Origin of the sequence: Clostridium zeae (genome assembly GCF_017312485.1) — a bacterium.
GTDB lineage: Bacteria > Bacillota > Clostridia > Clostridiales > Clostridiaceae > Clostridium_AR > Clostridium_AR zeae.
Window position 1 is genome coordinate 1,076,335 of sequence record NZ_BMBA01000002.1, and the last position, 57,671, is coordinate 1,134,005.

Sequence of the window (57,671 nt, forward strand, 5' to 3'; positions counted from 1 at the left end):
CGTACTTATCTATGTCACTTAATAGCTCTTCGCATTCCTTTATAGTTCCTTTAATGTATTTTACTTCAGCCAGATTATACTCGATACCAATCTTCAATGAACTAAAGGCATCTCTTCCATCCAAATCATTAAGTAAATCATTAGCCTCTAATAAAAGTTCTTGTGCTTCTTTATACTTAAGCTGTTTTATATATACCCCTGGTAGTCCCACAGTTTTAAATATCTTAAAACAAGCTTTATTATTTTTACTATTAATTAAGCTGTTTAGTTCCTTATATCCCGCTTCACTTTCTTTCAGCCTACCCATTTCTTCTAAAAGAGAAATCCTATTATATTTACACATCAAATCAACATAACTGTTTTGCAGCAGCTTGTTAGATTCTTCTATTAGTTCTAACATATCAAAAGCTCTTGAACATTCTCCCCAAAATCCCAGTATCCATGAAGCTAATATATAATAGATAGTCTTTGTGAGTATATTTAAGTTTTCGTCAATTTCTCTAGGTAATTCAAAGTGAAAATTATCTGTTGCAGAATTATCCAATATAACGGTGAATAACCTTATAGAATTTAAAAACTCATTATTAGAATCCTCTTTTATAGAACTTGCTATAATATTACATCTTTCATAATCTAGATTTAGATAATTAAAAAATATGGTTATAAGAGTTAGGTCCATACTCCTGCTATAGTACTCTAAAGGAAACTCATTTAAGAGCTTAGTAGATACAAGATTCTGTACATTTTTCACTATAAGCTTTAACCCATCATCATATCTGTGCCAACTAATGTAAATACTTAGTGCCTCATCATAGTTCTCATCTTGTATTAAGGATTTAGTAAGTCTATCAATGGTTTCACTTTTAATCTTATCTTCATATTTATCAAACAACTCCATCAAATACTGTCTTAAAATATTGTGATACCTATAAATCCTTTTTTCTTCATCTATAGAAACTATAAGCATATTCTTTTCTATTAATTTTTCTATAATTTCAAAACCATCTTTTGCTGCTATACTACTGTAAATGCTAGGATTAACATAACTCAGTGGAGATGTTTTAATCAAGAAATCTTTTTCTTCTTGAGATAAACTCTTCATAATTTCATTATTCATATATTCGATAAATAACTTACTATTCTTAGGTACATTCTTTATTGTCTTATTGCTATTTAATACTGTAAGGAGGAGCTTAATTGCACCTATCCATCCTTCTGAGCTTGAGTATATTTCTTTTATAAGCTCTTCACTAATCTGAACCTTACTACTATTTCTTATAAATTCCTTACTTTCTTCAAAGGTAAGATAGAAATCCTCTGAGCTAATATCAACAACTCCACCCCTCATAAGAATATTTCCTAGGTAAAGTGGTATGTCGTATCTTGAAATCAACACAAAATGTACATTATCCGATGAATTAGCTATAAAGTATTCTATAGTTTCTAAAAGAAACTTATCTTCTACGTAATGAAAATCATCTAGTACGATAAATAGTTCCTCGTCGCTTAAAAGCTCGTTTATCATGGACGATATTAATTCAAATATGTCTTCCCTATTTACTAATGGATTTATCATATCTATATATAAACTTAAATCTTCAAGCTTATCTCTTAACCCATATAACACATAAGTCCATAAGTAGGATAAATCATTACTATTTTCGTCCAAGGAAAGCCACATATGATTTTCTTTATCTTTTATATAATTAGAAATAAGCGTACTTTTACCAACAGCCGCTCCACCTTTTATAACTGCTAACTTACTTTCTGAAATAGCATTAACTTTATCCTGTATGCTTTTACTTCTACTAACTAAACTAGTGCTTTTGGGTCTTATTAATCTTGTATAAAGAATACTTTTCAATATAATCACCTTTAACCACTTATTAATTATCTATATTAAACATTATGATTTTCTTACATTTATTATATCATATAGACAATTGGAAGACTTTAACTCCATGCCTATTTTAATACTGACATTACCTATTGCTTAAAGCAGATAAAATCTATTCTTAAACCCTCTTACTCATAAGCAGTGAGAGTTTTAAAAATAGATTTTGACTAGAAGCGCTAGAGTTTAGACACAGGAACTCTCTAATTATAACTTCTCATCTTTAATCTAGTAATCAAAAAGGATACACAAATCATCATTAACGATAATATTAACACATTAGATAAACTGGTATAATTAATTCCTTTTCCATTCTCTAAATACATGGTGAAATTTAAGATATGCCTTTGAGGAAGCAGCCTTCCAATACTGCTTATTAAATTGTTATTAGATATTGTGAAGAAGCTTCCTGCAATAAGTGTAGTTGTTATATTAAGCATAATCCCTAACATACTGGCACTTTCTTCATCTTTAACGATAGATGATATAAGCAAACCATAGGCTGCAGCAAGTAGTGATAACATAAAAACTATAAAAGCTAACTCTAGAACTGTTACTGCTGTATCTAGATTTAGTACTACCTTTGCTAATGTGGTTACTATTAGTGTAGGTGTAAAGATCATCACAAAAACCGAAATAAAATGACTTGCTACATATTGTTCATAGGATATATTAGAGCTAATAACCCTATTTGATATGCCTTTCTTATCATGAAAGAAAAACTTATATAGCATTACTCCAAGTGCAAGCACAAACATAGTTAAAAAACCTACTATATTAGCTGCTACCCCTCTTTTTTCACCTTCTTGAATAACCACTTTTTCTCCATTTAATATCTTTTTTACTTTATCTTTAAAATTGCTATCTTTTATAGTATCAACTGTAGCCTTACCATTATTAAAGGTTACAACTGCATCATACTTATTCTTTACTAGATCTGAAAGTGGCACATCTTCCTTAAGCTTTATTATATTTATTTCATTAGACTTTAAATTTAAATCATTAGCTCCCACCACTCCTATATTGGCTTTAGTAATCATGCTACTGGAAAAATAAATCGCAGCTGCTATAATTATTGGAGTTATTACTAAAGGCGTTATTAGATAAGCCTTATTATTTACCATCCTATATAAAATTCCTTTAATTAGCTTTAACATCTTTTCTCTCCTTTATATATAATCTTCAGGCTTATAGTTAAAATGCATAATTAATAAACTTATGAACGATAACATAATCAATACAAGCACAATCACATTATAATTCTGAAAGTTGTTATCATATATCACACTAAAAGATACATTTAAAATCCACTTTAATGGAGATAGATTAGATATATTACTTACTACCTTCCCTAAACTATCCACTGGAAAGAAGATTCCTGATAGTAAAGCAAATATACTAGCTATATTAGAAAGTATCATATTAGTAAGTTCCTCAGTTTTTAAGATTACGCAAACTGCTCCTCCAATAGTAACTGTAAATAATAAAAAGGCTCCAAATAATATAAGAATATATATGAAGTTACTTCTGCCAAAGTTAACAAAATTAAAGTATTGCATTAAAATCATATTTATTGAAAAACTGATTCCCATAAATAAATATGAAGAAATTATCTTAGACATGTATATAGCTACCTTTGAAACTGGTGCATAAGCTATCCTCATATTTCCCCTTCTAAGCTTCTTCTCCATAAAGGTATTAGGAGTTATAGTTATGGAGGTTATTACTAAATAAAGCATCATGGTCACACCGTAATAATCATAAGAACTTACTCCCCTTCCACCGTAAAAACTTGAGAGTATGAAACCAAATAACCCTACTAATGCCCATGGATAAAAAACGCATACCGTTACAATCACAGGTGTTGTAATAAGATTTTTAAAGTCTTGCTTTATAAGCTGCCATAAAATCATTTTCCTCCGCCTCCCTAATCCCTTAATTTCTTTCCTGTTAGTTTTAGGAATACCATTTCTAAATTTCCTTCTTCACTTGTTATGTGATTTATCTTTATGCCCTTATCAATTAACCTTAAGATTATCTTATCTAGGTTTTCTATCTCTTTAATGGCTGTAACGTTCAAACAATTATCTTTAAATTCAACTTTCTGAATTCCTTCTATCTCATATAAGAAATCTTCTTTAAAAACAATCTTATTAATAGTTTCTACTGAAATTTTGTACAATCTTGTATTTTTATAGTTTTCCATAAGTTCAGTTATGGTTCCCTCAGCTATCTTGGTACCGCTATCCATTATGATTACTCTATCTGCAATTTCCTCAACTTCTTCCATGTAATGAGTTGTATATATTATAGTTGTACCTTTATCCCTTAGTCTCTTGATTGATTCAAGTATATGATTTCTTGATTGAGGATCTATTCCTACAGTGGGTTCATCTAATATCAATATCTTAGGTTTATGAGCTATAGCACAAGCTATATTAAGTCTACGCTTCATTCCTCCAGAAAAAGTTATTGGCTTACTATCTTTTTTATCTTCTAATCCAACCATCTTAAGAGCCTCTACCACTGCCGATTTTAATTCCTTTCCTTTTAGTCCATATAAGGAAGTGAAGAACTCAACATTTCTAAATGCTGATATTTCCTCAAATATAGCAAGCTCTTGAGGTACTATGCCTAGACTAGATTTAATCATTTTCTTATTTTTATTTATATCAGTTCCAAAGAACTTAATTTCTCCCTCATCATGTCTTAATATAGTTGATAAAATACTTATTGTGGTGCTCTTTCCAGCTCCATTTGGCCCTAAGAAACCCAATATCTCTCCTTTGTATAAATCAAAACTCAATCCATTTACAGCTTTATTTTCTTTATAGTATTTTTTCAAATCCTTTACTTCTAGTATTTTTTCCATCATCATCACCTCTGATATTAATATTACGCTCTAGACCATATATCTGTAATCAACCGAAAGGTTGATTTATACCAAAAGTAAAAAGTGTAGCCTTATCAAACTTACTATAATAAATAACATAAGAGCATCTGCAAAATTCCTATTGCAGATGCTCCTTGTACATACACTTTCTAAAAACTAGTCACTCTTAGCAATTGTTTCTATTTCGAAAGTTATTTAAATTTATTATATATTGTTCTTAAGATTTTCTGATTTTTCTCAGCATATCCTGGGTTAATCATCTCAAAGTGATTTCCAAAACCTTCATATATCAGGAATTCTCCTGTGGTATTTTTGCGCCATCCATCTCTCGTATCTTCTATACCTGGAATTAAATAGTTATCTCCTGCTTTTATAAAATGTATATCAGCCTTTATTGTACCTTCAATAACCAGTTCATTGATATAACCTTCATATCCTTCTACCTTATCAGCGATATTTTCTATTACAACTTCACTATTTAAATTTTTTGCAAAAGCTCCATCTGCCTTTAATGCGTTTATCATATTATCTACGCTCATTTGAATATCTTCCTTTTTCAAGTTTCCTTTTCTATCTTTTTTATAGGAATCAAACAAAATGACATCTGAAACTTCATAACCTCGTTTTTCTAGCTCCTTCGCTACTTCAAAGGCTACATTTCCACCAGCAGAGTAACCTAACAGCATATAAGGTCCTTCTTTTTGAACACTGCAAAGTAACCTTACATAGTGATCCATTGCATCTTTTCCTTCTATAAAGTTTAATGCATATACAGATGAATCTTTAATCAAATTGGATAAATATTTATAAGAAATTCCATATCCAATTATCGGTGGGAATAAGAATATATTTTTCTCCTTCTTTTCATTTAAGAGAATAAGTGCTTGTTCCACGCTATTATCTTTAAGTTCTCCAGAAAACTGCATTTTAGAAATACATGATGCAATATGCCTTATGGTAGGATTTTCAAAAACTTCTTTTAAAGGTAGTTCTATATTAAATTCCTTGTGCACTTTAGACACCATAATAATAGCTTTCAAAGAATCTCCACCTATTTTAAAGAAGTCATCTACAATTCCGATATTTTCTACCCCTAAGATCTCATACCATATTTTCACCATTTTTTCTTCTATCAAACCTATAGGTGCTACATAAACAGCTCTCTCTATCTTTTCTTCTTGCAGATCATGAATCGGTATTTCTAACAAAGCTCGTCCAGTGTAATATTTTAGTGGAAGTAGCTGATTTTTATAAAGCAATTTTTCCTCATTTACAAGCTCTATATCCCAATCATAGCTCTCTTCATAATCTTTGCTTTCTACTGCAGCAGCTACATATTCTGAAGCAATCTTTCCCACTCCGACTATTTCTTCTATATTTTCACTCTCAATTACTTGCTGCTGTTCTCCTATTTTTTCTGTTTCTATTTCTTTCTGCTCAACTTTAACGTATCCTTGGTTATAATAAAAATCGATGTAATCTATAGCATCTGGTATCTCTTCAATTGAAAGCTTGAATTCTGTATAGGTTTTGTTTTCTTCTTTTTTCTTCCATTTTGTTTTTTCAATGAATTCCAAAAACGGCTTGTTCTTTGCAGTTGGATAATATCGTGCTTCGATGGTAGTTATATCTTTTTCTAAACAGTATCTTTTCAAGCCTGTCATTATTGCATTTTCAATTCCTCTTGCTAATACTCTACAGCTTAATAAAAAGGTATCTATATATAGGGTCTTTGCTTCTTCTTTGGTAATCACAACTCCTACCAAGCCATATTCTCCGAATCGATCTGCTACTTCTACCACCCAGCAGGTCATATTTTCTTCTGCTATAAGAGTTTCTAACTCTATTTCTGTTCTTCGTATTGTACTTAAGTTGAATTGGTTTGTTCTTTGAGTAAGTTGAGCTACTCTAGAATATTGATCTTTTTCCAGTAGTTTCATACTCATTTTTAACTTTAATCCTTCTAGAAAAGCACTTAAGGAAAGTCCAGTTTCAGAAGCAAGCTGTCGTTTTCTTTCTTGCATATACATCTGAGTTCTATTTAGATCTTCTTTGGTTACCTTAAATCTGTCTAAAGCCCAAACATGTCTCAAATATCGTGTAATTTTCTTTTCTTCCTTTGGTAATTGTAAAGTTAATACCTGAGGACAGTTAGTCATTACCTCTGCACATTCCATAGGGCTATCATCGATAAAAATAAAACTATCCACTCCTAAATTAAGTGCTGTAGCCAGTTCCTTTATATTTTCTGATTTTGCCTTCCAGTTAATTCTCCATTCTATGAAATGTTCTTTTTTCAAAATCATTCCTGGATTCTTCTCAAACACTTCCCAGACATCTTCTTCATTATTTTTACTGCATATAGCCAAAAGCATTCCTTCTCTATTCTTTTGAAGAAGTAATTTTTGAAGATTTTTATAAGGTTCCTCTACTTTCACTCCTAGAGTTCCATCTTCTCCGCAAACACCTTTCCACAAAGTATTATCACAGTCTACTACAATTACTTTAAACGGCTGCTTTTTCCAACTATAAATTTTTCTTGCAATATCGGTTCCCATGGCTGCATAATAGCTATCACTAAAAGGAAGATGTCCTGCCTTATCTTTTACTGGATCAAAAATCTCTTGAATACTATAATTATTACCTAACTCCGTAAAATCTATGAGGTGTATATTTTCCTGTTCTTTCAAGGCTTCTCTCCATCTCACATTTAAAACCTCAAGATAATTAAGCACTACCTCGCTATGTTTTAGATGGGTAGACAAAGGAAATACCCCTACAAAGTACGGAATTTCTCTATTTTTATTTTTCAGTACTTCTATAAATTCCGTGAAGGTCCTTTCTAGTTTCTTGCATTTTTCCACATCATTATTCTTGTCATCCCTTATCCAGTCTTCCATTCGTACAAGAAGAAGGTTTAATCCCTTATTAGTAGAAAGTAAACTTGTAGGAGTAAGCAATTCCTGGAACACTTGATTATATGCCGCAAATTCCACCTGAATTTGCTGACCAAACTGTCTTCCCCACCATTGAACATATTCTTTAATAGGTTCCGATGTAAAAGTAGCACTTACAGCTAAGGAAATTGTTTCTTCTGTTCCTTTTACAGTTTTTTTCTGTCTTTTTTCTAACTGTGCTTTTTCTTCTTTTTCAAACAATTCTATCTCAGCTATTCTTTGTTTAGGATTTTTTAAAAAAGTATTCATGAGACTATTAAAATGCTGTATAAATCTCTTCATTGTTTCTTCTTTATATAAATTTATATTGTATTGCAGATAACCCTTTAATTCTCCTTTCTCACTCATATAGAAATCCACTTTAAAATCTAAAGGTACTGTTTCATTTTTCAAGCTATAGCTTGTAAATTTAAGCCCCTGGATCTCCCAGTTTAAATTATTATCAATTTCATTGTGGAAAATCATCATGGTATCAAAAATAGGATTTCTAGAACGATCTCTTACTGCATTAACTTTCTCCACTATTTTTTCGAAAGGATATTCCTGGTTGTCATATACTTCTGTAATATTGTAATTCATTTCCTCCAAGAATTCTTCAAAGCTTTGATTCTTATCAATATTAGCTTTAATAGGAAGGAAGTTTGCAAACATCCCCATAATCCTGTCTAGATCCATATGTCTTCTTCCTGCTACCAGAGATCCCATTACAATCTCCTCTTGGTCACTGTACTTATTCAAAAGTATACTGTACATAGAAAGTAACACCATATTTAAAGTACTTCTCTTTTCTTTTGCAAGATTATTTAATGCTTCTACTGTTTCACTAGAAACCTCAAAAGAAAGATTTCTCCCTTCAAAGGTTAGATTTTCTGGTCTTTCAAAGTCCAAAGGCATATTTAACGGCTCTATTACTTTCTTGAAAGCTTCAGTCCAATATCCCTCCTGCTCTGTCAACTTCTTTGATACAAGAGATGAGTTCTGCCATACTGCAAAATCTTTATATTGTAGTTTTAACTCTGGTAGTTCTTTTCCTTCATATAACTCTACAAATTCCTGCATCAGAATTCCCATAGAAACTCCATCGGATATAATATGGTGAAGATCTACCATTAACTTGTAGCTTTCATCCTCTTCTTTAACTAACTTTACTCTCAAAAGTGGAGTTTTACTTAAGTCAAAAGGTTGTACAAAATCAGCTGATATCTTCTGGACTTTCTCTTCAATAAGTTTTGCAATCTCATTTTCCTCTTTAATATCCTTTTCTAAAAGTGTCAAAATATCAATATACTCTACTTCAAAATCAATTTTTTCCTTAACCTTTTGTACTACCTCTCCTTCCTTCATTTCAAAGGAAGTTCTCAAAGCTTCATGCCTTTCTATTAGCTTTTTAAAGGTGCTTTCTATTCTTTCATTATCTAGCTTTCCTTTAATCTGCATACCAAAAGACATATTGTAACTTGTACTATCTATATTAGATTGATGTAATGCAAAAAGTCTTTTTTGTGCAGAAGATACAGGATACCATTCTTGCTTGTCTGCTTTTTGTATTGATAAATATTGGCTTTCTTTTGCGTATTTTATATAATCCGCAAGGCCTTCCATAGTAGGAGCTTTAAAAATCTCTTTCAAAGGTACTTCAACATTGAAGCTTTGATGAATTTTTGCTACAAGATTTGCAGCTTTTAAGGAGTGTCCCCCTAATTCAAAGAAATTATCCTTCATTCCTACTCTTTCTAAGCCCAAAGCTTCTTGCCATAATGTCGCCAGTTTTTCTTCCATTTTATTTTTTGGTGCTACATAGGCTTTATTGCTCACTATACCTTCTTTTGGCTCTGGAAGCATTTTTCTATCTACTTTCCCGTTAGACGTTAATGGAATTTTCTCTAGTTGCACAAAATAAGCAGGAATCATATAATCTGGCAACTTTAGAGATAAATGCGCTCTTAGTTCTGCTACGGAAAGTTCTCTTTCTGAAACTATATATCCGCACAAATATCCGTCTCCGCTAGCTTCTGCCTTGTGCAACACCACAACATCCTTTATATCTTTTAGCCTTAGCAGTTGAGTTTCTATTTCACCCAATTCAATTCTAAAGCCTCTGATCTTAACCTGTTGATCAATTCTTCCTAAATATTCAAGCTCTCCATTGGACAGCACCCTTGCCAAATCCCCGGAACGATAGAGTCGTTCTCCTTTTACATATGGATTCTGAACAAACTTTTCCTCTGTCAGTTCAACTCTATTTAAATACCCTCTTCCAACACCATCGCCACCTACACATATTTCTCCAGGTACACCTAATGGTTGCAATTTCATATTTTTATCCATGATATACATGCTCAACGTAGGAATCGGTTTTCCAATATTACTGATATTTTTTTCTATTTCTTCTTCCCTAATTTTTTTAAAAGTAACATGAACAGTGGTCTCCGTTATTCCATACATGTTTATCAGTTCTGTGTTAGGATATTTTTCTCTCCAAGCCTTTAACATACCTGGCTTTAAGGCTTCTCCTCCAAAGATTATATAGCGGAGGCTTAATTCTTTTTTAAGCACTTTCTCTTCTTCATTACACAAATTATAAAAAGCAGTTGGTGTTTGATTAAGCACTGTAACTTTTTCTTTCTTCAGTAGCTGTAAAAACTCTTTAGTATTTTGTGCTACTTCCTTTTTAACAATCACCAATTTCCCACCATACAATAGAGCTCCATAAATTTCCCAAACTGAAAAATCAAAACACATAGAATGAAACATAGTCCAAGTATCTGCCTCAGTGAAATCAAAAAGCATTTTTTCATTTTTCATAAGTCGAACCACATTTTTGTGTTCAATCATGGCGCCTTTTGGCTTTCCTGTAGAACCTGAGGTGTAGATAATATAAGCTAAATCTTCTGTTGTATTTATGGATACTGGATTTTTCTTATTTATACTGTAACTTTCTTCTTCATCCAGATAAACTTTTTCACCTTCAAAAACCACATCATTGTTGACAGAGTGCATTGTAAGTACTATGTTAATCTTACTATCCTCCATCATGTATTGAATTCTATCCTTTGGATAAGTAGGATCCATTGGCAAATATGCTCCTCCTGCCTTTAAAGTTCCAATCATTCCTATAATAATTTCTATAGATCGATCTATCTGAATTCCCACTATGCTATCTGCTTTTACCCCTTTTTCTCTAAGACGGTACGCAAGTTGATTTGCCCTTTCATTTAGCTCTCGATAGGTTATACTCTTCTCTCCACATATCACTGCTATTTGATCCGGCACTCTTTCTGCTTGTTCTTCAAATAGTTTTTGGATTGTTTTTTTCTTTGGATATTCTACTTCTCTATTATCTAATAAAGATATTAGCTTTCTTTCTTCTACTTCTAAAAGCAGATTAATTTCTGATATTTTCTTATCTTTATCCTCTATAATTTCTTCTATAAGCTTTATAAAATGTTCCTTCATTCTTTCTATTGTTTCTCTTTTAAATAGCTTAGTTGAATATTCAATATCCATATATAATCCATCCTGTGCTTCCATAGCAGAAAGAGTTAAATCGAATTTGGATATTCTTTTTTCTAATTCATAAGGCGAGAAGGTAATTCCTTCTACTTCTATCTTCTCTTCCTCTCCACTTTGCATAACAAATACCGTATCAAAAATTGGATTTCTACTAATATCTCTTCTTATTTCTACCTTTTCTACCAATTCTTCAAATTGATACTGCTCGTGTTCATAAGCTTCTATTGAATTTCTCTTAACATCTTCCAAAAACTCAAAGAAGGTTTTATCTCCCTCTGGAAAATTTCTCATTGCTAAAGTATTTACAAACATACCTATTACATCTTGCAAATCTGCATGATTTCTTCCTGCAATAGGGGTACCTACTATAATATCCTCCTGACCACTATATTTAGCCAAAAATACATTGTATGCTGCTAATAATACAATATAAGTGGTTGCCTGACACGTTACAGCAATATCCTTTAACCTTTCCAAGCTTTCTTTATTCAGCTTAAAAGTCACTCTATCTCCTTCAAATTGCTGCATAGAAGGTCTCATATAGTCTGTAGGTAAATTCAATATAGGTATTTCTCTAGAAAACTTATCTAACCAATATTTTTCATGATCATTCATTGTATAGTCCTTAATCAACTGCTGCTGCCATACAGAATAATCTTTATATTGTATTTTCAGTGGTAGAAGTTCTTTGGAGCCATAAAGCTTAGCAAATTCTTTTATAAGTATTTCCATAGAAACACCATCAGATATAATGTGATGCATATCAAAAAGCAAAACATATTGATTTTCTGATGTGCAGAGCAATTTCACTCTAAGTAACGGTGCAACACTTAAGTCAAACGGTCTTATAAAATTTTTTGCAATAATGGCTACTTTATCTTCTTTTACTTCCATATATTCAATGTTAATTTCTACATCCTCATGAATTATTTGAACAATCTCATCTTCTAATACCTCAAAGGAGGTTCTCAAGGTACTGTGTCGTTTAATTAAGCTATTAAAAGCTTTTTCTAGCTTATCTCTATCTAACTGCCCTTGCATTCGGATTGCACCTGGCATATTGTAGCCTATACTCTCCTTTTCAAATTGATTTAGAGTAAACAGTCTTTTTTCTGCAGAGGATACAGGATAATATTGTCTTTCTTCCACAGCTTCTATAGAACTATATTCTTCCATCTTTTTATTTTGTATGTAGGTTGCTAGTTTACCTACTGTTGGCGTTTTAAAGATTTCCTTAAGAGGTACTTCTACATTAAAAACCTTATGTATTTTCGCTCCCAACAATATAGCTTTTAAGGAATGTCCTCCTAGTTCAAAGAAATTATCCATTCTTCCTATTTTTTCTTTATTCAAAACTTCGTTGAATATTCGTGAAAGCTTTTCTTCTAGTTCATTTTCTGGCGCCACATATTTTATATTTCTCTCCAAATCCTCCTCTGGCTTTGGCAATGCTTTTCTGTTTATTTTTCCATTACTAGTAAGCGGCATTTTCTCAAGCTTCATTAGATAAGTTGGAATCATATAATCTGGCAGAACCTTAGTTAATTCATCCTTTAGTACTGATGCAGTAATTTCTTTATCGCTAATAAAATAGCCGCAAAGATATTTATTTCCTGTTTCATCTTTTCGATCTATAACTATAGCTTCTTTAACAGCGTTGTGTCTTAAAATTTGGCTCTCTATCTCACCTAGCTCAATTCTGAAGCCCCTAATTTTTACTTGATTATCTATTCTACCTAAAAATTCTATATTTCCACTTGGCAACCATTTTGCTAAGTCGCCGGTTTTATATATCCTCTCGCCTTCATTAAAAGGATTTGTAATGAATTTCTCTGTGGTAAGTTCAGGTTTGTTTAAATATCCTCTTCCAACACCCTTCCCACCTATGCACAATTCTCCTGGCATTCCTACAGGTACTAAGTTATTATACTTATCCAATATATAGATTGTATAATTAGGAAGTGGTCTTCCAATAGGTACTGTCTTATCTAGTTCTGTTTCTTTACAAGGATATAAGGCGGCATTAATCGTTGTTTCTGTAGGGCCATATGCATTTATAATCTGCTTTATAGAAAAAGCATCTTTTAATCTATCATAAAGATTTTTTGAAAAAGTATCAGCACCTATAATGAAATATTCAAATTGTATGTTTTGCTTCACATCTCGACTTTCTATCATAGCTTCTGCAAAAGAAGGAACAGTATCAATTATATTAATTCTATTCTTATCTATAAATTGCCAAAACTGATTCATATTATTTCTTGTTTCTTCAGAAGGTACAAAAAGCTTTGCTCCTGAAGTTAGACATACAAATATTTGTTGTACCGATACATCAAAAGTCAATTTATAAAGTAATGCATAACGAAGGGAACTATCAAATTTACAAATGCTTTTTAGTCCTATAATCTGATTCACAATGTTTCTGTGTTCTATCAGTACGCCTTTTGGTTCACCTGTAGAACCAGAGGTATAAATTATATAAGCAAGATCTTTATCAGTGTTTACATTTTCTAAATTCTCATCTTTACCTTTATACAAAGTGGTATCTTGAAGATTAATTATCTTACCTTTAAAGCTGATTTTTTCTTTTAACTTAGGATCAGTTAATACAATTCCAACTCCACTATCTTCTAGCACATAAGTAATTCGTTCTTCTGGATACTCCGGATCTATTGGTAAATAAGCTCCCCCTGCTTTTAAAATCCCCAGAATTGCTATTATAGTCTCTACAGAACGCTCTGCTAAAATCCCTACAATTACATTGGCAGTTATCCCTGTTTCTCTAAGTTTTCTTGCAAGCTGGTTAGCTTTTTTATTGATTTCAGCATAAGTATATTCCTTTTCTTCTATAACCATAGCAAGCTTATTTGGAGTTTTTTCAACCTGCTCTTCAAAAAGCTGATGTAGTTTTTTCTCTTTATTATATTCTTCCATTTTATTGTTAGAAAATTGTAAAATCTCCTGTTTCTCTTCTGAAGAAAGCATATCTATTTCAGAAATCTTTATATCCAAAGCTTTTGTACTTTCCATTAGAATATTTGTAAAATGTTCTCCAATCTTTTCTATAGTTTCTCTCCTAAAGAGTTTTGTGCAATATTCTATACTTATTGCAATACTACCATCAATCTCCTCTGCTGATATTGTAAGGTCGAATTTGGCGATGTTATTCTTTAGAAGCTTTGGAGTAAATTTTAGTCCTTCAATGCTCTTGCTGGCCACATTCATGTTTTGCATAGAAAACATCACATCAAAAAGGGCATTTCTGCTTATATCCCTTTCAAGGTCCAACTTATTTACGAGTTCTTCAAAAGGATATTCTTGATTTTCATAAGCCTCCATTGCATTTTCTTTTACTTCTTCAAGAAATTGTCTAAAACTTTTATTCCCTATTGGAAAATTTCGCATTCCTAATGTGTTAACGAACATTCCCATGACATTTTGTAATTCATCATGTTTTCTACCAGCAATAGGACTTCCTATAATAATATCTTCTCCACCACTGTATTTAGATAATAGTATATTGCACACTGCAAGGAGGATCATGTATAAAGTAGTTCCTGTTTCTACTGCGTTATCTTTTATTTTTTTTGTACATATTGAGTCTATCTTAAAATCAATTCGATCACCTTCAAAGCTTTGAAGAGATGGTCTTGGATAATCCGTAGGAAGCTTTAAAACTGGTATTTCCCCTGAAAATTTATCTAACCAATATTTCTCTTGTTTTTTTATAGCACCTTTCCCAAAACCATCATTTTGCCATACAGCATATTCCTTATACTGAATTGGTAGTTTTACCAATTCTCTTTCTTCGTACAATTCTACAAACTCTTTCACTAAAATGTTCATAGAAATACCATCTGATATAATATGATGCATATCATAGATTAGTAAATGTTTTTCTTCTTTACATTTCACCAACATCACTCTAAGAAGCGGCGCCTTTGTAAGATCAAAGCTCTTTATAAACTCCCCAATATCATCCACCTCTTGGTATTCTGCTCTGTCAATATACTCTAAAGTAAAATCAACAATTTTGTGAATGATTTGTACCGGTTCTCCTCCAATTAATTCAAAAGAAGTTCTCAAAGCTTCATGTCTTTGAATTAAACTTCTAAAAATCGAAGATACTTTTTCTTTATCTATTTTCCCCTCTATAGTTACCGCCCCAGGCATATTATAACTGCTGCTGTCTTTTTCAAATTGTTGTAACAGGTATATCCTTTTTTGCGCAGAGGATAAAGGATATACCGCTCTTTCTTCTATTGAAGGAATAGTACTATAGTTCTTTTTCTCTAAGGCATCGATTTTTTCTGCCATTGTCCTAACTTTAGAATCCTCAAAAATATCTTTTAAAGAAAGCTCTACTTGGAAGTTTTTAAATATCTTTGACATCAATACTGTAGCTTTTAAAGAATCCCCCCCTAAAGCAAAGAAATCATCTTCTATTCCTATGTTCTTTACTGGTAGAATCTCTAATAGTATTTCTACTAACTTTTTCTCACTTTCTTTTTCCGGAGCCACATACAAAGTTTTACTTATTATTTCTTCAAAATCATTGTAAATAGGAAGCTTTAATAATTCTTCTTCAGTATAGTTTTCAATCTTCAATTCTTCACTTGAATATAATTCTTCAGCAATTTTAGTACCTATAGCAGCATAAAAAGAATCACTAAAAGGAAGATGTCCTGCTTTATCCTTTATAGGATCAAAGACTTCTTTAATAGAGCAACGTTCTGCTAAACTTGTTAAGTCTATTAATTGTATATTTTCCAAGCTATCTAGGCTTTTTTTCCATCTTATATTCAATACTTCAAGATAGCTCATAATTGTGTCATTATAATCTAAATGAGTGGAAATAGGAAATAATGCCACTAAATACGAATTATTCCTTACATTATTCTTTAAAATCTCTATACACTCTGTAAAATTACTTTCTAATTTCTTACATTTCTCCACATCACTATCAGTATTATTTCGTATCCAATCCTCAAATCGTATAAGTAAAAGCTTCTTTCCAATGCTTTTAGAAATTAAGCTTTCATCATTAAGAAGTTCTTGAAAAACTTGATTATATCCTGTGAATTCTACGCTTACCTTAGTTCCAAATTTTTTGCCCCACCACTGAATGTATTCTTTTATAGGCTCTGCAGTAAAAGTAGCACTAACAGTTAAAATTTCTTCTGTCCCTTGTTGTTGTATATTTTCTTTTTGCTTTTCTTTCAGTTTTTTCTTTTCTTCTTTTTCGAAAAGTTCTACTTCTCTTATAAGTTTATCTGGGCTTTGTAATACATTTTTTATTAAAGCACGGAAATATTTTGTAAAACTTTCCATGGTTTCTTCTCTGTAAAGTTTTTTATTATATTGAAGATAGCCATTTAACTGGCCTTTATTTCCTATATATATATCCATTTTGAAATCTAAGGATGTTCCTTGATTTCTAAGCTCTCTGCCTAAGAATTTAAGACCTTCTATTTCCCAATTCATATTTGGATCTATTTCATTATGAAAAACAAGCATCGTATCAAATATAGGATTTCTAGATAAATCTATCCTTCTATTTGTTTTTTCTACAATTTTATCAAAAGGATATTCTTGATAACTATAAGCCTCTTCCATTACTTTTTTCATATCTTTTAGAAAATCAACAAAGCTTTGATTTTCCTTTACTTTACTTACTAGTGGAAGAAAATTTGAAAACATTCCTATGACGTTTTCCAAATCAATATGATTTCTTCCAGATACCAATGAACCAATCACGATTTTCTCTTGGTCGCTATATTTATGTATCAATACAGTATAAATAGCTACCAAAAGCATGTTCATAGTAATTTTATTTTTCTTTGCTAACAAATCTAATTTCTCCACTATTTCAGAAGAAACTTCAAAACCAATAGTGTTACCTTCAAAGGTCAACTTTTCAGGCCTCTTGAAATCTAATGGCATATTTAGTGGTTCTATTGGGTCCTTAAGCTGGTTTAACCAAAAAGTCTCCTGATCTTTCATTTTTTCTGAAGCAGCTTCTGTATTCTGCCATACTGCAAAATCTTTATACTGCAGCTTCTGCTTTGGTAAGACCTTTCTTTCATAAATTCTTGCAAACTCTTGTACTAGTATCCCCATTGATACACCATCGGATATAATATGATGCATATCCAACATCAATACGTGTTTGTTCTGCTCTTCTTTTATAAGTTTTACTCTCAAAAGCGGTGCTTGTGTTAAATCAAAAGGTTGTACAAAGCCTTCCAGTACTTTTCTTTTTTCTTCTTCCGTTAAGTTTGATCCATCTAAATATTCTAACTTAAAATTCAGCTGTTCCTGTACCTTTTGCCAAATTTGCCCTTCATAAATTTCAAAGAAAGTCCTTAAGGCTTCATGTCTTTCTATAAGTACATTGAAGGCCATTTCTAATCTTTCTATTTGTAATTGGCCTTGAATTTCCATAGCAAATGACATGTTATAGTTTGTACTATCTTCATTAAATTGATTTAATATAAAAAGTCTCTTTTGCGCAGCTGATACAGGATATCTATCCATTTTTTCTACTGTTTCTATAGGTCTGTATCCGCTTTCTTTTCCATTGTCTATATATTTAGCAATTTCTTCTATTGTTGGTGCGGTAAATATTTCCTTAAGGGGTATTTCTACATTGAAGCTCTTATGTATTTCTGCAACAAGAGCTGTTGCCTTTAAGGAATGTCCTCCTAAATTAAAGAAATTACTTCTTACTCCAACTTTTCCTATACCTAATATCTTTTCCCATAAAGCTGCTATTTTTTCCTCTGTTTCATTTCTTGGTGGCACATAATCCTCTGTTATTTCCATGTTTCGCTTTAGTTCTGGCAATTCGTTTCTGTTAATTTTCCCATTAGGTGTAAGTGGCATTTCTTCTAGCTGCATAAAATATAATGGAATCATATATTCTGGAAGTTCTCTTGCCAAATACTCTCTTAATTTTGTCCTTGATATTTCTCCTTCAGCCACAATATATGCACATAGATACCCATCTTCACCTTCCGTATCTCTTGCCATTACTACTGCTTCTTTTATGTCATCATAAGTCAAAAGCTTTCCTTCTACTTCTTCTGGTTCAATTCTAAAACCTCTTATCTTAACCTGAAAATCCTTTCTTCCCATATATTCAATAGTTCCATCTTCCAATCTCCTACCCAGATCTCCAGTATGGTATATGTCACAGCTTTCTCTATCTTTATGAAAAACCGCTTCTGTTTTCTCTTTTTCTCCCCAATACCCTTTTGCAAGATACTTACTTTTAACTACAATCTCTCCTGCTCTCAAGATTCCAAGTTTCTTCCCTTTATCATTCATTATTAAAAGTTCTGTCTCTTCTGTAGGCAAACCTAAAGTGATTCCTTCAAAAATTGAATCTTTGTTAAAAAATTGTGCAGAGTTATAGGATGATTCAGATTGTCCATATAAATTCACTAAGGCTGATGTAGGAAATGATTTTTTAAAGTTTTCTACATCATATCCCCTTATACTTTCTCCACCTAATACAATAAGTCTCAGCTTTGAAAATTCTTCGTCTCCATTTAAATAATTAGTAAAATATCTATATAAAGTCGGAACAGAATGCCATATGGTAATCTCATTGTCAATAAGCCACTTGCTTACTTCTCCGATATTGATTTGCTCTCTAATGTTTAGAGGATATAGGGTTGCTCCACTTAGCAATCCCCCATATATATCCATTACCGCTGCATCATGACTAAAGGCAGAAAATAGTGTCAATCTATCCTCTTCTATGATTTTCATATCCTCTTTATAACTTTTAATAAAATGTATTACGTTCCTATGAGTTTGGACTACCCCCTTTGGCCTCCCTGTGGAACCAGAGGTATATAAAATATATGCTATTCTATCTTCATCACCATCTAAATTATCTTCTAATAGTATGTCTTGAATGGACTTTTTTGTATTAATTTTATCTATATTTAATATCTTTACCGAGTGTTTACATTGCTTAACCAAATTTTCTGCTAGTAAAATATTTCTTTCATTAGTTACAATTAGTGATGCTCCAGAATTTTCTAGCATATACAAAAGTCTCTGCTCAGGATATGTCGGGTCAAAAGGAACATAAATCTTAGAGGCCTTTAAAGCTGCAAGAGTTCCCTCTATCATGTTTATGCCATGTTCAAATAATAAGGCAACTCTTTCTACCTCTACCTTCATACTGAAAATCCAGTTTAAGTCTTGCTCTTCCGAAAATCTCCCCCCCATATTATCAGGCTGAAGTGTTTCCCTACAGTTATCCATTATCTCAAAAGCTATTTCATTTGCTTTTTCTTCTAGGACCTCATAGGTTATCTCTTTATCTAATGACTTTACTGCAATTTTTTGTGGATTTTTTTTCACTTGTTCTTCAAACATCTTTATTAACATATACGTCACTCCTCTCTTTAAATAACCTTTTACTACGGTAACCTAAACTTAAACACACTCTTCTACAATTACATCTGGTGACTCTACAAGATCTTCAAGCAAGTCTACATATTCCGTCATCATAAATTCAATTCTCGCTGGCTTAAACAAATCACTCAAATAATTACAATTCACTTGTATTCCATTTTTGTACTCAATGATATAACAAACAATATCAAACTTCACATCTTGTACTTTTTCTGTATGATATGCTTCTAAGCAACTTAATTCTTCACGATCACTCTGCCCCATATTCAGCATATTAAAAAATACAGATATCTCAGGATATTTTATTTTCAATTCATCTAAAATAAACTCTAGAGGATAATTTTGATATTCTAGCGCTTTTAATGTATTTTCTTTTACTTTGTTTATTAAATCATTAAAGTTTAATTCTGTATTTATTTTATTTCTAAGAACAGTTGTGTTTATAAAATATCCTATAACATTTTGCAAACTTTCATGTTCTCTTCCTGAACCTGCTGTGCCTATAAGAATATCTTCTTGTCCAGTTAATTCAGATAGATAAATACTGAATCCAGTAAGCAACACAACAAAAATACTTGTCTGATGTTCCTTAGCTAAATTTTTTATCTTATCTTTTAAGTCTTCTGATATGAAAAAACTATAAGCTGAACTTCTTCTTTCTGTCTCATTTTCATCTGATTTATTAACTGGAAGATTCAAAGGTAAAAGTTGTCCTGATAGCTGCTCCAGCCAAAATTCTTTTGCTTTCTCCATCAGCTTATCATCTGCTATATGTTGGTTTTGCCATGCTGCAAAATCTTTGTATTGTATATTAAGCAACGGTAACTCTTCTTTTTTTCCAATCTTATATCCTTCATACAATAGATAAAATTCTTTTCTTAAGACTTCCATAGATGAACCGTCTGATATAATATGATGCATAGAAAAAATCAGATCATATTCTTCTTCTTTTACTTTTAACAAGGTTACCTGCAAAAGAGGAGCCTTCTCTAAATTAAAAATCTTTGTAGCCTCTTCTTTAAATATCTGCTCTCTTTTCAGTAATTTCTCTTCCTTTTCAATAAAAGATATATCCATACTATTTAAAGAAAATTTCACAGTATCTTCAACAATTTGCACCGGTTCTCCATCAACTGTAGCAAACCTTGTTCTAAAACTCTCATGTCGCTGAATGAGATCTTTGAATACTTTATAGATTATGTCTTCTTCTACTTTTTCTAAAATAGTTACACGACCTGGTAAATTATAAGCAATATTTTCTTTTTGCAATTGATTTATAATCCATAATCTTTTTTGCGCATTCGAAAGCTCATAATATTCTTTCTTTTCTATTTTTTTTATTTCCTCAAAAGCTACTGTTTGTCCATCTTGAAGTTTTTCAGCTAAAATTTCAATAGTTGGGGATTTGAATAGCTCTTGTAAGCTAAGCTTTATTGAAAATTCCTTGTGAATCATATTCATAACCTTTACTGCTTTTAGTGAATGTCCTCCAAGTTCAAAAAAATTATCTTTAACTCCAACTGTATTTATATCAAGAACTTCTGCAAAAATTTCAGATAATCTTTCTTCTATATCATTTCGTGGTGCTATATATTGTGAATTGACTTCTAAAGCAGTTTCAGGTTTAGGTAAAGCCTTTTGATCAACCTTACCATTGGTTGTTAATGGGATGTCCTCTAATTGCACAAAATAAGATGGAATCATATAGTTTGGAAGCCTTTGCAGTAAATACTCTCTTATTTTTGATGGCGCTAGCGACTCTTTTGCCGTAAAATAGCAACATAAATATTTGTTTTCACTGTTGTCTTCATTCACTGTAATTACAGTATCACTTACCATTTCATAATTTAAAAGTTGCTTTTCAATCTCGTCTATTTCTATTCTGAAACCTCTTATTTTTATCTGTTTGTCCATTCGTCCTAAAAATTCAATATTTCCATCTGGTAACCATCTTGCAAGGTCCCCTGTTCTATATAATTTTTCATCTGCAGTAAAAGGATTATCTATAAATTTTTCATAAGTCAAGGTTTCTCTATTTAAATATCCTCTTGCTAGACCATCCCCACCTAAACATAACTCTCCTGGTAGTCCAATAGGCTGCAATTTATTATATTTATCTATTATATAAGCAGTTGAATTACTAATAGGTTTTCCAATAGGTATGTTTTGATCAACCTCATCTAAAATAGGGAACCAGGTAGAAAATGTAGTATTTTCAGTAGGTCCATATATATTGCTAATACATAGCTGTTTACAGTTTCTTTTTACTTCCAGCATATGCTTAGGTGATGTGGCCTCTCCACCTACCATTAAGTATTTAAGAGTATTGAAAACACCTGGATCTTCTTCAGATATTTGATTGAATAAAGCTGTGGTAAGAAAAAGTATAGTTATTTTGTTATTTTCTAAATATTTTCTTAATCCTTTAGTGCTAATAAGAGTTTCCTTACTTATAAGATATAAAGTTGCTCCATTTAAAAGACTTCCCCATATTTCAAAGGTAGACGCATCAAATACTACTGCTCCAGCCTGTAGTATTCCATCATCTTCTCCAATAGATACATAATTTGTATTTTTCACCAGCCTTATGATACTTCTTTGTTCTATCATTACGCCCTTTGGAACACCTGTACTTCCAGAAGTATACATCACATAAGCCAAATCTGTTGGTTTGTTTACATGTTTAGGATTATTATATTTTTCATAGAAAATTTCATCATTTTTTAAATCTACTTTTATTCCTTCAAATTTTACTTCTTCTCTTAGCTTCTGTTCCATGAGTAAAATATTTACACCGCAATCCTTCAACATATATTCAATTCGTTCCCTTGGATACTCAGTATCAATAGGTAGATAAACTCCTCCAACCTTCAATATAGAAATTATTGCAAAAATCATTTCTATTGAGCGATCTGCATATAATCCTACAATTTCTCCAGGTTTTACTCCCTTTTCAATGAGTACCTTTGATAGAGCATTGGCTTTTTCATTTAGTTCCACATACGTAAATTTCTTATCTTCACATATTACAGCAATATTATTAGGAAATTTTAATAATTGTTCTTCAAACAATTGTATAATAGTCCTGTCTCTCTGATACTCGCTTTTAGTATCATTGAAAACTTTTATAATTTTATTTTTCTCTTCTTCTGCTATAATTTCTACTTCTGATATATTACATTCTGGATTAGCCAAAATAAATTGTAAGCCTGTTTTGAAATGTTCTTTAAATCTTTCCATTGTCTCTTTCTTAAATATTTTTGTACAGTATTCTAAGTCAAAATTTATTGTATCTCCTATTTCCTTAGCAATTAACGTCATTGTAAATTTAGAAATTTTATTTTCAAACTCATATGGTATAAATTTTACTTCATCTATTTCAAGCTCTGGGATATCAACATTTTGCATTACAAACATAACGTCAAATAAAGGATTACGACTGAAATCTCTTTCTATGTTTAATTTTTCTACTAATTCTTCAAATTGATATTCTTGATTTTCATATGCTTTTAATGCATTTTCCTTTACTTCCTGCAAAAACTTTCTAAAGGTCTTACTGCCTTTCGGATAGTTTCTCATTGCAAGAGTATTTACAAACATCCCCATACAATTGTCTAAATCTGCATGACGTCTTCCTGCAATAGGGCTTCCTACAATAATATCTTCTTGTGCACTATACTTCGCCAATAGCATTGTATAAACTGATAATAATACCATGTACTGAGTAGCTTTATTTTCTTTTGCAAAATCACCTAACTTTTTCGTTGTTTCCTTATCTAATTCAAAGAAAATTCTATCTCCTTCAAAGCTCTGTATTGCAGGTCTCACATAATCCTCTGGTAAATTAAGTAAAGGAATCTCCTCTTCAAAGCTTTCTAGCCAATATTGTTCCTGCTTAGACATAAGATTGTTTTGATTTTGCTGCCATGAAGAATAGTCTTTATATTGTATTCTAAGCTTTGGCAATTCCTTTCCTTGATACAGCATTAGAATTTCTTTAATTAGTATTCCCATTGAAGCCCCATCTGAAATAATATGATCCATATCAAATAACAGTAAATGGCTGTTTTCTGAAAAGCTAACAATCTCAACTCTTAAAAGTGGTGCTTTACTTAAGTCAAAAGCTTTTATAAATTCGCTTATAAGTGTATCAATTTCTTCTTCTTTTCCTTCTTTATGCAAAACATCAAATCCCACATACTCATGAACTCTTTGCACAATTTCATTTTGAATAGTTTCAAAAGAAGTTCTTAAGGCTTCATGCCTCTCTATAAGTCTTTTAAATGCAATCTGCATTTTAGTAATATCTATCTTACCTAGGATTTTCATAATCCCTGGCATATTATAGCTAATTCCATCCTTTTCAAATTGATGTAGTGTATATATTCTCTTCTGTGAAAAAGAAAGTGGATAATAGTCCTGTTGTGCAACGACAGGTATACTTATATACTGATTTTTTTCCATTTTTTCAATATAATCAGCTAAGCCTTTAATGGTTGGTGTTTTGAAAAATTCCTTTAATGGGATTTCTACTTCTAATTCTTTATGCACCTTAGACAGTAGTATTGTGGCTCTTAAAGAATGACCACCCAGCTCAAAGAAATTTTCAGTTATTCCTATATTCTTCACCTTCAATATTTCTGACCAAATATGTTCTAGCTTTTTTTCAAGCTCGGTTGAAGCTTTAATTTGATTATTGTGCTCACTTATAATTCCATTAAATTCTGGCAATGCCTTTCTATCCACTTTTCCATTTGGTGTAAGAGGCATTTTTTCTAAGTTGATAAAATAAGATGGAATCATATATTCTGGCAAACTTTGTGATAAATAGGCTCTTATTTGTGAAGCTAACAAATTCTTATTATTCACAACATACGCAAACAACTCATTAGTTCCTTTTCCATCTTTTTTTACAACTACTACAGCTTCTTTTATATTTTCATGTCTTAGTAGTTGTATTTCTATTTCACTTGTTTCTATCCTATATCCCCTTACTTTTACTTGACCATCAATTCTACCCAAAAACTCCAAACTTCCATCCGAATTCCTTAGTGCAAGATCTCCTGTTCTGTACATTCTTCTTTCTTTATTGAAGGGATCAAAAATAAACTTTTCTGCTGTTAACTCAGGATTATTAATATACCCTCTTCCTACAGATTGTCCAGATATATATAGTTCCCCAGCTACACCTACAGGCTGAAGTTTTTTGAATGCATTCATAATATATATATTTGTGTTCCCTATAGGCGTTCCTATGGAAGGCAGCTCTGGTATACTGAATTTCGGATCAATTGTCAAAGTAGAAACCACATGTGTTTCTGATGGTCCATAGTGATTATGGAGAAGATTTTTATTTCCCTGTAAATATCTCTTGAAGCCTTCTGAAATAAGTAGTTGCTCTCCAGCAGTTATAATATGTTTACAATTCCGAGGAAACTTTTCTATATATTCTTCTTCACTCATGATAAATTTCAAAAAAGCAGTAGGTAAAAATAATATTTTTATTTCTTTTTCTTTAATAAAAGCAAACAGTTTATCTATGTCATTTCTCATTTCCTTATTAATTAGATATAACTCTCCACCAGAAACCAGTGTAGAAAAAATTTCTTGGAATGATACATCAAAGCTTATCATTGCAAATTGTAAAACTTTGCTGTTAAAATCAATATTGCATTCTGCGAATTGAAAATTCATCAAATTAATAAGATTTTTATGTTCTAACATCGCACCCTTTGGCTTTCCTGTAGAACCAGAAGTATAAATTACATAAATTAAGTCCTCTACTTTATTTATGCATTCTAAGTTTTCCTTACCTCCCTCATAGAGCTTTTCGTCTTTCACATCAATACTCTCTCCATGAAAATTATGTGTTGAACTCAACTCTTTTTGAGTTAATAAAATAGAAACCTTACTGTCTTCCAGCATATATGAAATTCGCTCCTTGGGGTATTCAGTGTCAATAGGCAGATATGCTCCTCCCGCTTTCATAATCGCCAATAAACCAATTATCATTTCAAAAGAACGCTCTATCATTAGTCCTACAACAGAATCTGCTTTTACCCCTTTTTCCCGAAGCACTCTTGCAAGCTGATTCGCTTTTTCATTCAGCTCCTTGTATGTCAGTGTTTTATTCTCATAGTTTAAAGCTATATTATTAGGTGTTCTTTCCACCTGTTCTTCAAATAGTTGATGCATAGTTTTTTGTTCTGGGGAAATTGTGTTTTTATTGCTTTTTCCATTAGTAAGGTTGACCTTCTCTTCATCACTTATAATCTCTATATCCGACAACAATACTTTAGGAGTATCTACAATTTGAGCTATAATCCTAATCAAAGCTTTTGTTAACCGTTCTATAGTCTCCTTATTATATAGCATAGTACTATATTCCATCTGAAAGGTTAATATTTCTCCTTCTTCAGAAGCAAACAGACTAAGATCAAACTTCGAAACTTTATTATGAAAAGGGTAAGCTGCAAATCGTAATCCCTTTATTTCCATTTCAGGTATATCCATGTTTTGCATTGCAAACAGTACATCAAACAATGGATTTCTGCTTGGATCTCGCTGTATTTTTAACTGATCTACCAGTTCATCAAAAGGATAGTTTTGATGCTCATATGCCTGCAATGCATTTTCTTTTACTTCTTCTAAGAATTCTTTAAAGCTCTTTCCTCCATTAGGAAAATTTCTCATAGGAAGGGTATTTACAAACATTCCAATCACCTCTTTGAAGTCTTCCTGACTTCTTCCGGCAATTGGACTTCCTATAACTATATCTTCTTGATTACTATACTTAGAAAGTAATATTGTATAAGCCGCAAGCAATACCATATAAACTGTAGTCTCTGTATTTTTTGCTAAAAATTTTATCTTTTCAGTAAGTTCTTTATCTATAGAAAAATGTAAAGTATCTCCTTCAAAGCTTTGTACAGAAGCCCTAGGAATGTCACTGTGAATATTCAAGACAGGTACTTCTTCTTTGAATTGATCTAACCAGTATTTTTGATGCTCACCCATTCTCTTGGAATCCATCTGTTCTATTTGCCATGCAGCATATTCCTTATATTGAACCTTAAGTTCAGGCAAGCTATCACCTTCATATAAGCTTATAAATTCTTTAATTATTATTCCCATAGAAGTACCATCAGCTATAATATGGTGCATATCCAACATTAGAACATGTTTATTTTCCTCTAATCTAATAAGTCCAGCTCTAAATAAAGGTGCATTATTTAATTGAAAAGGAGCTACAAAATTATTGATTAAGTACTGTACTTGATTTTCTTCACTTTCAAAATAGTCCAACTTAAATCTTATTGTCTTATGAATTTTTTGAACTACCTCTTCTTGGTCTATCTCAAAAGAAGTTCTAAACGCTTCATGTCTTTCTATTAACTTTTGAAAGGCCTCCTCGAATTTTTTCTTATCCAATTTTCCTTCTATTGTGATTGCTCCAGAAATGTTATATCCAATACTATTCTTTTCAAAATTTTGTAGCATAAATACTCTTTTTTGTGCTGAAGATACAGAGTAAAATTCCCTTTCCTGAATTTGTGTAAATGGCACATATTCATTTTCTTTTTTATCATTTTCAATATATTTAGCAATCTCTTTGACAGTAGGTATTTTAAACACTACCTTCAAAGGAACTTCTACATTAAATTCCTTATGTATTTGAGATACTAAGCTTGCTACCTTTAACGAATGTCCTCCTCTATCAAAAAAATTATCTTTCGTTCCAATTCCATTTACGTTTAATATTTTTTCCCACAACTCTACCAGTTTTCTTTCTGTTTCGTTTATCGGAGCTTCATAGGTTGTGCCTATATTAATAGTATCTCCTGGCTCTGGCAATGCATTTCTATCAACTTTTCCATTAGGTGTAAAAGGAAGCTCTTTTAATGCAATAAAATATGCTGGTATCATATATTCTGGCAAAGAGTTAGATAATAATTCCCTAAGTTTTGATATTTTTATCTCTTTATCAGAAGTTATATAGGCACATAAATAATTATTTCCATCTTCATCCTGTCGTGTCACTACAACTGCTTGATTTATAAAGTCAATTTCAATTAATCGGCTTTCTATTTCTCCTAGTTCAATTCTAAAGCCTCTTATTTTAACCTGATAATCTACTCTACCTAAAAACTCTAAAGTTCCATCTTTCATCCATCTACCCAAATCTCCAGTTTTGTATAACCTCTCTCCCTTTATAAACGGGTTTGAAATAAACTTCTCTTCTGTGAGTTCAGGTTTATTTAGATATCCTCTTGCTAATCCCCTTCCTGATAAACAAATTTCTCCTGAAAGCCCTAATGGTCTTAATTCATTATTTTTTCCTAATATATATACAGCAGTACCTGGTATAGGATTTCCTATAGATTTGTAATTATTAGTTGATACATTTCTCAATAATGTCGATACAACACTATTTTCAGTAGGTCCATATTCATTTGTAATTTCTATATCCTCATTAATTTCTTGTGTTCTATTAATTACTTCCTTTGTTATTTTTTCACCTGCTAGGGTTACTACTTTCAGACTCTTTGCTTCTTCTTTTGTCATAGATTCTAAGATATACATATACAGAGAGGGAACTGCAATAAAATGACTGATTTTTTCTGAAACAATACATTTTTTTATTTTAATCGGATCTTTTCCATCTTCTTCTTTTATCAAAATTACTGTTGCACCAGATAAAATAGGTGTAAAAAAGCTAGTTAGAAATCCATCAAAAGAAAAAGAAAAAAGTTGTAATATACGATCTTCTGAGTTTAATTTGTATTCTGCTTTTCTCCATTGTATTGAATTACATATACTTCTGTGTTCAACCATAACTCCTTTTGGCTTACCTGTACTTCCAGAAGTATAGATTATATAAGCTAGGTCATCCGGGCTGCTATTATATTCTATGTTTGAACCATCCTCTTCAAAAAAATTGTCTTCTTTAATATCAATAAATGTTCCTTCGAATTTTAATCGATCCACTAAGTATTTCTGTGATACTAAAATATCTATTTTTCCATCGTCCAACATATATTGGATTCTATCTTTTGGATAGGCTGGATCAATAGGTAAATAAGCAGCACCTGCCTTTAGCACACCTAGTATTGCTACACACATTTCCAAAGAACGTTCCATCATGATACCGATAATACGCTCTCTTACTTGTCCTTCTTTTCTGATTTTTCTAGCCAGTTGATTTGCTTTATAATTCAGCTCAAAGTAAGTAAGCTGCATATTTTCAAATTTAACAGCTATATTATCCGGTGTCTTTTCTACCTGTTCTTGAAAAAGTGAAACTATTGTATTTTCCTCAACTGTTGCCTCACTAACTTGATTATAATCATAGAGTAATTTTTGCTTTTCATGACCATTAAATATTTCTATCTCTGATAATCTTTTTTCTGAATCTTCCGCTATTTGTCTTAGCGTATTTTCAAAATACTTTGCTATAGTTTCGATTTCTTCTATCTCAAATTTATTTTCTTGATAACAGAAATCTATCTGCACCTCATCAAAAACTTTTATTCCAACTGTTAAATCATAATTAGTAGCTTCTTGAGTTAAATAAGAGTTTATTTGTATTTTACTATCTTTGCTTTTTAACATTTTGTCCAAAGGATAATTCTCTACAATAAGGAGTGTATCAAAAATGCCGTCATTTCCGATGCTTAGATTTGTCTTCTGAATATCTGCTAAGGGGGTACTTTCATATTCTTCTCGATCTTGAAGCATTCTTTCTATTCTTTTTATTAAAGCCTCTATTCGCTCATCTTCCTCACACTTCATTCTTAAAGGAAGGGTATTTATAAACAAACCAACCATATCCTCTATACCTTTTATATTAGAATTTCTTCCAGATACAGTTGTTCCAAATACAACATCATTTGTATCATTATACTTTTGCAACAATACTCCCCAAGCACAATATAACAAAACTGATAATCTTATCTTTTCTTCCTTGGTAAACTCGTCAATTTTTTTTATAGTATCTCTCGAAAGTGTCCATGAATATTTTGCAGTCTGCTTAGGCTCATTATCCTTTATCATTTTATTTGATAAAGAAGTTTTTTTATCAAAATCGCTTAAATAATTTTCCCAATATGTTTTTTGTATATTGGAATCTTGATTATTTACCCACTTTACAAACTCTTTAAATCTTGTTTTAATTTTCCTTTTAGGTTCCCTATCTTCTAATAAATCAGTATAAGCAATCAAAAATTCTTTTAATAAAATTCCATTGCTCCATCCATCATACAAAACGTGGTGATTGCTAATAATCATTTCATACTCAGTATCATCAAGTTTACATAAAATAATTCTAAAAGGTTCTACTAGTAAGTCTATACCTTCCTCTTTATCCTTCTGTCGAATCTCTTCAAGAAGTCTTTTTCTATCTTCTGCATTGTTTTGAGATAAATCATACTGTCTAACAGGTATTTCTTTATTCTTTAAAACAATTTGTATAGGCTTTTCAAGTTTGTCCCATCTAAATACAGCTCTTAACATTTCATTATTTTCTGCAACAAATTGCCATGCTTTTTTTATTTCTTCACACTTTACTACCCCAGTGATGTTTAATGAGAGTTGCTCAAAATACTGTTCACTCTCCGAATCATACATGTAATGAAAAATCATTCCTTCTTGCATAGGCGTCAATGCCAAAATATCAACTACATCATTCCTACCAATTTTTTTCTCATTTCTCATAAAGCTTCTCTCCATTATATAAAATGTTTTTTACGTTAAATTTTTTAAAAGTACCTATACTTTTATACATTATACTATTTTTTTACATTTTTCAACGATATAATAACATTTAAGTGTATTTATGGTTTTTTTTATTAATTTATTATATTAAAAACATTATTTTTCTTATTTTATAATATTAATAAGATTAAAAACTCGTTTATAGACACAATCTTTTTTATTAGTTACTTTGAACTATAATGAAAGTATTATTAATTATTCAAAGAGATATTTTTGTTAACTTTATTTTTTTAAACTTATATTTTTCAGCATGATATACGATATTTTTTATATATATTGTTGAAAATAATTGAATTTTTTCTTTTTATATACATACTTTTTTGATATAATATATAAAATTGTATATATTAGGTAATAATTAATCTAATCTTATAAAATATCATATATCTAAAATTTATTTCGTCAGTTTTAGTAACAGTAATTTTTTATATAGTTGTTTATCCTGTTAAAAAAATTCAGAAACTATTTTTCGCCTATGGATATTTACATAAAACATTATATTTTATGATATTTTCCAAAAATCTTGCTCAATCTGATAAATTAAGGGGAATATATTAATGAAAAAAACAAAGTTATTTTGTCTTCCCTATGCGGGAGGCTCAGCAACAATATATGAAAAATGGAAAAGATATTTACATCCTTCCATAGAGTTAATTGGTGTTGAATATGGAGGCAGAGGACGAAGATTTTCCGACCCACTTTGTGATGATTTCCAAAAAATTGTAGATGATATTTTTTTTATCGTTAAAGATAAAATAACCGAAGATTCCTACTCTATTTTTGGTCATAGCATGGGTGCTTTAGTGGCATATGAGCTAGCTTACAAAATACAACAAGAAGATTTACCTCCTCCTCTACATATGTTTTTCTCTGGAAAAGGAGCTCCTCAGTTTTCTCATAGAGATAAAATGATTCACAATTTGGACAATCATAAATTTAAAGAAGAACTATTAAAACTAGATGGTACACCAAAAGAAGTGTTAGAAAACGATGCTCTTATGGAGATCTTCTTGCCAATTCTTAAATCTGATTTTAAAGCAATAGAAGAATATACTTATTTTGAAAAAGATGCTCCTATTGATTGTAATTTTACAATTTTATATGGAAAAGACGAAAAAATGCCCCTAAATAAAATTGCGGAATGGCAAACACACACAAAAAACAGATGTAATTTTTTCAGTTTTTCTGGTGGTCACTTCTTTTTACATGATCACTCAGAAGATATTGTAAGTTTAATTAACAATACTATCGCTTATCACAGATGATATATTCTTTTTTCTATTTTTAAACTTGCAAGGTTGATGACCTTACACTATTTGTTAAACTTTAATCCAATCAAATAATCATAAAAATTTTACAAAAGGAGTAACTGATGGAAAACAATCAAAACTTTAAACTTTACCCACTTACCAATCCACAAAAAAGAATATGGTATGTGGAAAATATATATGAAAAGACAGTAATGTATAATATCGGGGGATATTTAAAAATCAAAGGCACTATAGATTTTAATTTATTAGAAGAATCTGTAAATATATTAATTAAAGAAAATGATGGCCTTAGATTGAGATTTGTAGAAAAGAATGGAACTCTTCTACAGTACGTTAAGAATTTTGAGAAGGTTACTATTCAGCGCATTGATTTTAGTATATGTGATACCCCAGAGAATAGTTTTTACATCTGGACAAAGGAAGAAATGGAAAAATCCATTTCTTTAAAATCGGACAACCTGTATTTTTTTGCATTCTTTAAAAAAGACCATAATGAAAGTGGACTTTTCCTTAAGATGCATCATATTATCTCTGATGGATGGTCTTTCAGCCTTATAGCAAAACAAATTTGTGATATATATACAAAACTAGCAAACGGTCAAGATATAAGCAATTACAAACCTCCTTCTTACGTTGATTTTATAGATAGTGAGCAACACTATCTCAATTCAAGTCGTTTTCTCAAAAACAGAGCTTTTTGGCTCGAAAAATTTACCACCTTACCTGAAAAATCTGCTATTAAAAGCATAGATAGTTTGGAAGGACATCGAAATACTTACCAAATAAACGACAGTAGATCAAAGCAAATTAAAAATTTTACAAGCAACTATGGTATCTCTTTAAATACATTTTTCACAGCTATGTTACTTATATATATGAATAAGATTTTTCACAAGGACGATATAATTCTAGGAATACCAGTTCTAAATAGAACCAGTAAAAAAGAGCGCCAAATGATAGGGATGTTTACCAGCACAATGCCTTTCAGATATAAACTAAATGGCGATCTTAGTGCAGAAAATTTTATCAAGGATATAAACAGTGCGCTACTATCTAGTTTTTTTCACCAAAGATATCCATATAATCTTTTGGTACAGGACTTAAAATTGAGCAAAAAAGGTTATGATAGTTTATTCGAAGTATGTGTGAATTATTATAATACCAGCATTAATAATAAAATCAATGGAATGTCCATAGAAAATGTTGAATTATATAGTGGCGAACAACTCTATTCTCTTCAACTAATAATTAAAGAATTTTTAGAGACAGATACCTTGTCCTTATCTTTTGATTATAAAACAAATGTCTACTCTCACGAGCAGATTGACGATTTATATGGCTATCTTAATAATATAATTGACAAGATATTAGATAATCCAAAAGAAAAACTAAGTAAAATCAATCTATTATCCTCAAAAGAAAGAGAAAATCTTCAATTTAAACTTAACTCCACCGAGACAAAATACCCTAAAGAGAAAACAATTTATGAGCTTTTTGAGGAGCAAGTAGAAATTGTACCAAATAACATTGCTTTATCTTTTAATAATGAAACTCTATCCTACAAGCAGTTAAACGAAAAAGCAAATCAACTTGCTAGAAAACTAAGAAAAAAAGGTGTTGGTAAGGATAAAATTGTAGGTTTTATGACAACGCATTCCTTAGATACAGTGATTGGAATCTTAGCGATTTTAAAGTCAGGCGGAGCATATGTCCCTATAGATCCAGAATATCCAACAGAAAGAATTCGCTATATTATAGAAGATTCTGCCGTATCTTTAGTTCTTACTAATCGTGAAATAAATGAATCCATTTTCTTAAACCAAGAGATTATTAATCTAAAAGATTCAAATTTATATAGTGGAAATTGTGATAATTTAGAGAAAATCAATACACCAAAGGATTTGGCATACGTTATTTATACATCTGGTTCTACAGGTAAGCCCAAAGGAGTAATGGTAGAACATGGAGGATTAGTGAATTACATATGGTGGGCTAGAAAAAATTATATAAAATCAAAGGATGAAATTTTTGCATTATACTCTTCTTTATCCTTTGATCTTACAGTAACATCAATTTTCACTCCATTAATCGGAGGAAATAGATTAAACATATATTATGATGATGGATCTGAATTCATTTTATACAAAATATTAAGAGAAAATAAAGTAAATATCATTAAGCTTACGCCAGCACATTTATCTTTATTAAAGGATATGGATAATAGCAATTCTTCTGTAAGCAGGTTTATAGTTGGTGGAGACGATTTGAAGACCAGTCTTGCAGTAAGCATATGTAAAAGCTTTGGCAATAAAATAGAAATCTTCAATGAATATGGGCCAACAGAGACGGTGGTCGGATGTATGATTCATAAATTCGATATTAATAAAGACAAAGGACTTTCTGTTCCTATTGGGATACCAGCAGATAATGTACAAATTTATATATTAGATAAAGACCTCAACATAGTACCTCCAGAAACAATTGGAGAATTATATATATCTGGAGATGGGGTGGCAAGAGGTTATCTAAATCAAGCTGAATTGACAAAAAGTCGCTTTATACAAAATCCGTTTGTAATCGGGAAAAGATTGTATAAAACTGGCGATAGCGCAAAGTATAAAAAAGATGGGAAAATTGAATATATAGGAAGAATAGATAGGCAGGTAAAAATAAGAGGACATCGAATTGAACTAGGCGAGATAGAAAAGCATTTAACATCAATAGAAGAAGTTCTAGATGCCATTGTCGTAGATCATGAAAATGAAAATGGCGAGAAGAACCTTTATGGTTATGTTGTGCTTACAAATGAACTTCCTTCAATTGAAATAAAAAAATTTCTTTCGAAATTTTTACCAAATTATATGATTCCCATTCATTTTATTCCTTTAGATACTATGCCATTAACTCAAAACGGAAAAATTAATATCAATCAATTACCAAAACCTGAAAGTATTAAAAGTGAAAAGGCTGAGTTTATAACTTACCAAAATGAAACAGAAAAAAAATTGATCGAAGTAACTCAAGAAGTCTTGAACATAGAAAAAATAGGATTATTAGATGGTTTCTATGAGCTTGGAGGAGATTCTATAAAGGCAATCCAAATATCAAGCAGACTTAATAATATAGGGTTAAATATTAAGGTAAAAGATATCTTATCTCATGATACAATGCAAGAAATCGCAGCTTGTATAGAAACTTTGCAAGGAACTGAGCTAGAAGAACAGAGTGTTTGTGAAGGAATCATAGAACCTACTCCAATCTCTTCTTGGTTTTTTAAGCAACGCTTCAAAAATAAAAATCACTGGAACCAATCAGTATTATTAGAAATCAGTGAGTATATAAGTAACACAGAAATAATACAAGCTATAAATAAATTGATACATCATCATGATACCTTACGACTTAATTATAATTCAAAAATAGGAAAATTATATTACAACGAAAAGCATCTAGAGGATTTAAAAGATATAGAGGAATTCAATCTTACTCAGCTTTCTAAAGCTGAACAAATTTCAGCAATCAATCAATTGGGTGAAGCATTTAAAGGAAATTTTGATTTGGAAAAAGATTTGTTATTTAAAGGCTGTATTTTTGACTTAGGTACTAGTAAGAGATTGCTCCTAACCGCACATCATTTGATTATAGATGGAGTCTCTTGGCGCATTCTCCTTGAAGATTTGAATGATTTAATCCTTCAAAATAAAAAAGATATACCCACTGCTCTACCACTGAAGACCTCTTCTTTTCAAAAATGGGCAATGGAATTAGAAAAGTACAGTAAAGAAGAATTTGTAAAGCAAGAAATCGAATATTGGGATTCAGTTATAGAGAATAAAGCAGTCTATCCTGTGACCTTTGACCTTGGAGAAGATAAACTAAAATTTTCTTCCACTTTAAAAGCAGTATTAAATACAGAAGAAACTGAAGCTTTAATAACTAAAGCTAATAAAGCCTATGGAACAGATAGCAATGAACTTCTTATCATTGCATTAGCTTTTACAGCCTCAAGATTTTCTAAACAAAAAACTGTCACTTTTGAGATTGAAGGTCATGGACGAGAAGAAATTACTAATGCAATAAATATATCTAGATCTGTAGGATGGTTTACTAGCATATATCCAGTGAATTTAAAGATTAATCAAATAGATTTAAATTCAAAAATAAAGGAACTAAAGGAACAACTTCGAAGCGTTCCAAGTAAGGGAATAAACTATGGTATTCTTAAATATCTTAGTAAGTCTATAAAACAAGATGAGTCAAAACTGATTCGTTTCAATTATCTTGGTGATTTCGATTCTACGCTAAAAGATAGTTTATTTAAATTTGCAAAGGAAGATAGCGGTTCTGATTTTGATAAAGAAAATCATCTCCCTTACTTAATAGAAATCGTTGCAATTCATATAGATGGTAAATTAAATATTTCAATAACCTACAGTAAAAATAAATTTAGTGATGAAGCAATGCAAAGCTTTATGAAGGAATACCTGAACCAAATTAAAGATGTTATAGACTATTGCATTAACAAAGAATATAGTGAGTTCACTCCTTCTGATTTTGATGCAGCAGAACTTTCTCAAGAAGACTTAGATAGTTTGTTCGATTGATTTTAAAAAGAAGGGTACGTGTGTAAATATGATAAAAAATAAAAAAATCCTTCCACTCATAATCTTATTCTTTTTTATCCTATGTACGTCTAGAAATACTTTTGCTTCTGATTTATCTGAAGCTAAAATCAGTGAACTAGACAAATATGTAGAAACTCAGATGAAGAAAGGCGAAATACCGGCACTTTCTATCGTTATTACAAATGGTGATAAAACAGTTTATAAAAAGGCTTTTGGATATGCTGATGTGAAGGAAAAAAGGCTTGCAAATTCTGAAACTTTATTCGAACTTGGCTCAACTAGTAAAGCATTTACGGCTTTAGCTATATTGAAACTTGAAAAAGAAGGCCGAATATCTCTCAGTGACCCTATAAAAAAGTATATTCCATGGTTAACATTAAAATATAATGGAAAGGAAGTCAATGTCACAATTGAACAATTTCTTCATCATTCAAGTGGAATTCCATATAAATCTATAGACAAAATTCCTGAAAGCGAATCAGAAACTGCATTAGAAGAATGTGTTAAAACTTTGGTTGGACAAGAACTTCAAAGTTTACCTGGAAAGAAGTTTTCCTATGCTACCATTAACTATGACGTTTTAGGCCTTGTGGTTAAGAATGTATCAGGACAATCCTTTGAAGAATATATGAAGAAAAATATTTTGCAACCAATGGGATTAGAAAACACTTATTTATTTAGAGAAGATGCTTCAGCTAAAGATATGTCAACGGGATATAAAATTGGTTTCTTAAAACCAAAAGAATATGCCGCCCCAATGTATAGAGGAAATACACCAGCAGGCTACTTTATAATTAATGGTGATGATATGGCAAAGTGGCTAAAGATTCAATTAGGAGTAAATTTAGAAAGTAAATTTGATAAGGATTTAATTATTAAATCTCATGAAGCTGATCTAACTGTAAATCCTGGAGGTGGTGGCGAATCTTATGCTAGTGGATGGTTTGTAAATCAAAGTTTGCAAGAGATCTTTCATAGTGGAAGCAATCCTAACTTTTCATCCTCTATAATTTTAAAACCAAATAAAAATATTGGTGTGGCTGTACTTGCAAATAGAAATTCACCTTTTACAGACGAAATCACAATGGGTATATTAAACATAATAGAGGGAAAAGAAGCTACTGCTATTTCTTCAGATATGTACAAAGATGCAGATAAAATTGCAGTAGCTGTACTTTTTGGTATTACTTTATTAAGTATAGTATTAATTGGATTATCTATACTAGCTTTTAAACAATTGAGAGTAGGGCAAAGAAAATTTGCACCACAAGGAACAAAGCAAAAAATTATTTGGTCCTTATCAGCAATATTTATATTTATGCTTGGATATTGTCTATATAAAGCACCTGAAATATTTCTAGGAGGAGTTTCCTGGGGCTTTGTACGTGTTTGGGGACCTGAAACAATAGTTATTTCAGCAGTAGGAATAAGTATTACTATCCTCCTTTTATACTTCTATTTATTATTTACATCAGTATTTCCAAAAACACAAGGTACTTCTTATTTCTCAATTGCCATACTAAGTATCATAAGTGGTTTAGGAAATGCATTAATAATATTTATGATTAACACTGCTTTAAATAAAGGAAGTATATTTAATTGGTCGCTATTCTTATATTTTATACTTGGAATTTTACTTTACGTTTTCGGTCAAAAAATAGTAAGTACCAAGTTAATTGTAATTACAAATGATATGGTTTATAAATTAAGAATGGAGTTACTAAATAAGTTATTAAAAACATCCTACGAAGATGTAGAAAAAATTGAGAGTGGAAAACTTCAGGCTGCTATGAATAATGATACAGAAACCATAAGTAATTTTGCCAACATTCTTATAAGTGGTGCCACAAGTATAGTAACTCTTATATGTTGCTTTGTATATTTAGGAATTATCAGTATTTATGGTTTATTACTTAGTCTTCTAATAATTTTAGCTATATCAAGTATTTACTTTTTAGCTGGTAGATCCGCAAATAAATTATGGGAAAATACAAGAGACATTCAGAATGTATTTTTTAAATTCATTAACGATATGGAAAGTGGTTTTAAGGAATTAAGTTTGAATGGAGATAAATGTGAAGAGTTTAAATCTGATATGGAAGAAACTTGTAACACCTATCGTGATAAAAAAAGCAACGCAAGCTTGAAATTTGTTAATGTATTCGTTATAGGAGAGTTATTATTTACTGTGGCAATAGGTGGTGTAGCCTTCTTATTTCCAATAGTTTTCAGTAATATTCAAAGCAATAGTTTAAGAAGCTATATTTTTGTTCTTCTATATATGACAGGCCCTGTACATGGAATACTAAATGCAATTCCAAACTTAATTCAGGTAAAGATTAGCTTAAACAGAGTAAATCAGCTTATTAAAGAGATGTCTCAATTAGAAAAAAATCAAATATTCTCGGAAAAAAATAATATTAAAGAATCAAAGTTTTCAACATTAAAGCTAAGTGAAGTAGAATATAAATATACAGAAAAAAATGGTGAGAATTTTAAAATCGGTCCTATAACTTATCAATTTAATTCTGGGGAGATTGTATTTATTACTGGTGGAAACGGAAGCGGAAAATCCACCCTAGCTAAACTGATAACAGGATTATATGAACCAAGTGAAGGCTTCATAAAAATAAATGAAAAAGAGACAACCTCAAAAGAATTAGGATCCTATTATTCTACTATTTTCAGTGATTTTCATTTATTCGATAAATTATATGGAATTGATTATACAAACAAAGCAAAAGACATACAAAAATACTTAAAAATGCTCCAAATTGAAGATAAATTAGAAATAGAAAACGGGGTATTCAGTACAATAAAATTGTCCACTGGCCAAAAAAAGAGATTGGCATTGATGATTAGTTATATAGAAGACAAAGAAATTTACCTTTTTGATGAATGGGCCGCTGATCAAGACCCTGAGTTTAGAAAATTATTTTATACAGAACTACTCCCAGACTTAAAGAAAAAAGGAAAATGCATTATTGCAATAACTCATGATGATAGGTATTTCCATTTAGCTGATAAGGTTATTAAAATTGAACTAGGTAAAATTATAAATGAAAAAGTAAACTCAAATTATGACAATATAGCTTTCCCCTTTAAATAATCTTAAATTTATCTATATACTATAAAGCATCTTTTGTTTTTTGCAATATGCTATATAATATTAGTATAATAATTTCATTGGAGGATAGCCTATTTTATGAACAATACATTAACATCAGAAAATATGAGAAAATTACAAGAAGAGTTAGAATATAGACTGACAACAAAAAGAGCCGAAATTGCAAGAGAAAAACTAGAAGCTGCAGCACATGGTGACAGATCAGAAAACGCAGAATATAAGGAAGCTTGTGCTAACTATAGAGAAAACGATAATAGAATTCAGTACTTAATGACCATGATTTCAACAGCCACTGTTGTAGATGATGAAAGTATAGATAAATCAGTACTAGGGCTTAATAGCAAAGCTAAAGTTAGGTTCATCGATGACGATTTTGAGACTGTTCTAACCTTAGTAACTACAATGGACTTAGATCCTGATAATATGATGATAAGTATAGAATCTGACTTAGGTAAAGCTTTATCAGGCAAGAAGGCTGGAGATATAGTTGAAGTTAATGCTCCTGGTGAAAATTACAATGTGGAGATATTAGAAGTTCTATAGACTTTATTAAGGTTAGTAATTACTTTTTTTAATAAGTAGCTAAGTAAATGTTTATGCTGTATTGTAAACATAAAAACACCACTTTCTTCAGTGGTGTTTTTTATTGAAAACTTTTAAAATATATATCAACAAATCTGATTTTTATTACTGTTAGATATCCTACTTATCCACATTTCTGAAGATATACTGTTTAAAATAATATCTCATTAGTCTTGAATAGCATGCGCTACATTACATATAATACTTCTCCATAGTAAATCCTCTACCTTTTACTTCATTAACTCTATTAATAATCATAAAGGCTTTAGGATCTACAGAATTAACAAGTTCATTTAGCTTTGAAAGTTCACGATTTGAAATTACAGTGAGTACAACCAAATTATTATTATGACAATAACCTGTTTCAGCCTGAATTAAAGTAGATCCTCTGTCGAGATACTTAATAATCATTTGATTAATTTCTTCATACTTATCACTTATAATCTTAACCTGAGTTCTAGACTGACCAAGTAATAATACTTTATCAAGTACCACTGTATAAATTAGAACTAATAGAATTCCGTATAGAACCTGCTCTTTATTAGCAAAAAGCATTTGAGATAAAAGTATAGTAAAGTCCAATGCGTACATTACCACAGACACTGGTAATCCAAGTTTTTTGTTTAATACAAGAGGCGGTATGTCCATCCCTCCTGTAGATGCACCTGCTTTTATTACTATTCCGATGCTAAACCCAATCATTATACCTGCATAAATTGTTGCTAATAGATGGTCAGAAGTCATGTTTTTTAGCTCAGGAATAGTCTGTAAAATTCCTAAAACAAAGGGATAATAAAAAGTACTAATCAATGTAGTAAAGGCGAATTTCTTTCCTAGAACCACTGCCCCCAGTATGAACATACTTATATTAAAAATAGACACGAATATAGTAATAGGCACATTAAACTGATGATAAAACAATAGTGCCAATCCTGTTGTCCCCCCTGTAATCAATCCAGTTGGAAGTATAAACATAGTAACTGCCAAAGCATATATTGTATTTCCCAGTAAAATTAATAATATGTTCTTTAATATCGCTGAGTATTTCTTAAGCATCTAATATATTCTCCTTAAATATTTTATTAAAGATGAAACACTTCAATCTAACTAAGTAATTTAAAAAGTTAATAATACAACCCTATCTATTATAGCTCAATACTTCAACTTCTTAAACCACTTAGTAAAAACACTTCTATAGAATTCTTATAAGAAAATTTATACTTTTGTTCAACAATCATAGTATTTAATAACTTTCGCCACCTACATAGCTTAGTGACTTATGTCGCAATCATATATATTATGAATTTTATAATAAAAAGAGAGCATAGGTATCCTCATTTAACGAAAATATCTATACTCCCAATAATCTTTACTAATCGCTATAAGCTATTTAAAAATATCTATGTCGTTTCAAATCTATTAGCAGCTTTTAAATCAGCTCAAGTTACTGCCCTCCAACGAAGGTAACTGTATATTTCTTTATAGTTTTTCCATCTGCTGCTGTCACAGTTATTACAGCCTTCTCTCCTACTTTGCAGGCTTGCTTTATGGTAATTTGTGCACCGTTTAGCCCTCTATGATCATTTACCTTTGCAGAAACAATTGGTGCCTTCGTAGTACCAGAAGGTAGTTTATAGGTATATTCTAAAACCTCTGGATTGAAGTTATCTATTTCTTTATCGCCTACGACTATTCTACTTAAAGATGCATCTGTATTTGGTAACATCTTAAAGTACAAGGTATAGATTCTATGATTTCTTCCATCTGCAGAAGTCACATGAATAGCTGCAAAGGAATTCAAGCAACCAGCTTGTTTTATATTGATCTTTGCATTGGCATCAGTAGCAGTTGCTGTTATTGTAGGTTCTTTAGTTGTATACGGGATGGTTACCGTAGTAATTAAATCACCTTTAAACTCAGAAAGCTCCTTACCATCTACAATTATCTTAGTTAATGTAGCATCATTTTTAGAAGCAACTACAAATTTTACAGTATAGATATTCGTAGTAATTCGATCTTCTGCTGTTACTTTGATAGAGGCTGACCCATTTACTGCATTAGCTTGAGTTACTTTTGCTACAGCTACAGTCTTTGTTGCTTCGGCTGAAACAACAGGTATTTTTGTTGTTCCTGAAGGTAATGTAATTGTGTAGTCTTTTTTAGTTGACTCAAATCCCTCCAAATTTTTACCGTCTATACTTATATTCTTCAAGGTTGCATCTGTATCCTTTGGAACCTGTACTGTAAAGTTAATTGTATAAATCTTTGTTGTCACTCCATCTTCTGCTGTTACTACTATCTTAGCTGTTCCTGGCAATGCTTCTGGTTTTGTTACCACAGCCACTGCTTTATCCGAATCCTTTACCACTGCATTTATTTCTGGTACTGCTGTTGTACCTGCTGGTAGTTCCACATTGTACGTAGTGGTATTTTCATCAAAGCCAGCTATTGTATTGCCATTAACCTTTAAATCACTTAAAGCTGCCTCAGTGTGTTTTACTACTGGAACATAAGTTGCAGCAGAAATATTATCATACTTAGCATCAACATTCCAAGTTCTTAAACCTATAGCTCCAGAAATGTAGCTTGTATCAACTTTATCTATTATAGGTGTATCCATATTATCTACATAAACCTTTATACTTGATCCAATAGCAGTTACCTTCATATGATAGCTCTTTCCTGTTTCAATAGTCATTGGTTTAGTGTCTAAAAAGGTCCAAGAACCGTTTGATTTACCTAGTACTACTCCAGTAACATCGCCATTCTTTCCAAGCCCAGCATAATAACCTTTATAGTTGTCAGCTCCTACTCCTGGATTACTTATTCTAAACAATGCTCCTGCATTATTATTAGTTTGAATACTTCCTAATGTTATATCTGTTTCATAGGTAAAATCTGAAAAATTAGTATTTTGAGCTATAGACTTTGCACCACCATTTGCCAAAACTCCATACTTTCCGTCTGCTACTGACCAACTTCCTCCAAAGGTGTTCCATTGATTTGCAGTTCCGTTGTCAAAATTGTCGCTGAAGGTTGTGCTAGTAATCGGCTTATCTGTAAGAACTCTCTTTCCTATTCCCACATCAATCCCTTGTCCTCCTGTTGTCTGATGGCAGTGAACTGCAATGACATTGCTTTCATTAATCTTAATTGCCTTCTTAGCAGCATCATTCATATCTAAAAGTACATAATCAGTTGAATATCCTGTTGCTGTTCCTGCAAGTACTCCATTTATATAAATCTCAGTGGCTTCATCATGGAAAAGGTTGAAGCATAGGTTATTTATTTCATCAGCTGCGAGATTTCCAGGATTAAAACTCTTACGCATCCATATATCTGAAGTATTCCAATTGGTTCCAACAGATATTCCTGGGGTCATTGCTGTACCAAAACCCCCTTGAGCTGAAGCCCATGCAGAATCGTTGAAACTCGAAGAATACCAATCTGATGCTGTATTTGCTGTAGTATACTTCCAAGTCTGCTTTTGTGATTTTGAAGTAGGTAATACTTCATTATAATAAGAAAGTTTATTTATAACTTTTTCATTGGAGGTCTTAATCTTATTTACATCACATTTCATCTGTCTATCATAAGTCATTAAACCATTTACTTCATTTTCTACATCAGTTATCTCAGTATACACTGCTGCACTTAACCCATTATTTGTCTTATAAGATAATAGGTTATTAGCATACACATCGTATAAGTTAGTTAAATCATTAGGATTATCTACCATAATATAACTTGCTGAGAGAGCTTCATTCCATAGATGCTGAGGAACTTTGAAGCCTATACCACCATATTCTCCGCAAACATTAATTTGAGTCGAACTATTCGGACAGGCTGGAGGTGGATAGCTATGAACATCATAAATACTTCCTGCATTTGCATATGGTCCTCCACTTCCTTGATTTATTAATCTAGAAGAATCCATATTTGCCACAAGTCCTACAAGTCGTGCTGGTTCGTATTGACCTTGATCTTCATTAAATACACACCACATTATGATTGATGGGCTGTTCCAATGGGTCTGAACCATACGTTGAAGTTCCAATTCATACTGAGGTTTATCCACTGGAGGAGGATTGCTCATGTAGGAATCAGCAGAAGGCATGTCCTGCCAAACTAAAATTCCTAATTTATCAGCCCAGTAGTACCAGCGTGCAGGTTCTACTTTAATATGCTTTCTTACCATATTGAAGCCTAAAGCTTTTTCCTGTTCGATATCAGATTTTAAAGCAGCATCGGTTGGAGCTGTGTAAAGTCCATCAGGCCAGAAGCCTTGATCCAAAGGCCCCATCATAAAGGTTTCCTTATTATTTAAGAAAATCTTATTTACTCCATTCACTTGCTTCATGGATATTTTACGCATTCCAAAGTAGCTCTTTACTGTATCTATAACTGTTGAGTCTTTCTTTAAATCCACTTTAAGATCATATAAGAAAGGATTATCTGGAGACCATAACTTTGCATTAGTAATTGGGATGTATAAAGCTGTGTTTGGACCGCCATCTACCTTACCTGCAATAGTTGTTCCATCATAAGCAGTAGCAGTAACTATAGTTCCTTCATCTACCCCTGTAGTATTTACTGTAAGTTTAAGCCTATTCCCATCTACATCTGGCTCAATCTTTAGATTATCTATGCTCGAGGATGCTGCAACTGGTTCGAGCCAAGCAGTTTGCCAAATTCCACTGGTTGATGTGTACATTATTCCACCTTGATGTAAGGTCTGCTTTCCTCTTGGCTCCCCAGCAGCATCTGTTGGATCATATACTTTTACAATTAACTCTTGTTCTCCTGTTCCCTTTAGATATGGGGTAATATCATAACTAAAAGGATCATAACCACCTTTATGAACACCTACACTTGTACCATTTACAAATACTTCTGATTGCCAATCCACTGCGCCAAAGTTTATGATTATGTTTTTACCATTCCAATTCTGAGGCAAAGTGAAAACCCTTCTATACCAAGAATAATCATAATGAGTCATAATTCCTGATAAAGCTGACTCCATAGGATATGGAACCAGTATCTTTCTTGATAAATCCTTTCCAATCGGAACTGTATCACTTGCAGTTCCTTCTTGAAATTGCCATAATCCATTTAGATTTTGCCAATCAGTTCTCTGCATCTGCATTCTTGGATAATCAGGAAGTGCATTATCAGCAGTTACATCTGCTGACCATTTTGTCATTAAAGGTGCCTGTTGCTTTTCCCATTGAACATATGATGTCACATTTACATTAGCTATAGCTTCTGCTGTTGTACCTGAAACTGTACCAGTTACTACTACATTCCCAACCTTAGAAAATAATGACGCATCACTAAAATCCCAAGCTACAGGAAGCTGTTTCTTTGTACCATCACTATAATCTACAGTTACAGTACTTGGCAGTGTTGGATGTGCATACTGCTGACAAGTTCCTGTCACTGCTTCTACAGAAGCTGTCACGATAGGTACATTACTACCCTCTGGTTGGTAAAAGCATTCTACTGGCACAACTTGCTTTGGTTGACTTGCACTTGACCATTGAAGTCTTAAGTCTGCTCCACCAGTTGCTTGGAAATACTCTAGTTTAAAATCATATTGAACTCCTGCTTTAAGACTAACTTTATTACTTGTTTGAGGGATTTCCCAATCATTTACCCAATGATCAATTATTAATTTTCCATCAACCCAAAGTCTAAAACCATTATCACCAATCATATAAAAAGTATAATCCTCACTATATTTAGGTTGTATCTTTCCTGTCCATCTCACTGCACATCCCTCTGTTTGACCTGTACGTGCTTTAAGTACATCAGTAAAAGAACTATAAAAGTTTATATTTTCATCTATATTTGTGGATACTAAACTTGAAAAATCCGCTCCAGTTGTAGAACTGCATTTATAATAGTCACCTTTTAATCCATGATAGGATACTTCTTCAGCTTGAATAATTGTTGCTGCTTTAGTTAAGCGTGGATTAACTGTTAAAACAGAAAGAAAAGTCATTATAATTGATAGCATCTTCATAAATTTATTATATTTATTCCTTTTCAAATCCCATTGTCCCCCTATCTATATTCTAAGATTTTCAACTTTTATAAACTTCTTAAAGTCACCTCCTTTTTAAATATTTTTGATATTACTGTCCCACTGTGCTGAATTTCATCCTTAAATCCTTGAAAGATTAGTTAATTATTATTTTTATTCCGTTTAATCCTACAAAAAAATCTTATCATAACGTTTTCATAATGTATTTGCACTATTCATTACTTTTGTATACTTTTGCTACAATTTTTATATCTTATTTTATGTTAGTAACCTATGCCTACCAGTAGTTGTTTACTATAGATGAATTTACTCTGAATTTATGGTAAAATTATAGTTATCATTTGAATATTTGGATTGTTATACCAGGAGGTAAAAGTATGAAAGAATCTATAAATTTAAGGCTAATGACTTTCAATATCCTTGTTGATCGTAGAACAGACGAGCCTTATTCATGGGACCATAGACGTGAACAGATATTATCTATATTAAGATACTATAATCCTGATATATTTTGTCTCCAAGAAGCTTTAGACCACCAGAAGGTTTATTTAGAAGAGAAACTTCCTGAGTACTCCTGTTTTGGTGTAGGACGTAATGATGGCAAGGTATCTGGAGAGCAGGTCCCTATTTTCCATCGTAAAGATATGTTTGATTTAGAAGACCTGGGATGTTTTTGGTTATCGGAAACTCCATCAATTGCTGGTTCACTTGGCTATGATGCCAAGTGCCCTCGTACTGTTATATGGAAGCAATTAAAACATAAAAGCTCAAATAAGTCTGTTATTATTACAAATACTCATTACGATCATGTAGGCAAGACAGCAAATTCAAAAAGTGTTCATGTAATAAAAGAACAGCTTTCATTATTTAATAAGAACATTCCAGCAATTCTATGTGGAGACTTCAACTCATCCGAACAATCTCCAGCCTATGACGAGATCCTATCACAAGGATTCATAGATGCTTCAAAGACTGATACAACTATTTATTATGGTTTACCTTTCACCTATCATCGTTTTATGATGAATGAATATAAGTCAAATATGGAATTCCTACAACAACAACATGATAGAATCTTTAGATCTATTGATCACATATTTTATCATGGCCCAATTAATATTCTGCACTATGGCATTCTTCCAGATAACCAATTAGGACTATACCCTTCTGATCACTTTCCTGTATTGTGTGATTTCAGTTTTTAAACTAAGTCAATTTGCTAAACTGCTTTATAAAATACAAAGTTAAAACCAGTAGTTACATAAAACTACTGGTTTTAAAGATGAACCACTTCAATCAGAAAACTATTTTTTAAAAATAAACTTCTCAATTAACTCCGCAACGACGCCTTCGTTGTTATCAGCATTTGTTGTGTAATCACAAGCCTTTTTTACATCTTCCACTGCATTACCTGCTGCAACTGATAACCCTGCAACTTTTAACATAGCCATATCATTGTAGTTATCTCCTACTGCAATTGTATCCTTTATATCTATATTTAATATACTTGCTAAATCTGCTAAACCTTGTCCTTTATCTACGCCTAAGGAATTGAATTCCATATAACGATTTGATGAATAACTAACAGAACAGTATCCATGTACTATATCCTTCATATCAGGTTCTAAGCTCATTAAGTATGGCACATCTATATTTTGATATAAAATCTTAGCTATTAATTCACCTTCTAAAAAATCTACAGTGTTTTCTTCCATAATAGTGCATTGAAATTTTTGACGTTCAATCCTTGCCTTTTCACTATCTGATAAATTATAGATATATAACTTGTCTTTTGTATAGACATGAATACAAACATCCTTGGTTAATCCATACTCAAAAATCTCTTTCATTTTATGAAAATCCAAACCTTTAAACTGCAATAATTTATTTCCTTTGTTTTCAGTTAAGGCACCTCCATTAAAAGAAAGAACATACTCACCTAGTTCATCATATAAATCTAATATTCTTAAATCTGTCTGAATAGAATTATAGCCTCTTCCTGTGGCTGGAACAAACTTTACTCCATATTCTTCTTTTGCTCTTTTAATAAGCTCAATATTTTTTTCACAAATCACATGATCATCATTTAATAAAGTTTCATCCATATCACAAGCAATTAGTTTATATCCCATATCAATTTTCCTCTCTTACAATTTTCAGTTATATTTATTGTACACAAAAAATTATGCTAAAACTTAATATTTTCTAAATAAGAAAAAATGAGTGATATCAATTGATACCACTCATTATATAATTCTAGAAGCTTAAGTCTTCTCCGTTTGAACCAATTACTTTTTTATACCAATAGAAAGAATCCTTTCTGCTTCTTGTAAGAGGTCCATCACCGTTATCATCCTTTTCAACATATATGAATCCATAACGCTTTCTCATCTCTCCAGTACCTGCAGAAACTAGATCAATACAGCCCCATGGAGTATATCCCATTAAGTTAACACCATCTTCTTCTACTGCTTCTTTCATTGCCTCAATATGCTTAGCTAAGTATTCCATACGATAAGTATCATGTACAGAACCATCTTCCTCTACTTTATCAATAGCTCCCATTCCATTTTCAACAATAAATAAAGGTAAGTTATATCTTTCTTGCAATCTATTAAGTGCAAGTCTCAATCCAACTGGATCAATCTGCCATCCCCAATCTGTTGCCTTTAAGTAAGGATTTAACACTGAAGTAGACATGTTTCCATCAGTTACAGTTTTATTTTTGTCAGAGCTCACAACTGAACTTGAATAATAAGAAAATCCTATATAGTCAACTGTACCATTCTTTAATAGTTCATCGTCTCCAGCTTGCTTTTCTAATTTTACACCTAATCTCTCATACTCTTTTAATTTATATTCTGGATAAACCCCACGACATTGAACATCAGAGAAAAAGTGTCTTTGTTGATCACTTTTCATTAATTTTAACTCATCCTCAGGATTACAAGTAAATGCATAAGTAGATCCATATGCAGTCATCATACCAATCTTGAAATCTGGATTAATTTCATGGCCTAATTGTACAACCTTTGCGCTTGCTAAGAACTGATGATAAACTGCTTGCGCTCTTGATTGATCGTCGTTTTTAATAACTCCACCTGCAAAAGTAGGCATATGATCCATTATATTGATTTCATTAAAAGTCATCCAATGCTTAACCTTATTTTTATATCTATTGAATATAGTTTCGCAGTATTTTACATAGAAATCTATAACCTTACGATCTAACCAACCGCCATAATTGTTTGTTAAAGCAAGAGGTGTCTCATAGTGAGAAATTGTTACCACTGGCTCAATATTGTATTTAAGTAATTCATCAAACACATTATCATAAAATTCTAGACCTTTTTCATTTGCAAGCTCATCATCCCCATTTGGGAAAATTCTTGCCCAATTTATAGATAATCTAAAACAGTTAAATCCCATCTCAGCAAATAATGCTATATCTTCTTTATAATGATGATAAAAATCTATAGCCTGGTGACTTGGGTAATATTCTCCTTCATGACATTCTAATACAGCTTCATCAGGTATAGACTGAAAAGGAAATACTCCTTGAGATTTTTTAGTTCCATCTGGCATTGTGTAAGTTATTCTTCTTGCTGACTTGTGGCTTCCATTTGTCATAATATCAGCAGTACTTAATCCTTTTCCATCTTCTAAGTACCCACCTTCAAATTGATTAGCTGCTGTAGCTCCACCCCATAAAAAACCATTTCTAAATCCCATCTTAATTATCTCCTCTCTTTATTCCAACTATGTTTGTACATCTTTAGATAAATTTTTCTCTTATGATATAATCATATATAAGAAACATTATAATTTAAACATTTTGATTACATATTAGAATGCAATTTCATTTTTCTTAGCTATTTTATATAAAATGATGAAATCCTATTCCTATATTACTTACATATATTGAAAAGAGGAATGTATTTATGCTAATTTCAAATAAACTTGAATCTATAGATTCTCTATCAAAATCAGAAGAAATTCTTGCTAATTATATTCTTAGCGAAAAAGAAAACATTGCTAACTTATCTACTAAAGACTTGGCAAATGCAACTTATACTTCACCATCAACAGTAGTTCGATTATCTCAAAAGCTTGGTTTCAGCGGGTGGAATGAATTGAAAGAAAAATATATTGAAGAACTTCAATACTTAAACAACCATTTTTCTGATGTTAATCCAGATTTTCCATTTGAAGCTCACGATTCTTTTATAAATGTTGCTTCAAAAGTTGCACATTTAGCGGCTAATAGTATTGAAGATACACTTTCTCTTTTAAAGAATGAAGAGCTAAAAAAGGCAGTGGATCTATTAAATAAAGCACAAATGATTAATGTATATGGCAGCAGTAATTCATTACTTATGGCTTATGATTTTAAACATAAAATGCTTAGAATCAATCGTCATGTTGAAATCATGAATTTACCTGGTGAGCAAATGGTGGTAGCTTCAAATTCATCACCTAAAAATTGTGCTATATTAATCTCTTATTCAGGAGAAAATACAGAAGTTTTACAAATTGCAGAGATGTTAAAAAGTAAAAATACTCCCATAATTGTACTTACAAGTATTGGTGAAAACACCTTAAGAACCTTTGGTGATTGTGCTTTTTCTATCTCTACACGAGAAAAACTTTATTCAAAAATCGCAACCTATTCAAGTAATGATTCTATTCATTTAATTTTAGATATTTTATATTCCTGCTTATTTAAAGTTAATTACGATTATAATCTAGAATATAAAACTAATATTTCGAAAAAGATAGATCCAAGATATTCAACAATTAACCTGATAAAAGAATAAAATGAACTTTAGAAAAGTGTTGTAAAAGTATCGTGTAGAAATTAAGTGGTTAGTAATCCGATGCTCTTTAGATGAACAACTCTACAATTAAACTTATATTTTTAGGATTAGAGTTGTTCATCCTTAATGAGCTTACGCAAAGATTTAATTTTTGCAATAATACAAACTAAAAGAAACTGCTACAATTAGAATAAACTAATTGCAGCAGCTTCATAAATATATGCTAATTATTTGCTCAAAACTTCTTTAACCTTTTGCAATGCAACCTCTATAACTTTATCCATATCGTAATATTTGTACTCACCTAAACGTCCACCAAAGATAACCTTATTTTCAGCTTCAGCTGCAACTCTATATTTCTCATACAGTGAACTATTCTTCTCATCATTTACAGGATAATAGGGCTCATCCCCTAGTTGCCATTCTGCACTATATTCACGGCTTACAACAGTTTTAGGCTGTGTTCCAAATTCAAAGTGCTTATGTTCTATAATACGGGTATATGGTGTTTCGCTATCTGTATAATTTACTACCGCATTACCTTGAAAATTTTCCATATCCAAAACTTCTGTTTCAAACCTTACACTTCTATATTCTAAAATCCCAAACTTATAGTTAAAATATGCATCAATAGGACCAGTATAAACTACTTTATCAGCTGTACTATCCCATCTTTCTTTATCTTCAAAATAATCTACATTCAACTTTACCTCGATACCCTCTATCATCTTTTCAAGCATTCTAGTATAACCGCCCACTGGTATACCTTGATATTTAGCATTAAAATAATTATTGTCATAAGTAAATCTTACTGGCAATCTACGAATGATAAATGCAGGCAATTCGTTACAAGGACGTCCCCATTGCTTTTCAGTATATCCACGTATAAGCTTTTCATATATATCCACACCTACTAAATTTATTGCTTGCTCCTCTAAATTTCTAGGATTTTCAACAAAGCTTTCATTACGTTGCTGTTCTATTTTTTTCTTTGCCTCATCAGGTGTTATAACTCCCCACATCTTATTAAATGTATTCATATTAAAAGGCAAATTATATATTTCCCCATTATAATTTGCTACAGGACTGTTGGTATATCTATTGAATTCAGCAAATTGATTCACATATTGCCACACTTCTTTATTGTTAGTATGAAAAATATGAGCTCCATACTTATGTACTTGGATATCTTCAATTCTTTCACTATAAATATTTCCCGCAACATGACCACGCTTATCAATAATAAGACATGTCTTTCCAGCTTTTCTAACCTCATGTGCAAATACTGCACCGTACAATCCTGCCCCCACTATTAAAAAATCATATTTTTTATTCATAACAGTTGTTCTCCTAAATACTTCATTTATTTAAATCATTTTACCTTTATTTATATCATAAAAATATCTTCCCATGATCTTATTACTTAAGAAAACTCTTGTATGTTAAAAATCTCTGCTGATAACCCAGCTAAACTTTAAAAAAACAATTTTAGAGTTGTCTCTATTTGATCATGAAAAGATATTTTATTATTACTTATCTTACACCATTATTTGTCAATTCAGTTTTTTCACAGAATTATATACAACTAATTAAATCCAACAATTCTTTGAGATATTTTGTATGCACCAACAGCAATACTACGTCCTAATTTACCTGGTAAGTTCATTATACCTCCCATAAAACCGTATCTTAGATTATTGTAAAGCTCAATATCTGTTTCCTTAATATATCTCCATAATTCTCTCTTTTTATCTAGGTTCTCTGTTGTACCTGAACGTATTAGAAGTATAGTAGACACTACCGTAACTATCTCTAGATAATTAAACATATACTTTTTGAGCTTTAAGTTTCTAATATTGTCTAACTGCACCTGCTCTATCATAAGCTTGTTCACTTTTATTTGTTGATCAATCCTTTTAATCATTACACTCTCATTTACAGATTGATCTCCTCTGCCTATAAAATATCTATAGAAATCAACATTAATATAATATATCTTATAAACATGTTCCAGCGGCACATACACAAATAAGTTATCCACATAGAAAGTATGCTTTGGTAGCTCTAATCCACACTCTCTCAATAGTTGTGTTCTATAAATAACCGAATGCATCAGTATATATTGCCCTTTTCTAAAACGTTTGATATCATCCCAAGTGAAGACTTTCTCCTCTGGAAGCACATTTTCATACTTCATGACTTTCTTCTTTTTTGCGCCTTCTTTCTCATAAACAAAATTGCTTATAAGCATATCAATTATAGTTTCATTCTCAGTAAGATCATCCAATACCTTTAATATCTTTTCATATGCTTCAGCATTGACCCAATCATCACTATCTACAACTTTAAAATACAATCCAGATGCATTTCTAATACCTGCATTCACCGCTTCTCCATGTCCACCGTTTGGTTGATGTATTGCTTTTACGATAGTTGGATACTTTGCAGCATACTCATCTGCAATTTCTGCAGTGTTATCTGACGAACCATCATTTACTATCAACAACTCAACCTTTTCCCCTCCAGGCAATAGTGACTCTATGCAGTTTCTCATATACTCTTGTGAATTATAGCAAGGAATTGCTACTGATAATAATTTCATACTCACACTACCTCTACTAATTTTTATAATTAACTTTTGTTATTTCCACTATTATATTAAAATTAAAATTCTTCATGCTTGTCTATATAGATTTTAACATAATGCTTAAGCATATTGCTTATTTATTTTTTTCCATATTTAACTTCTTACTTCTCTCCTTTAATAAATGTACCAATCCTTTGAAGAATTGTCCATTTACCATCATAAGTATGCCATCCAACATAGGCATATTAATTACCCCACCTGTTACTCTAGCTACTCCTCTAAAAGGCATATGGTATATAGACATCATGATAATATTAGCCGTACTCCTTTTCCCAATCTTTCTTAAAAACCAGTATGCAAAAACAATCATATAATATGAAAATCTTGCAAATATCCCCTTTGCATACTGACACTGAGCAATAGTATCGTTATAGCCTAATGGTTTTGATTTATCCCATTTTGAAACAGGCACCTTTCGTCCAATTAATCTTTCAAACTCATCTATGGAAACATTATTAGTTTTGCCTAAATAGTACGACGGAAGAGTTTCTTTATCATATGGAAGCGGAGCTCCCGTACCTTCAATAAAAATAGTATCCTTCAATCTAATATCAGCACTAGATGCACCTATCATTATTTCATACTCTGACTCTTCAACTTCCCACTTATTAGTCTTAACATTAAAATAACGAAAAGTTTTATCATCAAAAGGTATGCTTACAGTCTTTGTTTCTCCAGCATTTATAAATATCTTTGTAAATCCCTTTAATTCCTTCTTTGGCCTAAAGATCTCTTTAGATTTACATCCAATGTATAATTGGGCAATCTCCATGCCAGCAACACTGCCCGAATTCTTCAATTTAAAGGTTGCTCCATATCTACTAACATGAATATCTGAATACTCGAAGGTTGTATAACTTAATCCGTATCCAAAAGGAAATAGTACATTAACATCAGCCGTATCATAATAACGATAACCAATATATATACCTTCCCTATACTCTACGCTAACCTCTTTACCTGGAAAGTTATAAAAGGATGGTGTGTCCTCATAACGAATTGGGTAAGTTTCTGCTAATTTTCCAGATGGATTAACATCGCCTGATAATATTCTAAGTATAGCTCTAGAGCCAGCCTGTCCACCAAGGTATCCATGAAGCACAGCCTTAGCCTTATTTATCCAAGGCATTTCCACCGCAGAGCCACAGGATAAAATTGCTATAATATTTGAGTTAACTGTATATAATGCATTCAAAAGATCTATCTGATTTTCAGGAATGCTCATACTTTGTCTATCCAAACCATCAGCTTCAGTAACTTCATCTAATCCTATATATAAAAGAATAACATCTGCTTTTCTTGCAAGCTCGCATGCCTTCTCTATTTTTTTCTTATTTTTCTTACCGTAACGTTCAAAACCAGGTTCATATCCAATACTTACTATTCCTGACTCATTGAAACAATCCATTGTGTGATCTAGTATGGTCGGATTTACTATAGAGGAACCAGCCCCTTGATAACGAGCATTTTTTGCAAATTCACCAATTACGGCAACCTTTTTACCGTATTTAAGAGGTAGTATATTCTCATCATTTTTAAGCAACACTATAGACTCTTCTGCAACCTTTTGTGCTACTCTATGATGTTTATCCACATCAAATTCTATATGTGGTCTCTTGTAAACCTCCTCAGTGGTAAAGATAAGTTCAAGCAATCTATCAACACACTGATCCAATACTTCTTCTTTAATTTTTCCACCTTTTATTGCCTGAATTATTTCTTCATTTGTCTCACCTGCTGTTGTAGGCATCTCTAACTCATTACCAGCAATTAACCCTGATATACGGTCATTACTTCCGCCCCAATCAGTTATTACACAGCCTTTGTAATTCCATTCTCCACGTAGGATATCCTTCATAAGATGTATGTTTTCATTTGTATAAGTACCATTTAATTTATTGTAAGATGACATTATAGTCTTGGTTCTACCTTCTTTAATCGCAATTTCAAATGCAGTTAGATATATTTCTCTAAGGGTTCTCTCATCAACTATAGTATCAATAGCCATACGTCTCTCTTCTTGATTGTTAACACAAAAATGCTTAACACAGGCAGAGATCCCCTGAGATTGGATTCCTCTTATATAACCTGCTGCCATTTTACCTGCAAGATATGGATCTTCACTAAAATACTGAAAGTTTCTACCGCATAGAGGATTTCTTTTCATATTGACTCCTGGTCCTAGCAGTACATTAACTTTTTGAGAAATGGCTTCTTCACCTAGATATTCTCCAACTCTTTCTCCTAATTCATCATTCCAACTATTTGCTACAGTTGCAGCGGTTGGAAAGCACGTCGCTGGAATCCCCACATTAAGTCCTAAATGATCTGCAGCTACTGCTTGTTTTCTAATACCATGAGGTCCGTCAGCAAGAAACATACTATTAATTCCAAGACGCTCTATCTCTTGAGTCTGCCAAAAATCTTTTCCTGACATTAAAGACGCTTTTTCTTCTAAAGTCATTTTCTCAATCAATTCTCTATACTTCATCTTCTATTCCTCTTTTAGCATTTACAGCCAAAAACAACAACTGCTGAAATGCCTAACTCAATTTTGAAATCTAATTATTGTCTAATATGTGTTCTTATTTATGACAGATCTTATAAACTGAATATCAATTTACTTTAAAAAGTTTCTTATAAAAGAGGCTTTTTAAAGCAAATTATACCATTTAGAATCATTATAATTTAAAACAACTACATCATCAAGTATCAACCCTAAAAGAAAAAAATGTCATTGCCATTTGTATTAATCTATTAATCTTTAATGTGATATTAATAGATTTTGTTACAACTTTAGTTCGAATGTAAAAAAATTTAAAACTATCTTTTTCCTTAAACTCAAAGTAAAGATCTTACTATACCTATTTATAAATAGTAGTTTTTATGAAAAACAGCTTCAAGTTATACCTGAAACTGTTTTTCATATTTATTTAGATAAAAACTTATGGTGCTGTTAAAGCACCGTGTTGAACATAGACAAACTTTCATATTATATCGGGTTGCAATAGATATTTTGGAACTACATCTATAATTTTATCAAGCAAAGGGGATCGCATTAATATAGCTTTTAAGTATTATTACGTTAAAGCTACCTTGTACCCACAACTTTCTCTTCAGTATCATCCTTAAATATTATCTTGAATATAGGGAAGAATACCCAGAAGGAAATAGCACAATTTATAATCATTGTTATGAAATCTGCTATGGTTTCACCAACTGATCCCATTCCAAATGTATTCATCAACAAATTGTATATTGGAGCTTTATAAAGTCCTTGGAGTGCAGCTGCACCTATTGATATAACAATATATGCTACTACATACCAAAATGCAGATTTCCAAATATTATTATTGGATTTGAAGGTTATATTTCTTTGTGCAAAAAAGTTAATGACTTGCGCGATTGCCATAGTTATTTGAACTGCAAGGAAATAAGCTAGTCCTCCGCCACCGCCTGATGAAATTGCACCTGCTGCATAGTTAAATACATAATAAACACTTCCATCAAAATTATGTCCAACTTGAAGCACTTGAAAATTGGAATCTACAAGTGAAGTAAGTCCAAATATCTCCTTAAATAAAGGCATTAATATCATTTGCAGAACTGTTATACCGTTGCTTAGCATAAAGAATACTAAGAATTGAGCTGTGCCAGGATGTTTTTCCTTATACTTTGTCCATAAGTCTATTACACCTGAAAATATACTTTTATTCTTTACTTTACTGTTGCTCATTTTAACTCTCCTTTATAACCTTTGCTATTGTCTCATCACTTCTAATGCCTTTAATAAGCTTGCTTCTTTCCTTTAATAAATGGCTTAACCCCTTAAAGAAATGTCCATTTGCAATCATTAATATCCCATCTACCATAGGCATATTAACAACACCACCTGTCATCCTTGCTATACCTCTAAATGGCATATGGTATATAGACATCATGATTACATTAGCTGTCATTCTTTTGCCTATTTTTCTTAAAAACCAATATGCAAAAGTAATCATATGGAATGCAAATCTCGCAAACCATCCTTTGGCATACTGACATTGTGCAATAGTATCGTTGTATCCAATAGGTTTCTTTCTATCCCACG

Annotated in this window: 21 protein-coding genes (2 of these 21 only partly in view); 6 read left to right on the top strand and 15 right to left on the bottom strand. The window is 31.5% G+C overall.

Going from position 1 to position 57,671, the window contains the following annotated elements; all coding sequences use genetic code 11:
• From J3477_RS26315 to J3477_RS14205, 6 genes are all read right to left on the bottom strand, one after another.
• A protein-coding gene (locus tag J3477_RS26315) for a LuxR C-terminal-related transcriptional regulator (protein ID WP_284691998.1) crosses the window boundary here: on the bottom strand, window positions 1–1,864 show its 5' portion. Its footprint begins 698 nt before the window's first position; the window shows 1,864 of its 2,562 coding nt (coding positions 1–1,864); the start codon lies at window positions 1,862–1,864; its stop codon lies off the left edge, out of view.
• A 233-nt stretch (window positions 1,865–2,097) separates the two neighbouring features.
• On the bottom strand, window positions 2,098–3,051 hold the full coding sequence (locus tag J3477_RS14185; protein WP_206870595.1) for an ABC transporter permease: 954 nt from the start codon (window positions 3,049–3,051) through the stop codon (window positions 2,098–2,100).
• A gap of 12 nt (window positions 3,052–3,063) precedes the next feature.
• A complete protein-coding gene (locus tag J3477_RS14190) occupies window positions 3,064–3,807 on the bottom strand; it encodes an ABC transporter permease (protein WP_206870596.1) in 744 nt (247 codons plus the stop codon).
• Window positions 3,808–3,821: 14 nt separating this feature from the next.
• Window positions 3,822–4,766 carry an ABC transporter ATP-binding protein gene (locus tag J3477_RS14195; RefSeq protein ID WP_206870597.1) on the bottom strand — a complete coding sequence of 315 codons (945 nt, stop codon included), beginning with the start codon at window positions 4,764–4,766 and terminating at the stop codon, window positions 3,822–3,824.
• Window positions 4,767–4,978: 212 nt separating this feature from the next.
• A complete protein-coding gene (locus J3477_RS14200) occupies window positions 4,979–19,663 on the bottom strand; it encodes a non-ribosomal peptide synthetase (protein ID WP_206870598.1) in 14,685 nt (4,894 codons plus the stop codon).
• A 48-nt stretch (window positions 19,664–19,711) separates the two neighbouring features.
• Window positions 19,712–30,403 carry a non-ribosomal peptide synthetase gene (locus J3477_RS14205; RefSeq protein WP_206870599.1) on the bottom strand — a complete coding sequence of 3,564 codons (10,692 nt, stop codon included), beginning with the start codon at window positions 30,401–30,403 and terminating at the stop codon, window positions 19,712–19,714.
• Between the two features lie 617 nt (window positions 30,404–31,020).
• Between J3477_RS14205 and J3477_RS14210 the strand changes: the two genes are divergently transcribed.
• The 4 genes from J3477_RS14210 to greA all read left to right on the top strand — a co-directional run bounded on the left by J3477_RS14210 (window position 31,021) and on the right by greA (window position 40,029).
• Window positions 31,021–31,728: a thioesterase II family protein gene (locus J3477_RS14210; protein WP_206870600.1), complete on the top strand. Its 708-nt coding sequence runs from the start codon at window positions 31,021–31,023 to the stop codon at window positions 31,726–31,728.
• Window positions 31,729–31,835: 107 nt separating this feature from the next.
• Window positions 31,836–36,338: a non-ribosomal peptide synthetase gene (locus J3477_RS14215; RefSeq protein WP_206870601.1), complete on the top strand. Its 4,503-nt coding sequence runs from the start codon at window positions 31,836–31,838 to the stop codon at window positions 36,336–36,338.
• 28 nt (window positions 36,339–36,366) lie between these two features.
• On the top strand, window positions 36,367–39,468 hold the full coding sequence (locus J3477_RS14220) for a cyclic peptide export ABC transporter (protein WP_206870602.1): 3,102 nt from the start codon (window positions 36,367–36,369) through the stop codon (window positions 39,466–39,468).
• A gap of 96 nt (window positions 39,469–39,564) precedes the next feature.
• Window positions 39,565–40,029, top strand: coding sequence for a transcription elongation factor GreA (greA, locus tag J3477_RS14225; RefSeq protein WP_206870603.1), 465 nt, complete (start codon window positions 39,565–39,567; stop codon window positions 40,027–40,029).
• A gap of 231 nt (window positions 40,030–40,260) precedes the next feature.
• Here greA and J3477_RS14230 read toward each other — a convergent pair whose 3' ends face one another.
• Both J3477_RS14230 and J3477_RS14235 read right to left on the bottom strand, forming a co-directional pair.
• A complete protein-coding gene (locus tag J3477_RS14230) occupies window positions 40,261–41,124 on the bottom strand; it encodes a YitT family protein (protein ID WP_206870604.1) in 864 nt (287 codons plus the stop codon).
• A 388-nt stretch (window positions 41,125–41,512) separates the two neighbouring features.
• The gene (locus J3477_RS14235) at window positions 41,513–46,120 is read right to left on the bottom strand and encodes a PA14 domain-containing protein (RefSeq protein WP_206870605.1); all 4,608 of its coding nucleotides are present in this window, start codon (window positions 46,118–46,120) and stop codon (window positions 41,513–41,515) included.
• A gap of 371 nt (window positions 46,121–46,491) precedes the next feature.
• Here J3477_RS14235 and J3477_RS14240 point away from each other — a divergent pair, with 371 nt between their 5' ends.
• Entirely contained in the window at window positions 46,492–47,319 is an 828-nt protein-coding gene (locus tag J3477_RS14240; protein WP_206870606.1) for an endonuclease/exonuclease/phosphatase family protein, read from the top strand.
• Window positions 47,320–47,418: 99 nt separating this feature from the next.
• On the opposite strand, the gene J3477_RS14245 is transcribed toward J3477_RS14240, so the two are convergent.
• Complete coding sequence (locus tag J3477_RS14245) at window positions 47,419–48,246, bottom strand: Cof-type HAD-IIB family hydrolase (RefSeq protein WP_206870607.1); 828 nt, start codon at window positions 48,244–48,246, stop codon at window positions 47,419–47,421.
• Window positions 48,247–48,370: 124 nt separating this feature from the next.
• A complete protein-coding gene (locus J3477_RS14250) occupies window positions 48,371–49,846 on the bottom strand; it encodes a family 1 glycosylhydrolase (protein WP_206870608.1) in 1,476 nt (491 codons plus the stop codon).
• Window positions 49,847–50,055: 209 nt separating this feature from the next.
• On the opposite strand from J3477_RS14250, the gene J3477_RS14255 reads away from it, so the two are divergent.
• Window positions 50,056–50,931, top strand: coding sequence for a MurR/RpiR family transcriptional regulator (locus J3477_RS14255; protein ID WP_206870609.1), 876 nt, complete (start codon window positions 50,056–50,058; stop codon window positions 50,929–50,931).
• 227 nt (window positions 50,932–51,158) lie between these two features.
• On the opposite strand, the gene glf is transcribed toward J3477_RS14255, so the two are convergent.
• The 5 genes from glf to J3477_RS14280 form a co-directional block, all read right to left on the bottom strand.
• The gene (gene glf, locus J3477_RS14260; RefSeq protein WP_206870610.1) at window positions 51,159–52,268 is read right to left on the bottom strand and encodes a UDP-galactopyranose mutase; all 1,110 of its coding nucleotides are present in this window, start codon (window positions 52,266–52,268) and stop codon (window positions 51,159–51,161) included.
• A gap of 248 nt (window positions 52,269–52,516) precedes the next feature.
• Window positions 52,517–53,533 carry a glycosyltransferase family 2 protein gene (locus J3477_RS14265; RefSeq protein WP_206870611.1) on the bottom strand — a complete coding sequence of 339 codons (1,017 nt, stop codon included), beginning with the start codon at window positions 53,531–53,533 and terminating at the stop codon, window positions 52,517–52,519.
• Between the two features lie 118 nt (window positions 53,534–53,651).
• Window positions 53,652–56,069 carry a beta-glucosidase gene (locus tag J3477_RS14270; RefSeq protein ID WP_206870612.1) on the bottom strand — a complete coding sequence of 806 codons (2,418 nt, stop codon included), beginning with the start codon at window positions 56,067–56,069 and terminating at the stop codon, window positions 53,652–53,654.
• 600 nt (window positions 56,070–56,669) lie between these two features.
• Window positions 56,670–57,314 carry a hypothetical protein gene (locus J3477_RS14275; RefSeq protein WP_228731281.1) on the bottom strand — a complete coding sequence of 215 codons (645 nt, stop codon included), beginning with the start codon at window positions 57,312–57,314 and terminating at the stop codon, window positions 56,670–56,672.
• A gap of 1 nt (window position 57,315) precedes the next feature.
• Window positions 57,316–57,671: the 3' end of a glycoside hydrolase family 3 C-terminal domain-containing protein gene (locus J3477_RS14280; RefSeq protein WP_206870613.1), read on the bottom strand. Its footprint extends 2,092 nt past the window's final position; the window shows 356 of its 2,448 coding nt (coding positions 2,093–2,448); its start codon lies beyond the right edge, outside the window; its stop codon occupies window positions 57,316–57,318.

Excerpts from the sequence above, each read along its gene's own strand:
- J3477_RS14185 (WP_206870595.1), bottom strand. The coding sequence starts at position 3,051 with ATGTTAAAGCTAATTAAAGGAATTTTATATAGGATGGTAAATAATAAG.
- J3477_RS14190 (WP_206870596.1), bottom strand. The coding sequence starts at position 3,807 with ATGATTTTATGGCAGCTTATAAAGCAAGACTTTAAAAATCTTATTACA.
- J3477_RS14195 (WP_206870597.1), bottom strand. The coding sequence starts at position 4,766 with ATGGAAAAAATACTAGAAGTAAAGGATTTGAAAAAATACTATAAAGAA.
- J3477_RS14200 (WP_206870598.1), bottom strand. The coding sequence starts at position 19,663 with ATGTTAATAAAGATGTTTGAAGAACAAGTGAAAAAAAATCCACAAAAA.
- J3477_RS14205 (WP_206870599.1), bottom strand. The coding sequence starts at position 30,403 with ATGAGAAATGAGAAAAAAATTGGTAGGAATGATGTAGTTGATATTTTG.
- J3477_RS14210 (WP_206870600.1), top strand. The coding sequence starts at position 31,021 with ATGAAAAAAACAAAGTTATTTTGTCTTCCCTATGCGGGAGGCTCAGCA.
- J3477_RS14215 (WP_206870601.1), top strand. The coding sequence starts at position 31,836 with ATGGAAAACAATCAAAACTTTAAACTTTACCCACTTACCAATCCACAA.
- J3477_RS14220 (WP_206870602.1), top strand. The coding sequence starts at position 36,367 with ATGATAAAAAATAAAAAAATCCTTCCACTCATAATCTTATTCTTTTTT.
- greA (WP_206870603.1), top strand. The coding sequence starts at position 39,565 with ATGAACAATACATTAACATCAGAAAATATGAGAAAATTACAAGAAGAG.
- J3477_RS14230 (WP_206870604.1), bottom strand. The coding sequence starts at position 41,124 with ATGCTTAAGAAATACTCAGCGATATTAAAGAACATATTATTAATTTTA.
- J3477_RS14240 (WP_206870606.1), top strand. The coding sequence starts at position 46,492 with ATGAAAGAATCTATAAATTTAAGGCTAATGACTTTCAATATCCTTGTT.
- J3477_RS14245 (WP_206870607.1), bottom strand. The coding sequence starts at position 48,246 with ATGGGATATAAACTAATTGCTTGTGATATGGATGAAACTTTATTAAAT.
- J3477_RS14250 (WP_206870608.1), bottom strand. The coding sequence starts at position 49,846 with ATGGGATTTAGAAATGGTTTTTTATGGGGTGGAGCTACAGCAGCTAAT.
- J3477_RS14255 (WP_206870609.1), top strand. The coding sequence starts at position 50,056 with ATGCTAATTTCAAATAAACTTGAATCTATAGATTCTCTATCAAAATCA.
- glf (WP_206870610.1), bottom strand. The coding sequence starts at position 52,268 with ATGAATAAAAAATATGATTTTTTAATAGTGGGGGCAGGATTGTACGGT.
- J3477_RS14265 (WP_206870611.1), bottom strand. The coding sequence starts at position 53,533 with ATGAAATTATTATCAGTAGCAATTCCTTGCTATAATTCACAAGAGTAT.
- J3477_RS14270 (WP_206870612.1), bottom strand. The coding sequence starts at position 56,069 with ATGAAGTATAGAGAATTGATTGAGAAAATGACTTTAGAAGAAAAAGCG.
- J3477_RS14275 (WP_228731281.1), bottom strand. The coding sequence starts at position 57,314 with ATGAGCAACAGTAAAGTAAAGAATAAAAGTATATTTTCAGGTGTAATA.